This window comes from Microcoleus vaginatus FACHB-2002 (assembly GCF_040004035.1).
Classification (GTDB): domain Bacteria; phylum Cyanobacteriota; class Cyanobacteriia; order Cyanobacteriales; family Microcoleaceae; genus Microcoleus; species Microcoleus vaginatus_C.
In genome coordinates, this window is record NZ_JAMPLN010000032.1 from 1 (window position 1) to 57671 (window position 57671).

Genomic DNA, 57671 nt, shown 5'->3' on the forward strand with positions numbered 1-57671 from the left:
GTAACATTTTCTATAGATGGGGTTGTTTAACGATATTGACCCCATCTTTTTTTACCATAAATCGGTCAAACCTTTGTTAGCTATGGGTTTTAACGGGGTTGTCACCCCGTCAGGATGCAAAGGCTTATCACGAGTTTCTGAAGCTGCGTTGGATACATTTAAATAGCCCGTCTTTCTGGCATCCACAGCGAGAAGAACTGTGTAAAGCTGAGACTTCTTTGCAAAAGCTGGAAACTTTCAAATCTCAGTCGAAGGTGTTGAAGCAGCAGCTAAATGAAGCTCAGTTGTATGGTGATACGCTACTGCGTGAGGCAAAATATCTTAGCGATCTCAATCACTCCCTTGCCTTCGTTGGGAAAGTTGGTATTGGTAAGACAACAGCCATTTGCAAGCTAACAGGACTTGTTAATCCCCAAGAGCCAAAATTCAATCGAAAAAGTGTTCTTTCAACAGGCAAAGGCAGAACAACTGCTTGTGAAGTTCATATCCGGCCTCGGAATAAATTTGGGCTAGTTGTTCATCCTTGTTCGGAAGATGAGATAAATAAAGTAATTGAGGACTTTTGGGCAGTTTGGAAAAATAGCACTGAAGAAGATGCAGAGAATAAAAGAACAGATGTTTCTTGGGAAATAGAGCGTGCGCTCCGTAACATGATTAAGTCAGTCAGTGAGAATAAGGAAAGTGATGATCCTTTGGTAGATATAGTGAAGCAATGCGAAAATCTAGCTACTTTCCGAACAGAGATTTTTGAACGGCTGAAACTTTCGGAAAGGAAACAACAAGAATTCTGGTTTGATGAAACGTCCGAACAGACAAATCGCGAAAATCTTCAGAATAAGTTTAGGAATATTAACTATAGCTTAGACAACGATTTACCCTTGCCACAACGAATCGATGTTTTTGTTACCGATAACTTTTTTCAGTTTTCCCCCTACGAATTAGAACTTGTTGATACAAGAGGAGTCGATGTAGAAGGTACAGCGAAAGGAACGGTTATTAGACAGGATTTGATTGACTACCTAGACGATCCACGTACTCTAACTGTTTTATGTTGTAAGTTCGACGATGCACCAGGGGATCTGATATATAGTCTCATCGATAAGCTAAGTGAAACCCGCGAAGAAGCATTTAAAGAGCGGGTCATTATCCTTATTCTACCCCACAATGATGATGCTCTCGAAACAACAGATAATGCTGGCAACGAAATAGAAACAGAAGAAGAGGCATACAAGCAGAAGCACAGTGAAGTTCAAAGAAAGCTCAGAAAGCTACAGCAAAAGAGCAATGAAGTGCTCAAGATGCCCATCTTCTTCTTTAACGCTAGCTCAGAAGGTCCCGTGCAGGTTGCAGAATTACTAAATAAGCCACTAGAAACCTTGCGATTGACCCATGTTAAACCTCTCCTAGAGGCTGTAGATGCCCTTGATGTTCTAATTAAAGACATAGAAGAAAAAAACGCACGGGAGGCTCGCAAAAATGTCATCGCAGCTTTAAAGATTTTCTTGGAACAAAATCCGCAACTTCCGCTTTCAGCACGGAAAGTAGAAGATGAATACCTAATGGAAGAAATGAGCAAAGCACATCCAAAGAAAGTATTAGCAACTGTTCGTCGTTGTGGAAGCTCGGATAGTCTTAATGTTTATGTTCTTCTTAGTAATGGAGCTAGAAATATTGCTTGGTACAGTAGCAACAAGCCTTTTTTTGAATTAATGGGCATCACAAATAATCTGCTTGGCAATTCAGACCTAAAACCCGCACACAATTTCTTGAGACAAATTAAAACGAATTGGAGTGTGTGGCGTGAAGATTTCATTAAGTATGCTGAACAAACTGGCAAGCAAGTATTTCAATTTCAACTTGAATACTATTTCAGTTGGGCAGAGTGTGCTGCTATGTACGGTCAAAAGGGCAAATTTCGCGATGGGGTTACCGAAAAACTTGAACAGTGGTTTAATGCACCTGAACAACAGCACTTGCATGATCTCTTAAAAAACCGCATCGAAAAAGCATGGCAGGAGAAAGTTTTAGAGCAGTTGAGTAATCTAACAGATGAGGACATAGAAGCTGAATAAAATGTCATTAATCAGGGGTATCGGAAGGTGTTCTAGATATCCCTGAAAATGAAACGAAGGAAGCTGCTGCTACAGTCTCCGCGTCCGATCGAATTCGATACCTAGATACCTTCAATCTCCTGCGCCGTCCAAGTTGGTGTTATCAGTCACTAATTAATTAGACCAACGCTGTCTTGGGCTGCCTGACGAGATGACCTAAAGCACGAAGAATCTTTTTTGTCGATCGACTCATCTGCCAATTTTCAGTCTCTGCGGACTATCGGTCTACGGACGATGTGTCACATATCTGGAAAGTTCGATCGCCCGAAATTCCCCATCCCGACTCAAGACGGAGGCCTCGCAGAGGTACAATAGGACGATCGCACTCTCTGACTCCAAGCGCGATAGGGCGCTACACTCTGCCCGAAATGGGTAACATCAGATAAAAAGCAGTAAAAAACTAGAAACAGGTTTATTGCAAGCTGGTTTTCGGCCAGTAGCAAGTGTTGAAATCAATGGTGCTTTTGTTTCAAGATGAGCATCGATCGCCAAAGAATAACGTATAATGAGACTATCGCTAACATTGAGGGAAGATGACTTCTCAAACGATCGAAATTTTGGAAGATTTGCTAGGCAAGTTACAGCACTTACTCCCGGAAAATCAGCAGCTTTTGTTAACTTTTGCAGAGTTTTTGCTGGAACGACAGATGCGATCGAGCCCCGAAAACACTTCAGTTGAAGCTGCACCTCCTCCTCCGCAACAACGAGTTTTGGGTCTGCATCAAGGGATGGGCTGGATGAGTGAGGATTTTAACGAGCCACTTCCTGATGCGTTTTGGTTGGGTGAAGCATGAATATTTTGCTGGATACGCACGTCTTGATTTGGCTAGCGATCTCTCCCCAAAACTTATCGCAACAAGCGACGAATATTATCACCGATCCAATTCATACTTTATTTACGAGCTTGGTTAGTATTTGGGAAATGCAAATTAAGCTTCAGCTTGGGAAGTTAACACTGAACGTGTCCTTAACTGAATTGATAGAACGCCAGCAGCAAGTCAATGGATTGCAAATTTTGCCAATCGAGCTAGCTCATATTTTTGCATTAGACAAATTGCCAAATGCTCATCGCGATCCATTCGATAGACTCTTAATTGCTCAAGCCGTTGTGACTCAAATGCCTGTCTTAAGTATTGATGCTGTATTCGACAGCTACCCCGTACAAAGATTGTGGTAAAGCGATCGGTTGAATAGGCTTTAACTTATAATCGGCGATCGGTAAAGAATATCGCATTCAGAATCAGAAACCGGGTTTTTACCAAATCTGCGGGCTACAAAGAAGTATTATCGTAAAAAACCAGGTTTCTGGGCCAATGTGTAAGTCCATTGGCTCTTGCATCCCCTCGCAGAGGTACAATAGGACGATCGCATTCCCCAACTCCCACCGTGATAGAGCGCTACACTTTGCCCGAAATGGGCAACATCTGGACTGAAACCGCCAAGCTTAAAAGCTGGCTGCAAGTAGAAATCGCTGTCTGCGAAGCTCAAGCCGAACTCGGCTACATCCCCGCCGCCGCAGTCGAAGAAATCAAAGCTAAGGCTAATTTTGACCCCAAACGAGTCCTCGAAATTGAAGCCGAAGTCCGCCACGACATGATCGCATTCTTGACAAATGTCAACGAATATGTAGGCGATGCCGGCCGCTACATTCACCTCGGCTTAACCAGTTCCGATGTGCTCGATACCGCTTTGGCGCTGCAATTAGTCGCCAGCGTCAATATCTTGTTAGAACGTGTCGAAGAATTGAGTCAAGCTATTCGCTATCAGGCTCAACAGCATCGCAATACCGTCATGGTTGGCCGATCGCACGGAATTCACGCCGAACCCATCACCTTTGGCTTTAAACTAGCAGGATGGCTGGCAGAAGTCTTTCGCAACCGCGACCGATTAGTGAATTTGCAATCGTCCATTGCAGTCGGCAAAATCTCCGGCGCAGTCGGAACCTATGCTAATATCGATCCGCGAATTGAAGCGATCGCCTGTCAAAACCTCGGACTCGAACCGGATACCGCATCGACTCAAGTCATTTCGCGCGATCGACACGCCGAATACGTCCAAACCTTAGCACTTTTAGCAGCATCGATCGAGCGTTTTGCAGTAGAAATCCGCAACCTGCAACGCACCGACGTTCTCGAAGTCGAAGAATTCTTTTCCAAAGGGCAAAAAGGCTCATCCGCCATGCCCCACAAACGCAACCCGATTCGATCGGAAAGACTCACAGGAATGGCGAGAATCGTCCGCGCCAACGCCGTCGCAGCCTTAGAAAATGTTGCACTTTGGCACGAACGAGACATCTCTCACAGTTCCGTAGAACGGATGATTTTGCCCGACAGTTCTACAGTAACTCACTTCATGTTAGTAGAAACCACAGACTTAGTAAAACACCTGCTAGTCTATCCCGAAAACATGAAGCAAAACATGAATCTTTACGGCGGAGTCATCTTCAGCCAGCGAGTGATGTTAGCCTTAGTAGAAAAAGGCACGAGTCGCGAAGACGCCTACAAAATTGTGCAATCTTGTGCTCACGAAGCTTGGAACAAACCGGGCGGCAATTTCTACAATTTAATTGCTAAGGACGAGCGGGTAACAGCTAAGATGACCACCAAAGAAATTGATGATTGTTTCGATCCGCAGTATCAATTGAGGCACTTAGATTTAGTGTATCAGCGCTTGGGAATTTGAGGACAATTAACAATTAAAAATGACTCAGAGAGAAAAGAGAGCGAGCGTTCTCGCGCTTGTCCCACAGTCCGCCGGGGGTTAAAACCCCCGTCTCATAGCTAAAGTCGGTTAAAACCGACTGAAAGACTCATAAAATAAAAGTTTTAGAGAAATATTTCAGTCCTCTTCAGAGGACTTTAGCTATGAGACAGGGGTTTCAACCCCTGTCGGTCTGGCGGGCTGACAGACAACACGAAAAGCGCGAAAATTTCCCAAGATAGGAAATGTAAAAACTCTATTAAATATCCACTTAACACAGCTATGAAATTCAAGCGATTTACCAAATATTTAATTGTATTCGCTCTAATATTACTATCTACAACCACACTGAATTATACAACATCTATTCGCGCCCAGGAGCCGCCACAAGTGCAAATTACCCAACCAGAACCAAACCCAGTAGTACCTGAAAGTATTTTCATGAGTCAACTTCCCAGTGCGGCGCGACTGGTTGACATCCGCACCGTAAATCCCAACATTCGCCTCGATATCCGGTACGCCACTACTAACAATTTCTTGAAACGAAAACTTTACCCTATATCGAAATGCGCCTTAAGAAGTTCTGTTGCTCAAAAGTTAGGGCTAGTTCAAAGAGATTTGGAAAAAATCGGATTGGGTTTGAAAGTTTACGATTGCTACAGGCCTTTCTCTGTGACTAAGCAAATGTGGCAAGCTTGGCCAGATCCGCGCTATGTTGCTAATCCTGCTAGGGGTTCGCGACACAATCGCGGTGCTGCTATTGATTTGACTTTAGTCGATCGCACCGGCAAAGAATTAGAAATGCCTACTCCTTATGATGATTTTACCGAAAAAGCTCATGGAGATTATCAAGGCGGTAGCGCCGAATCTCGGAAAAATCGTCAAGTGCTTAAGGATGCGATGAAAAAACACGGATTTATGGCTATCACAACTGAATGGTGGCACTTTGATTCAGAAGATTGGCAGAAGTTTGCGATTCTGGATATATCGCTTTCCGAGATTCCTTAATTATACTATTTATTAATAGTCGCATATCCGGGTATGGACACGGCACGGCCCTGTGCATACAGATATCAGGGAAATTATCGCAATTCAACAGAAAATTCGTATTCGTATCCCCGGAAATTTGAGTCTAATTGTAAAGTGTAATTGCCTGTTAGTGGCACTTTTCCACTCCACTCTGTTTCATTGCCTTGATAAGGATCTCCGGCTAAAAGTTTGCCACGAGGAGTTATAATTTGGGGGAAAACATCTTTTCTATTCCTAACACTCATTGTTTGATTCTTAGTGGCGCGAATCCGGTAAGAGTGGGTGCCGCCGCCGATGATTCGACCTTTAACAATTGCCTCCTCTCCTCCCGGCAGAAAATTAATCTGGTGGTTGATGTTAGAACAACTGCTTTCGGTGCGGTTTTTGGCAATCCAACCGGGCGGATCGGTAATTCGCAGCCAACCGTTTTGTTCTTCGGCGACTGAAACAAAGGTATTATTTTTAAGTTTTCCTACTATGTTGCTGCCCCTTACTTGCGGGATCGATCGCACATTTAGCGGTGGATTCGGATCGCTGACTACAGCTTGGCTGATTTTGCAACCCGAATCTGGGGGTGTGACAACTACTGCCTCAACTTTTCGTGGAGGGACTCCTGCAACTAGCGAGGATTGAACAGCCGGGGTTTTTGCAGGTTGGGGTGGGGATTTCGGAGATTCTGCAGCGGGGGTTTGTGCTTGCAGAGATTTTCGTTGCCGAGATTCAGGGTTGTTCGTCGGCCCTGCAATCTGGTTTCTGGTGGAGGCGGGCGATTCTGCAAGGGGAAGATCGGATTGTTTCATCGCACCCGACTGTATAGTGGCAACAGCCACTCCCACCGCTGTTGCCAGTCCTGCTAAGCTTACTGTGATGATTTGAGCCTTAGTAAATGACATAAAAAACCCTCTCTGTATCTATACTAATAATTTTTGTTTGGGAGTTGGGGCGATCGCCAGTTAATTTATAGTGGAAATACCTAGTGCGGGTCACTGGGTCAGGATTTTTATATAAAATTTCAGATCCATAAGTGCCGCAATAATTTGAGTCAATAATATATACTGGACGCCTATACTGATGGTAATCTTGCTCTGGGGTATTTGCGCGCAAATTTGCGAAGGTAAGCGTTCAGCGCGAGGTACATAAAATGTCAAAATTGATTCCTCTAAGATTACAACCGCCTCGCGATCGATTGTTGGAGGAGGTGAAGCAGGAAGTCCAAGCAGGACGATCGCAGTCTTTGCACGCGGCTGTGCTGGCTAACCTCAGTCAAGACTCGTCGCCTGTTGGTGTTAACCGCTGTTGGGATGTGGAAGTGAAAGCGGGCAACCGTCCGAGTTTTCGGCTTCCTCCCAAAGCAAGCATGGCTAAAGTGTTCGATCGCGCCGGCGGCAAATTGGTAATTTTGGGAGCGACGGGTGCAGGCAAAACTACGACGCTGCTAGAATTAGCTCGCGTGTTAATTTCCCGCGCCCAAAAAGATGCTAGTTTGCCCGTACCAGTGCTGTTTGAACTCGGATCATGGAAAGCAGAATCTGGGGCGATCGCCGATTGGTTAATTGCTCAACTTCAGTTCAAATACGGCATCTCTCCTGCTGTCGGCAAAAAATGGCTTGCCGAACAACAATTGCTGCCTCTCCTCGACGGCTTGGACGAAGTAGAAACCCACCGCCAAAATATCTGCATTCAAGCAATCAATCAGTTTGTGGAAAGCGAATTTAAACCCAAACATTTAGTAGCTTGCAGCCGTTTTGAAGCTTACAAAAACTGCGAAACTAGATTTCGCCTGCAAGCAGCGGTTTTATTGAAACCTTTAACAGAAACTCAAATTCAAAATTATCTGCTAGAAGCCAGAAGCCGCGAACTTTGGTACAGCATTGAGCGCGAGCCGGAGTTGTTGAAATTGGCAAAAGTTCCCTTACTTTTGAGCATGATGGCTTTGGCTTACGACGATATTTTAATTGAAGCTTGGAAGCGCATCACTTCGGCAGAAGAACAGCGCAAATATCTGTTAACTGCCTATATTCGCCACCAAATCACCGGGGAAGTCAAGCAGTATCCCAGAGGAAAGGAACTGCGGCCGGAACAAATTCGCCACTGGCTGGGATGGTTGGCGAGAAGGATGGAACAGCAAGGAATTCAAGAATTTTACCTCGATCGCATACCGTCTAGCTGGCTGCAAACAGGGGAGGAACGGCGCAAGTATCAGTTTGGAGTTAAGCTGCTTGGCGGGCTGATTTGGGTGATTTTAGGATTAATTGCCAGCCTAGTCTCCGGGTCAATTTGGGGATTAATTGCGGGTGCTGTTGCTGCGGTAATTAGTGCTTTTTTGCCGGGACTTCCAGGGATTGAAAGTTTTATATTGCGCCTGGTGCTGTGGTCGAACGGCTACATTCCTTGGGATTACAAGCGTTTTCTCGATGCTGCGACCGATCGCTTGTTGCTGCAAAAAACGGGCGATCGGCGCTATCGATTTATTCACGATTTATTGCAAAAACATTTTGCTGAAATTAGTCATTAGTAATTAGTTATTCGTTAGTTGTTATGTGGAGTTGCCAAATTAATGAGCAATTAAGTAAGCCTCGCTCAAAAAAACCGAATATCCCGAACCCCTACTTCTAGAGGAAGTCCGGGCTCTAAGAGAAGGTTAGTGGTATTTTTGCCATTTGAAATAGCTGGAGCGCAGTAAATTCTAATCCATCAAAAAGTGGATCTGTTAATAGGGTATCTCCCATATAAGTCTGCGGTGCTGCATCGGGGTAAAAAACTGTAATGCTTCTCGCCTTGCTATCTACTACCCAAACCCGCAATACCTTAGCATCTAAATAATCTCTCGCTTTAGCAGCTAACTGACCAAAAGTTTGTTCTGGTGAAATAATTTCTATGACTAATTCGGGGGCTACAGGACAAGCTTCATCTTGATTCCAGTCGGGAGATAAGCGTTGGTAAGAAACATATAAAAGATCGGGTACTGGCACCCAGTCTCGCCCCAGTCTGGTTAATCTTACCGCCCATTCTACACCAATTTCTCCCCGTTGCTCACCCCACTGTTCGAGGATTTTTATTAGGCTTCGGGTGAGGCGAGAATGAAATTTTTTAGGTGACATCTTCGGTACTGCTTGCTCGTCAATAAGTTCGTAGGTAATATCGCCTTCTCCTTCGGGAAGAGTGAGAAACTCTTCCAAAGTGAGTTGAGTTTTTGTCTGGAGCATAATATTCCTCTGCTGTGGGCAGGCAAGTTAGTATTATTTTAACTTAAATATTCATTGACATAATACAAATGTTATGATAAAGATTGGCAAAATCTCAGGTTTTAACTGCCGAATTTGCGATCGACTCCTAGATCGACACCCCCAAAAGGTTAAGATTCTAATCTGACCCTCCTGCAATCATTGCTTCACCTCCTATGGCAGAAACCTTATTGTTCAACGCCCTCCGCGAGGCGTTAGACGAAGAAATGGCCCGCGACTCCGCCGTATTCGTACTCGGCGAAGACGTAGGTCAATACGGCGGTTCCTACAAAGTCACCAAAGACCTCTACAACAAATACGGCGAACTTAGAGTGCTCGACACCCCGATCGCCGAAAATAGCTTTACAGGCCTGGCAGTAGGCGCAGCAATGACGGGACTGCGGCCGGTCATCGAAGGCATGAACATGGGCTTTTTGCTGCTGGCATTCAACCAAATTTCCAATAACGCCGGAATGCTGCGCTACACATCAGGTGGCAACTTCAAAATGCCAATGGTAATTCGTGGGCCTGGCGGCGTGGGCCGGCAACTCGGCGCGGAACACTCCCAGCGCTTAGAAGCATATTTCCAAGCAGTACCGGGTTTGAAAATAGTCGCCTGTTCGACTCCCTACAACGCCAAAGGACTCTTAAAATCAGCCATCCGCGACGATAACCCCGTTCTGTTTTTTGAGCACGTTCTTCTTTACAACCTGAAAGAAAATTTGCCAGAAACAGAATATTTAGTGCCGCTGGACAAAGCAGAAATTGTGCGATCGGGCAAAGATGTCACAATCGTGACTTATTCCCGGATGCGGCACCACGTCATGCAAGCCGTGCCCGCCCTGGTAAAAGAAGGTTACGATCCAGAAGTAATCGACCTGATTTCTCTCAAACCCCTGGACATGGAAACCATCGGCGCATCCATTCGCAAAACTCACAAAGTAATTATTGTAGAGGAGTGCATGAAAACAGGAGGCATCGGTGCCGAACTAATTGCTTCGATTAGCGATCGATTTTTTGACGAACTCGACGCACCGGTTTTGCGCCTATCTTCACAAGATATTCCCACACCTTACAACGGTAATTTGGAAAGACTGACAATTGTCCAGCCCACTCAAATTGTCGAAGCCGTCCAAAAAATGGTAGCTTTGCGAGTATAAATAGTGATTAGTCAGTAGTCATTGGTTGACTGTTGACTGTTGACTGTTGACTGATGACTGTTGACTGATGACTGATGACTGATGACTAAAATCTGCCAACCGCCAACTGCCAACTGACAACTGCCAACTGACCAATGACTAATAATTAAATATGCAAAAACAACGTTCAATATTAGCCCTAATTTTTGTTTTAATCATCGCCGCTATTACTGTAATAGTAACAATTCCGACGCGGCTGGGATTAGACTTGCAAGGAGGGTCGCAACTCACAATTCAAGTAAAAACTACCCCCACAATTCCCAAAATTGACCAGGGAATGTTAGAAGCTGTGCGGCGGATTGTCGAAAACCGCGTCAACGGTTTGGGAGTTTCCGAAGCCTTAGTCCAAACAGTAGGAGAAGACCAAATTCTCGTGCAGTTGCCCGGAGTAAATGACCCACAGCAAGCAGAACGAGTCTTGGGCGGCACCGCCAAGCTAGAATTTCTGGAACAACTGCCCGGAACAGAAGCACAATTAGCCATTGAAAGGCAGTTGCAGCAGGAATTGCTGGTCAAACAAGAAGAATTGAAAACTAGCCCTAATGAGGCAGCAATTAAAGAAAATCAGGCTGCTTTGAAAAGAAGCAATGAGGCGATCGCCAAACTCTTCAAAAGCAGCGGCCTCGGCGGCGAAAACCTCAAAGACGCTCAACCTCAACCCTTGGCCTCTGGGAACAACTGGAACGTTGCTCTTGTTTTCGATACCAAAGGAGGCGAACTCTTTGCCCAACTCACTAAAAATTTAGCAGGTACCGGACGCAGCATCGGTATTTTCCTAGACGAAAGAATGATCAGTTCTCCAGTCGTCGGCGTTGAATTTGCCCAAACAGGAATTACTGGTGGTAGTGCCGTAATTCAAGGCAACTTTACAACGCAAGAAGCCAACGATTTAGCAGTGCAATTGCGGGGTGGCGCTTTGCCTGTGCCGGTCGAAATTGTAGAAAACCGCACGATCGGCGCTAGCTTGGGTAAAGACAGCATTCAAAGCAGTATTAACGCAGGTATAGGCGGCTTAGTTTTAGTCTTGATTTTCATGGTTGCCTACTATCGACTCCCCGGCGTAATTGCCAATATTGCTCTGTTAATTTATGCTCTGTTAACTTGGGCAGCTTTCGTGCTTTTGGGAGTGACATTAACGCTGCCGGGAATTGCTGGTTTTGTGCTCAGCATCGGCATGGCCGTTGATGCTAACGTGCTGATTTTTGAGCGCACGCGGGAAGAGTTGCGGGCGGGGAAATCACTTTATCGAGCTGTAGAATCGGGTTTTTACCGCGCTTTTTCCAGCATTTTAGACGGCAACGTCACAACAGTTATTGCTTGTGCTGCTTTGTTCTGGTTAGGCGCTGGTTTAGTTAAAGGGTTTGCTGTAACTCTGGCATTGGGAGTATTAGTGAGTATGTTTACTGCGCTCACTTGCAGCCGCACTCTGCTGTTCGTAGTATTGAGCTTTCCAGCATTGCGGAAACCTCAGTGGTTCTGTCCCGGTTTGTCGAAAACTGCTAATAGTTAACTGTTGACTGTTGACTGTTGACTGTTAACTTCTTCCTTCCTTCTTACATCCGTTACATCCGTTAAGCTGAGGCGCATCTAAATTTGACAATCAAATTCGAGCAAATTCTTGTGGGGTGGGCGTCCCGCCCGCCCAAAAATACAATTTAGATGCGTAACAGCTTACACAATCCGTTGCCGAACTTCCCTCTTCCTTCAAATTATGAAATTTAGTGTAATCAAATATCGATCGCTCTGGTGGAGTATTTCCGCGGCTATAATCCTCGCAGGTATAGTGTCGATGGCGATTTCTTGGACTCGTCCCGACATCCGCGCACCACTGCGCCCCAGTTTGGACTTTATCGGCGGCACTCGGCTGCAATTTGAACTTGACTGTACGAAACCGGAAAATTGTAAACCCATCGATATTGCTGCTGTCCGCCAAATCCTCGACACCCAAGGTTTAGCTGGCAGCAGCATTCAAGTTATCGGTCAAGAACAGCAGGGTTTGTCGCTGCGAACAAAAACTTTGGATGTCGAACAGCGGACTAATTTGCAAACAGCTTTGAGCGAAAAAATAGGGGCTTTTGCTCCTCAATCTACTCAAATTGATACGGTTGGGCCTACCCTCGGCAAACAGTTGTTTACTTCGGGTTTGCTGGCTTTGTTGCTTTCTTTTGCTGGAATTACTGCTTATCTGACATTCCGATTTCAGTTGGATTATGCCTTTTTTGCTTTTGTGGCTGTGTTTCACGACGTGTTGGTCACGCTTGGTGTTTTCTCATTTTTGGGTTTAGTTCAAGGAGTGGAAGTTGACAGTTTATTTGTGGTAGCGCTCTTGACACTAATCGGTTTTTCTGTTAATGATACTGTGGTAATTTACGATCGCGTGCGCGAAGTAATTAAGCTAAATCCGGGACAGTCGATCGATCAAATTGTCGATGATGCTGTCATGCAGACGCTGGGAAGGTCAATTAACACAACGTTTACCACGCTGCTAACATTGTTTTCAATCTTTTTGTTTGGCGGCGAAACCCTCAAATACTTTGCTTTAGCTTTGATTGTCGGTTTTATTGCTGGTTCGTATTCGAGTATTTTCGTTGCCAGTACGCTACTAGCTTGGTGGCGCAGTCGCACCGGCCACTCCATCCCCGTCCCCGCAGAAGGAATCAACCAGTCAGAGGAAGTTTAATTAACTGTTGACGGTTAACTGTTGACGGTTAACTGTTGACGGTTAACTGTTGACTGACTAATAATAAATCATCAATAAACAATAACCAATAACCAATGACAAAGGACAAATGACAAATAACAAATGACTACTGAGGAAACTTTTCAAATTGAAGTCCAAAGGCTTCACAAACTAACAGTTTACGGCCGCTGGTTAACTGTGATATTGCTGTGGATTAGCGTCGGTTCTTTGAGCATTTGGGGTTTGCGCCGCGAAATAACTTTGTGGTTAGAACACTTCACTTGGGCGGCGGTGCGCTACGGTTTATCTTTTCATCGCTGGCCGACTCTCGGTTTGGGTTTGTGTTTGGGAATGACTTTAGCAGTGCTAACTTGGCAAAGTCGCAATATGGTGCGAGGATTGCCCCATCGGGAAAAACAGGGTTTGGAACAACAAGTTCGCCGCATTCGCCAGCGGGGGCCGAGTCATCCTTTGTGGAAGTGGGTTTGCAAAGGTTCGCGGTAGCCGACGGGCCTTATTCTTGAGCCTCAAGCCAGAGGAACGAAAGTTTGACAAAAAGCGGTTTCAACGGCCGAGTTCCTAACTTTTATTGCTTCTTCCTTCTTCCTTCTTCCTTCTTCCTTCTTCCTTCTTCCTTCTTCCTTCTTCCTTCTGCTATATCACGCAAAGCGAGGCAAAATATGTGCTACGGGAGACTGTTGAAGCGGAATTTCGATCGCAAATTCTGCTCCTTTTCCCGGTTCCGAAAAGCACTTCAATGCGCCGCGGTGTTGGTTGACAACAATTTCATAGCTAATGGACAGTCCCAAACCAGTTCCTTGCCCGACCGGCTTAGTAGTAAAGAAAGGGTCAAACAACCGCTTCCGAACATCTTCTGTCATTCCAGGGCCGTTGTCAGAAATTTTAATTAGTACCTTTTTTTTCTCAATTAACTCGGTGCGAATCCGAATCGTAGGAACCAGGCGGGTAGACTTACAAACTGATGATTGAGTCTTTGTACAAGACTGGTTTTCTTCGCCTGATTGCGGCTTCTTCGCGTTTTTTTTATCAAAATTTTCGTGTTTATTAGACTCAACCAGAGCGTAAATTGCATTAAGTAAAATATTCATAAATACCTGATTGAGCTGTCCGGGATAGCACTGCACCAGCGGCAAGTCGCTGTATTCTTTGTGAATTTCGATCGCCTCCTGCCCCGGTTTCCCTTTAAGCTGGCTTTGCAAAAGCATAATCGTGTTGTTGATACCGTCGTGAATGTTGACCTGCTTCATTTGAGCTTCGTCTAATCTGCAAAAATTCCGCAGCGACAAAACGATGTCGCGGACTCTTTCTGCACCTTGCTGCATGGAATTTAAGACGTTTGGCAAGTCTTCTAGCAAATAATCGAGTTCGATTTTTTCTGCTGCCGCTGTAATTTCCGGTATGAATTCGGGACAGTGCTGTCGGTAGATGTCGAGCATCTGCATTAAACCTTGCGTGTACTCTTTAGCGTGGTGCAAATTGCTATAAATAAAGCCGATTGGATTGTTAATTTCGTGAGCTACTCCTGCTACTAACTGCCCCAAAGAAGACATTTTTTCTGTTTGAATTAGTTGAGTTTGAGTGCGCTGAAGTTCCAGCAAGGCAAGTTCGAGCTGTTGGGCTTGATGTCTCAATTGCGCTTGCGACTCGCGCATCGCTACAGTTGACAACTCGTGAATTTGCAACTGAGAAAGCAGCAGTTGGTGTACGTCTAAAAGTTTGTAAGTTTCCGGTTCTACTTGGACTACAATGGGTTCGTGGATTAGTTCGGCCGATCGCTCCAAAGACTGCCGCACTGCCGTCATAATTGAGGTTTCGCGATCGAGAACCAACATATCAGTTTTAGTAAAGCGGTAGAGTATGAACAAAGGCTGTTGAGAAAATAACTCCAAACTGTAGGGGCGGCTCATGTGTTCAAAATAACGCCGCCGCGAAATCATCCCTATAAACTTTCCTTGCTGAGTGATGATGATGCCGGGAACTAAAGGGTTTGCTTGAAAAATTTTAGCAACTTCGGCCCCCGGACACTCAGATTCTAGGAGAAAGTCGTACAGGGTTAATTCCTGTAGAGTCGATCGCAAACCAAGCGGCGATTTTAGGGGACTCAACCCGTCAGTTTCATACACTGCTCCCTCCTTTGGTAATTGGCAGTTGCGGTTGGCTGCTAGAGTCTTGCCTACTATTTAGCAGGCCTTTTCAACTCTTTTTATAGCTTAATCATCAACTTCCCTCTGCTCCCTGGAATCCCGTTAATTCAGCAGGATTATTTTTGGCCTTTCATCGTGCTGGTGTCCCCCGAAACGATATTGCAGGTTAGATTGATTTAACAGCAAACACCCCTTTGAAACCTGACTATGTATTGAATTTTATATATCCAAGATTTTACTAATCCGAATATAACAGTCATAACTATTTTTAATGTTTGATGACATTAATTTGGTTCAGATGGATAGACATCTGCGACCTGTGGCAGTACATTTCGTATTACCCCTTGCGTAAAATTATATTACAATAAGACAAGAATAGCGACAACTCTGCAGCAGCTCGCCCGATTTTAAAATTCAGGCAAAACAGGTTTCCGGCAATTGCCCATAAATCTCAATTGTCAGTTTTTTTGCACAAATGCCGATCGCACTCAACCCGAAGATTGTATTGTAGGTAGTCTCCGAGCTAAGGAGAGCCGATGGCGAGCAATTTGTCAACTTCGGCAGCTTATAGTTTAGCCGCATCGACGCTCCAAAGCTTCACCGACGAAAATTTTCCCGTCAGATGCTAAATTTGTGAGATCGCCACTAAAACTCACATTCCACACATCCGCTTCATGTGCCTTAAAAGTTTCCACAAAAGTACCGTCGGGCCACGAACTTGAGATTCAAACTCTGTCGCTGGCAAATCCGACACGGAGAATCAAGAGGAAGCAGAAGCAAATAATTCTATTTTACCCGACTTTTCCCCAACTTCAACATCAATTTGAGGAAGTTGGTTTGGTTGCGATAATATTTCGATCATTATTACTTCTCCTCCCCCTTGATTTTAGGCAATTCGCATTAGAAACTCTAAGATGTTGATTTGAGGAACCTCGGGGGGTGGGGTTTGGTTGGGCGATCGCACTGAGCTAAATTGAAATGACATTTGAGGAAAGTAAGCGACGGTTTTCATGTGCGGTTTCCCGAACGAGAGGTGGTAATTGTATACACGGCGGGACGATCGTACTTTCAGTACAATGTCAGTATTTCAACCTGTACACCTGTTGAGTCTGAGTCTGTGAGAGTGTGAAAGTCGCTCTCATCCTTTCGTTGTCTGGATTGGAAGTTTTTTAAGGGTTAGGCGGTGCGAGGGTTAGAAGCAGACAGTTAACTAAACGGCACAAGGAGAGAGGGACAGATGGGATAAGCCCAGAAGCGAGAGAGTGAGGGAATTTTCATCATCATACTTTCAGAAAATCACGACAGCAGCAGCAAGATCACCCAAAAGAATGATTGATTCAAAAAAAGTTGCGTGTTATATTTCAATATCATTCTATACAAAAATACTTTTACCTAAAAGGAGAACAAAAAATGGACACACCTACAGATCGCGCACAAGAACCAGTCGGGACAAGAGAACTCGAATCAATACCTGTATCTGAAAAAGTTTCGGCGCAAAAAGTTGCTGAGGTTAATTTTGAAACAACTCCTTTAGAAACCCCTGCTTATACTCAGGAAAAAGTTAGCGTCGAGGAGGTAAAAATTAACGGCGACGATTTGGTTGCTAAAGTTAAAGAATTGATTCACGAAGGAAATATCCGCCGCATCATTATCAAAAATGAAGAGGGACGGATTTTGGTAGAAGTTCCTCTGACGGTGGGAGTAGTCGGTGGAGTAATTGGTGCGGCCTTGTTTCCAGTCATTGCAGCAGTAGGAGCGATAGGTGCCTTAGTAGCTCACATGACCATCATCATTGAAAGAACCGAGTAACAGAAACTCAATTCTTATTAATGTTCCTGTCCGGTTAATATCCCGTAATCAAGCTTTTTGGTAGTGAGTAAGACCCTCCTCTCTTTATGGATGAGAAAAAAGTGGCGTTTATTACTACTAATTTAATTGTGGTTATCTAACCGGACTTAAACAAACTTCAAGCACAAACTGGCTTGATAAATAGAGTGCTAATAACTGTTACTACGAGCTTCTCTGTTGTCCCGATTTTACCCCATGTATTCGCTTCCGCATCAGGCTGTAAACTTGCCACTTTTAAGGGTACTCTGAATCATCTAAGATGAGGTTACATCCTTGGCTGATCGTAGTTTGATGACACTGATTCATTACCTCCAAGTGGCGTTGATTCATTTCACAGAATGACCAAGGCGCTGCGCTTAGAAAATGGTGTAATTTGTGATAAGTTACTCGGACGGCGTGTGTCACCATCGGCGAGAGGTGGTTTGGCTCACTTTCTCCCAATAATTCGCCTCAATAGTTCCTAAATTCCCGTTTTTGGGCTTGATGACGAAAGATATGGTCAAATCTTTGACACCATTTATCACAGCAGGGGGGCATGGCCGCGGGGGTTGTCTCTTTCATTGCTCATCCTTTAAGTTTATATGGTTGCAGAGCAAGTATATAAACTCTCATTTAGCCCCTATTTTTTGTTTAAGTCCGGCTAATCCTATTCCTTTGGAGGACTCAGACAATCATTCCGAAGGTAGAGCCTGGTTAATGCGTTGTCTAGTTAGATTCGATACAGATGAAGGAAAAACCAAAAGTTCTCTAAACTCCCTAAGCATTAAGCTGTTAAGCATTTAAACAGGGTATGACCAAAACGCCCAAGGTTGACACATGAATCTTGACTGAATCTTGACTGAATCTTGACGGTGAATCGAAATAAGTGATTCCAACGCTCAACAACTTAGCTCAAGTTTTCAAACCAGAGCATCTCCTACAGACAAATACTTTTTGAATAGTTGTGGCGAAGATAATTATGAAACCTAACGAAGAAAATAGCTCTAGCCGTGAAATTCATCAAGAAGTTCACACCGATGCAACTAACGGCCACGTCAGTACAACGCGAACCACTACAAATGTTCCGAGTACAACGGGTAAGGCTTCTAAAGAAGCAGCTCATCACCAAGGTTATGTACAGGGTCAAATGGCCGAAAACCACCGCCAACTTGGAGTCCAAGAAGTCCGCGATAACGAGAATGCGGGTCGCGGGTTACTGTTAGGGATTCTTCTTACTTCTTTGGTAGGCTTAGTTCTGGGCAGTGTATATTACTTCAATCGGAGTGAGGAGGCTCCTACTCCTGCTTCTGCTCCTGTGATTGTTGTACCCAAAGCGAATCAGCCTTCAGCAACACCTGCTCCGACTCGGACTATAGAGAGAGAAAAAACGATCATTCAAAAGATTGTTCCGGTTCAACCAAGTCCAGTTCAAAACGCTACCCCTGCTCCTCAACCAAGTCCAGCTCAACAGGCAACTCCGGCTCCTCAAGCAAATCCGGCTCCCAATATCAATATTACGGTTCCAAATTCACAGCAGCAAGATGCACCCGCTCAGCAAGCAGCGCCGTCTCCATCTTCGCCGTCAAATAATACCGATACTACGGTTCCGAATTCGCAGAGGGAGCCAGCTTCCACTCCGCCAACTCCAGCACCTGAGAGTTCAGCTACTCCATCTCCAACTCAAGGTGAGGGCGCTTCTGGAGCAGGTACGAGCGGCGAAACTAATACGGAAAACCAGAGCGATTCTAATCCTACGGGTACGGCTGTACCTGATAGCAACTCCGGCGCAGAGGGTGCGGCTGGTTCACCGCAATAGAAGTTTGATGTTGAATTAGTCCGCCAGGGGTTCAAACCCCACACTCATAGCTAAAGTCCTTTAAAGAGGACTTTTTTTATGGTTTAAACTGAAATATTGCACCATTCTCAATAATCTTTTTTTGGGCGGGCTCTCCTGCCCAACCCCTACTCCCCACCAGAAAACTCATTGTTTGTGGAACAGGCCCGAAAGCCTGTTAAGCAAGAATGGTGCAACATCTCAGAGTAACCGGACATTGGGGCTGAACTCAAGAAACCGGGTTTCTGCAATGGAAAACGTTTTAAGATTGTGCCAACCTATCCTAAGAAACAGTTTGGTGAACTAATTTAACTTTCCCTAAAGCCATCTTCCTGCTATCAAAGAGTTTCATCACGCCGGAGGAGATGGTCTCGATGACATCGGGAGCGCAGTAAGAGAGAAACTCTTCCGAGGAAGTAGGATCTGCAAAAAACTCTTGAGCTTTCTTCAACAAGTTTTCAGTTTCAGCAAAGCCGATAGATTTGATAATAAACGTAGAAACCGGGGAGTTTTTAATATCATAGCGCGATTCTTGATTGCGTCCTATTTCTAGCAGGTATAACACTTCTCTTTGCAACTGAGTCTCTAAGGGGTAGGCGCTCTGTCTGTTGGGCAAGTAATCCTCCAAAACCGAGGTTTTAAATCCTGGTGTCCGCAATTCTCCCATCATCGTTGAAAGCGGAATATCGCGCCCCAAACGGTAGGAAAGAGCTTCTAAAATGGCGATGGTAATTAGCTTGACACCAAAATAAAGTTTAGCAACTTCGATATTTTTGCGAGTTCGGGCAATCAGGTTAGCGTAGGTTTCATCGTCCGGCTCTTGCATAAACTGCTGGAAAACCAGTTCGGGTTTGAGGAACTTCAAAAATCCTTCCATTTTTTGCAGAGACTTGCGATACCCGGCAACAGTATAGGAATTAACATTGGTCAATTCGTGGTTGGTTTCTGGCATCAAGTTCCAGGTATTGTCTAAGAAATTAGAGGAATTTGGAGAGGCAAAATTCTCGACATCTCTATTTGCTAACCTGACAGCACGCTTGACAATTTCTACAATTTTTGCAGGGTTCCATTCCATGTTAAAATCGCGATTTATACTTACCAAACGCTGGTGCAAAAGTTCGATCGCGCTCAAACCACTGGGCGAAACGGGACGAAAAGGGATAGTAGCTTCGATGCAAGCTGTTATCTCAGCGATCGTACTAGGTGGCAAAAAAGGCTCCAAAGATTTGGCAGCAATAACAGCACTCAAGAATTCGTTTTGGCCGGCAAACGAAGAGAGAGTCTTGCCGGGAATAAACCCAAATACTGAGGCCACTAGCTGATACATGGCATCGTCGGGCAGTTCGGTTTCATCTCTAATAACTAACTGCGATCGCACCTCTTTGACAAAAGGACAAAGGGCGCTGCTAATATTGAAACTAACGCCCTGATCGACTTGCACGTACACGAGGTCGTGAAACAGCGCAGCCAGCACCTCGATCGGATCGACTGACCCCCCGACCTCAAAAATGTGTTCCGACGTGTGAAAGGAGCGCCAAGGCCCTCTCATCGCTTGAATGATTAGCTCAGCTATCTGCTCCAGCTTTGGAATATCTACTCGACCTCCCAATTGGTCGATCGAGCTTACCAAACCATCCAAACACCGTTTTTGTTCTCCGAAAAGCTCCATTTACACACCTCCAGTGCATTCCCTGATTGTCTTGCGCTTGATTGCATGGTATCAAAACCCGCTGCGATCGTGCCATGATTTGTCACTCAAAAATTTAAAATTTTAAGGTGAAACAGCGAGAGGGGGCCAGGGAAAGAGGAAGAGAGAGGAAGAGCGAGGGAGAGCGAGGGAGAGCGAGAGCGGGAAATTAAATATTAAAAATTCTGCCGTTGTGAAGATTCGGCCAACTTGGGCGATCGGTATCATAAATTACAGTAAAAATGACAAAAAGGGGATAAAAACTTGATGAATTTTTGATGAAATTATGAGGGATTTTTGACAAAAGCTGTAGGTGGGTGGCATTGACACCAGCTTCAAGCTGCGGTGGTATAAATACTGCGTGTGGCCTCAGAATAAGATTCGTATACGTGCTGATAAACCTCTTGATATTTGCGCTGATACACTTCAGTTGATTAGCTTTCGGCCAGTTGATCTAAAGCTTCCTCGATCGCCACTTTAACTGCTGCCTTGGTTTGCTGTCGCCTCCCCCAATCTAACACTAACAGAACTTACGCAACTGTCACAAGTGATCCTGGCACCATGCAGCAGAAAATCAGACAATAAACATGGGAATATGGGGGCGTTTCACTGGCTCAATTAAATAATTGGACAACATCAATCGAGGTTAAATACCTCCTTAATCCCTTAGTCCCCCTCTGCTGGGACTTCGTATGTTTATAAGCGATTTAAATCGCCGAATCAACTGTTAGATACCCAACTTTTTTAAGAGGCCGGGGATCGGGGTATTGTGTCTTTTGAGCCGTTGCTGACTTACTGCATCCGATCGATCGTCCGATACTGCACCGCCTCCGCCACATGATTCGTTTTCAAGCTTTCATCCCCCGACAAATCAGCAATAGTTCTAGCAACCTTCAAAATGCGATCGCTCGCCCTCGCCGAAAGCCCCAATTTCCGAATCGCCATCTCCAATAAATTCCGAGAAGCATCATCCAACTGACACCATCTGTTAATGTGACTGCTTTGCATCTCCGCATTACAGCGCAAACTAGATTCCGACTGAAAACGGCGAGTTGCGAGCTCTCGCGCCCGCTGCACCCTCACCCGCACCGGTTCCGACTCTTCCCCCGTCGGCTGTCGCGTAATTTCCTCGGGTTTCAAACGATTAACCGCCACTTGCAAATCGATCCGATCCATCAAAGGTCCCGAAAGTTTGGCCCAATATTGCTCCCTCTTTTGCGGCGAACAAGTACACTGTTGAATCGAATCGCCGTAATAACCGCAAGCGCAAGGATTCGTACTCGCAACTAAAGTGAATTGAGCCGGAAACATCACCGATTGTCTAGTCCGAGAAATCGTCACATAACCATCTTCCAGCGGTTGTCGCAAAAACTCCAAAACATCTCTTTTAAACTCAGTTAATTCATCCAAAAAAAGAATGCCGCGATGTGCTAAAGAAATTTCACCCGGACGCGGAAAACTGCCGCCGCCTACCAAAGAAGGGCCAGATGCCGAATGGTGAGGACTGCGAAAAGGTCGATCGCCCACCAAGCTTCCCTTATCCTTCAATAACCCAGCCACCGAATGAATCTGAGTTACATCCAAAGCTTCATCAAAAGTCAGCGGTGGCAAAATACCCGGCAAACGCCTCGCCAACATCGTCTTACCGCTCCCTGGCGGCCCCACAAAAATTAAATTGTGTCCCCCCGCCGCCGCAATTTCCAGAGCCCGCCGCGCGTGAATTTGCCCCTTTACATCCTTTAAATCTAGACCCAAAAACCGCGTTTTTGCTAACTCTTCTCGACCGTTTACTTCTACAGGCGAATAAACTTCAGGATTGTTCAAAAAATCAGTAACTGCAAAAATATTCTCAAAACCATAAACAGATATTCCGTGCACCAAAGCCGCTTCCTGCGCGTTACCAGCCGGTACAACCAAGCCCGAAATACCCATTTTTTGAGCAGCAGCGGCGATCGGCAAAACCCCAGCCACAGGCCGCAAGCTCCCATCTAAAGAAAGTTCCCCTAAAAACAAATAATCTCCCAAAAGTTGACCGCTGACTTGTTCCGATGCTGCTAAAATGCCAATGGCGATCGGCAAATCAAAACTCGGCCCTTCCTTTCGCAAATCTGCCGGAGTTAAATTAATCACAATACTCCGCATCGGAAAAGCATATCCCGAATTTTTTAGCGTAGCCTTAACCCTTTCTTTAGCTTCTTGCACCGCAGAATCTGGCAATCCCACAACCACAATTTTTGGTAGCCCGCCTGACACATCAGCCTCAACACCCACCTTTACCGCGTCAATTCCAACGATCGATGCACTCCAAACCCTAGCAAGCATTTTTCTTTATCCTTAATTTGCCTGTCCTTGATTCATCATCTATTATGATTAACAATGACTAATGAATATCGGGAGAGGCAAGAAAAACTTTTCCTTGCCTCTTCTTTTTCTCCTCTTCCCTCTCTCCTGCTGAGTCTTCCCTCTTCCCTCTTCCCGACATCCGTTACATCCGTTACACAATCCGTTGCCGAACTTCATTAACACCCATGACAACTCAAGAAACGCTTTTCAGCAAAATCATCCGCAAAGAGATTCCCGCAGACATCGTTTATGAGGACGACTTGGCCCTCGCGTTCAGAGATATCCATCCGCAAGCACCCGTCCACATCCTCGTCATTCCCAAACAGCCTATTGCCAAATTAGCCGATGCCGAGTCGGAAGATCATGCTCTCATGGGACACCTGCTGCTGACTGTCAAACGAGTAGCAGAACAACTCGGACTTAGCAACGGCTATCGCGTCGTCATTAATAGTGGCAGCGACGGCGGCCAAACTGTAGACCACCTGCACCTTCACATTCTCGGCGGTCGGCAGATGAAGTGGCCCCCAGGCTAAAGGCTAATTTTTACGCAGAACTTGCGGACTCATCCTCAGAAACCCGGTTGATTTCTATTGCCAAGCGCCTCAGAAACCGGGTTTCTTTTTTCGTCAATAAACCCGGTGGATTGGATATTATTGAGAATGCAGCCCGATCGCACTAAAAACCCGGTTTTCAGTATTCTCCCGATAAAAATTTCCCCTCGCAGAATCCACCGATGATATGTAAATAAATATTAAAAATCATCTCTTCACGACCTAATTAACAGATATTTAAATAGAAAGAGAATCGACCTGAACAAAAATAATTTGCTCAAACTGCTGAACCAAGCTACAGACAATAGATTCAGTTATTCTGGCCGCTTTATTTAACCCGTTTGATGTGTAATTTTACTTTGTAAAAAAATACAAAAATTTACTAATAATCAAGTTTTTGTAAAAGTTTGTAAAATGTTTGAATTGTCAGCAGTAATCCCTTGGCAAACTTTAGTGAATGGTGTTACTAATATAAGCGTGGGGCATCCCCACAACGAACCTTGAAAATTCAATTAAGCAATCATAAACCAAATGACAACAACCGTACAGCGTCGCGAAAGCGGCAACGTTTGGGATCGGTTCTGCGAGTGGGTAACATCCACCGATAACCGCATTTATGTGGGTTGGTTCGGCGTCTTGATGATTCCTACCTTGCTCAGCGCCACCATTTGCTACATCATCGCCTTCATCGCTGCTCCTCCTGTGGACATCGACGGCATCCGCGAACCAGTTGCTGGTTCCTTGATGTACGGCAACAACATCATTAGTGGTGCTGTTGTTCCTTCATCAAATGCGATCGGGCTTCACTTCTATCCCATTTGGGAAGCAGCTTCGCTCGATGAGTGGTTGTACAACGGCGGCCCTTACCAATTGGTAATTTTCCACTTCCTGATCGGTGTATTTTGCTACATGGGTCGTGAATGGGAATTGTCCTACCGTTTAGGTATGCGTCCTTGGATCTGCGTCGCTTACTCTGCACCAGTTGCAGCAGCAACCGCAGTATTCTTGATTTACCCGATCGGACAAGGCAGCTTTTCTGACGGTATGCCCTTGGGTATCTCCGGCACATTCAACTTCATGATCGTGTTCCAAGCCGAGCACAACATCCTGATGCACCCCTTCCATATGTTGGGAGTTGCGGGTGTCTTCGGCGGTGCTCTGTTCTCCGCCATGCACGGTTCTCTCGTTACCTCTAGCTTGGTTCGCGAAACAACCGAAACTGAATCTTTGAACTACGGTTACAAATTCGGTCAAGAAGAAGAAACCTACAACATCGTTGCAGCCCACGGCTACTTCGGTCGGTTAATCTTCCAATACGCGAGCTTTAACAACAGCCGTTCTTTGCACTTCTTGTTAGGTGCATGGCCAGTTGTCGGTATCTGGTTTACCTCTTTGGGTATTTCCACGATGGCGTTTAACTTGAACGGTTTCAACTTCAACCAATCGGTTATCGACTCGCAAGGTCGCGTCATCAACACTTGGGCTGATGTCATCAACCGCGCTAACTTGGGTATGGAAGTAATGCACGAGCGCAACGCTCACAACTTCCCCCTCGACTTGGCCGCCGGTGAAGTCACCCCAGTAGCAATGGTTGCTCCTTCCATCAACGGCTAAATTTAGCTTTTGATTTAACAAAAAGCGCTCCTAGAAATAGGGGCGCTTTTTGTTTTGGCAAGTAGAATGGGAGAGATTTCCTTCTGTTAAATCGGTTAAATCCCATACACTGCGCGTTGCCGAGCTTCCTTCTTCCTGATTAATCTGATATATTAATTAGGAATTATTATTTTTGGCAATCATCAAAGTGGCGATATTTAACAGGCACAAATTTGAAAAACTCGCGGTTCATAAATCAAAAACATTAGCCTGGGCGATCGCACTTTTCAGCGGCATTTTGATGGCATTGACAACCGCACCAGTAAATGCTTGGCTATTGGCTTGGGTAGCATTAGCTCCCCTGTGGATTTTGGTTGTCAGTTATCAAAAGCCAAAAATAGAAGAACAAAAACAAAAATTTCTTTTTCTTCCTTCTTTCCTCAACATCCATCCGTTACATCTTGTACAGTGCTCGTTGCCGAACTTCCTTCTTCCTTCACTCTGGGGAATAGGCTATCACGGATTAGCTTTATCTTGGATTATGGGAATTCACCCGATGACTTGGTTGGGAGTTCCTTGGTGGCCGAGTTTGGCGATCGCACTTTTTTGCTGGGCATTCATCACCCTGTGGGGAGCCGCCTTAGTCGCCGTTTGGGCGTGGCTATTTGTAATCCTCAACTCCCTAACTTTACCCGGCAAGAATCCTATTCTTATTCTTAACTCCCCCCCTTTACAAGGGGGGGCTGGGGGGGGTAGCTCCGATCTTATTCTTCTTAACTCCCCCCCTTTACAAGGGGGGGCTGGGGGGGGTAGCTCTAAATTTTCAGCATTAACTCGCGTTTTAATTGGCACAGCTTTGTGGTGTGCCTTAGAAAGTATTTGGAGTACAGGTTCGCTGTGGTGGACATCCCTATCATATACGCAAAGCCCGCACAATTTAGCAATATTGCACCTCGGTCAACTCTCCGGGCCCAGCGCAGTAACAGCCGCTATTGTAGCAGTAAATGGCTTAATCGCCGAAGCTTTTATTGAAGGAAGAAGGAAGAAGGAAGAAGGAAGAAGGAAGAATTGGATTCCTTATATTTTGCCTGCGAGTTTGTGTGTAGTTTTGCATATTGCAGGATGGAGTTTATACAACCGCCCTTTGAATCAAGAAGCTGCAACTGCTTTAAAAATTGGCATTATTCAAGGCAATATTCCTAACGAGATTAAGTTTGACTCAGCCGGTTGGCAGCGCGCTTTGGAAGGTTACACCACTGGATACAAACAATTAGCAGACAGAAAAGTGGATGCTGTGTTAATTCCAGAGACGGCTTTGCCTTTTATCTGGACAAACGAGTATCAGCGTTCTACTCTTTCTTTTTACCAAGCTATTCTCGAACGCGGCGTTGTAGCTTGGGTTGGAGGATTCGGGCAGGAAGAGAATAGTATCACTAATAGCTTATTGGCGATCGATCGCACAGGAGAAATTGTCGGTCGCTACGATAAACTAAAGCTAGTGCCTTTAGGCGAATATATCCCTTTTTACGAAATTTTAGGCGGCATTATTAATCGCCTTTCCCCCTTAGATGCTCATTTAGTACCCGGCAATTCTAAACAATTGTTTGATACGCCGTTTGGCCGCGCCATTGTCGGAATTTGTTACGATTCGGCGTTTGCGGAAATTTTCCGATATCAGGCGGCGAATGGAGGCGAATTTATGATCACCGCTTCCAACAATGCCCATTACAAACCGCCCATGTTGGATCAACATCACGCTCTCGATGTGATGCGGGCAATTGAGACGGATAGATGGGCAGCTATCGCAACTAATACGGGTTACTCTGCTTTTGTAAATCCTCGCGGCGAGACGGTTTGGAAGTCGGGAATTAATACCTATGAAGTCCGAGATGCTACTATTTATCGGCGGCAAACTCGGACTTTGTACGTGCGGTGGGGAGATTGGCTGACGCCTTTATTGTTAGTATTGGCTGGGTTAATGCGGTTTATTGTTAAAAATTAACCAGTAGATTTTAGATTTTAGATTAGTATCTAAAATCTAAAATCTAAAATCTAAAATCGAATGACTCTACTTATCTTTCACCTGTTCGTGAACGCTAGGAGATAAAGAAATTAAATCGTCGATATTGCGCTGCATGGCAGCACAAATATTGTCCAAAGGCAAATCATTGTCATCGTGACCGAAGGGATTTTCTATTTCAATGCCGATTTCTTCGATGCCGAACAAAGTAAAACTAATTAAAGCCACAACTAAGCCGGTTCCCCAACCCAAATCTTTCACCATTTGAAAGGGCAGTGCCAAACAGTAAAGCAACAATAGTTGTTTCAGGTGAATCGCGTAAGCCAAAGGGATAGGCGTCTTCAAAATCCGCTCGCAGCCGCCTAATACATCAATCATAGAGTTGAGCAACTCATTCATAGCAGTTAACTGATAGACATCGAGGCAATTGCGCTCGTACTGCTCGTGCATATAATCCTCAATCCAAAAGGCAATTTCTAGGGGCGGATTGTTCATTGATTTGAGCTTTTGGTACTGCGCTGGGGACATTAACGCCTCCAATTCTGGATTTACTGCTTCTTGCCGCAAGTGCAATTTCAGCGCCACTGCAAAGGCAGGTAACAGGCGCAGGACTGACTTTTTAATTACGATATCCTGCGGGTCTTTTTCCTCAATTGCTACCCAGATTTGGCGCGCCAAATTGCGGACGTTGTTGACTAAAGTTCCCCAAAATTTTCGACCGTCCCAAAATCTTTCGTAGGCTGTATTTGTCCGAAAAACTAACAGTAAACCCAGGACAATACTCGGTACAATACTCGACAAAATGGGCATGGAAACGGGCAAGTTAAAAAAGTGCAGCAGGGAAATAAAAACTCCAAAGCCACCGCACAGCAAAACGCGGGGCAAAATTGAGGGAATGACAGACCCCTGAACCTGTAATGCAATTTTAAACCAAGGCGGTCGATCGCCACTCATGCAAGTCTCCTCATTAAATTAAATTAGCACTCTGCGCCCTAGCGCGGGCTGCACAAATGCCTGCTACGCTTAGTTCTTCGGCTCCCGCCAGCCGATTGGAGATTCGAGATTTTAGATTGACTCCACAGATAAATCTGGGGGGTTTGAACTTTGGTCTAAAATTTTTTGGTCTCCACGACTTCTGTCAGGGCTTGTATCCCTATTGGGGTGCGGTGAGAGCTTCCGAAAAAAGCTTTCCTACAAACAACCTTTGGATTTTACCCAAAAAACTAATCTTTAGGCTCAATCTAAAATCTAAAATCTAAAACCTAAAATCTAAAATTGATTGACTGAGGCACTTAATTCGGTAAGATTAATCATGTATCTTTAAACCTCAGCTTCCGTGCAAGAGCTACCGACATCTGTGCCCCCGCATTTTCACCGATTGCCAAACCAACGGTGGCAAATTTATTCGCCTCAAACACAGCAAGCCGAACAGTTTGCCACTGAAATCGGTTTGTCGCCCTTGCTGGCACAGGTACTGATTAACCGGGGCATCGATTCTCTGAAAGAAGTGCAAGGGTTTATCGAACCGGAATCTCTGGTTTTGCCCGCGCCAATGGATGAGTTTCCAGATTTGGCTGCGAGTGTCAAATTGTTGCGGGAGGCGATTTCGGGAGGGCAAAAAATTGCGATTTGCGGCGACTACGATGCTGACGGGATGACGAGCACGGCTTTGTTGCTGCGAGCTCTCAGGGCTCTGGGGGCAAATGTGGATTATGCTATTCCCAGCCGGATGCGAGAAGGTTATGGGATTAACGATCGCATTGTAGAAGAATTTCACTCGGAAGGTGTCGCTCTCATTCTCACGGTTGACAACGGAATTGCAGCCTACGGCCCGATTGCTAGAGCGCGAGAACTCGGTGTCAAAGTTATTATTACAGACCACCACGATTTACCCCCAAAACTGCCGCCTGCTGATGCTATTCTTAACCCAAAATTAATCGCGGAATCTTCGCCCTATCGCGGTTTGGCTGGCGTAGGCGTTGCTTATGTTTTGGCTATTACTTTGGCTCAGGAGATGAAAAAAGTTGGGGGGTTGGTGAATCCCTTGCTGGAGTTATTTACTTTAGGAACTATTGCGGATTTAGCACCTTTGACAGGAGTTAATCGGCGCTGGGTGAAGCGGGGTTTGCGGCTGTTGCCTCACTCGCAATTGGCCGGTATTCAGGCTTTGATTCAGGTGGCGGGAGTGCAGCCGGGAAGTGCGGAAAGTTTACCTCTTCTGAATTCAAAAAGCCAAGCTAGCAATACGTTAAAGCCTGAAGATATTGGTTTTAGGCTTGGCCCCCGGATTAATGCTGTCGGGCGGCTGGCTGACCCTCAAATTGTGATAGAGTTGCTGACAACGGACGATCGCGAATTGGCTCTGAAAAACGCGATGCAGTGCGAACAAATCAATCAGCGCAGGCAGGAGTTGTGCCAGGAAATTGAGCAGGAAGCCATCGCTTGGTGCGAGGAAAGTGATCTCGACTTGCAGCAAGAACGAGTTTTAGTTGTCGTGCAACCTGGTTGGCATCACGGGGTGATCGGGATTGTGGCTTCTCGATTAGTGGAACGCTACGGCGTACCGGTGTTTATTGGTACTTTTGAGGATGAGGCTGGCGAAAACGAGGCTGTAGGGGCGGTTGCCCATAAAATTATCAGGGGTTCGGCGAGGGGAATTCCTGAGTTTAATGTATTTGACGGACTGAATTTTTGCGCTGATTTATTAACTAAATTTGGCGGGCACAAAGCGGCTGGCGGTTTTTCGATGCCTGCTGATAATCTCGAACAATTCCGCAATCAACTGTCAATTTTTGCCAATCAATGTTTGCAGCCGGAACATCTCAAGCCGCTGGTTTCAGTTGACGTGCAGGCAGATTTGGCAGAGATTAATCTCGACCTTTACCGACAAATTGATGCTCTGGAACCTTGCGGGATTGAAAATAAGGCTCCTGTATTTTGGACGCCTAATGTTTGCATAACTGAACAGAAAATAGTTGGTAAAGGAGGTCACGTTAAACTAACTGCAACTCAAGATGGAAATGTATCGGCTAGTGTGAAGGGTATTGCTTGGCGTTGGGGCGAATATTTTCCTTTGCCTCGGCGGGTTGATATTGCTTACCGATTGCGGGAAAATAGTTTTAATGGCAAGACATCGGTTGAGTTAGAATTGTTGGGCGTTCGGCTACCGACAAATGCTGCTACTTTCAGGCCACCGAGGTTCGGAAAAGTTGAGTTTGATTACTGCGATCGCACTTATTCTTGCAGTCTGTCTCCTGCAGGCTCGATCGAGGAATTGAGAATTCGCAACTCTCAAGGGCAAGTTCTCGCTGTTGCACCCGGACAAAACATCGGTTTGTTAGGCAACTCTCGCAAAGATGCTAGAGAAGTCGATGTATCTCTACCTTTTTTTGAGAATTTGATTCAAACTGCTAAACACGCCCTCGGTATTTAATTGGACAACTGGCGCAGCAGGGAAAATTGGCGATCGAGCGTTGTGAATTTTGCATAATTTAAAACTCAAAACTCCCAACGCTCGATCGCCCCGGAGCGTGCTATAATTACAGGTCGCCGCCTTTAGCTGCCAAGAGAAAAATCACGATCGGGCCAGAAAGCACGACGGCTGCGAGTAAAGCTACCTGAACAATGAGTTGGTAGTCTACACCACCCAGACCACTGAAAAGATCGGTTATAAAGTCCATTTGTCCTCCTGACTGTAGTGATTAAGTCTAGATTGTTGAATTAGAAAATCCGCTTCTGATTTTACCGGGCTATCGACCATATTTTTTAAGGAACTTTACAAAATTCAACAAAATGTAAACTACGATCGACCTCTCAGTCACAAGAAACCAGGGACTTGATGCCCCTTCCCGGAAAGTCTCCCCAATCTAAAATCTAAAATCTAAAATCGAACCGCCCCTTCGGGATATCCGCCTCCGGCGCTGGCAATTGATATACTTGAAAAGCGCCAATCTCCTAAAGTTTGGCATTTTCCACATTATGCTCCGAATCTAAAATCTAAAATCTAAAATCTAAAATCTAAAATCAAACTATGGCTACTTGGCGTTGTGTAAAGCAGTGCGGTGCTTGTTGTTACCTCGACCCAACAGAGCGCCCTGACTTAGACGAGTATTTATCTGAAGACGAATTATCGCTCTACTTGAGCTTAGTCGGAGAGGACGGTTGGTGTATCAATTTTGACCGAGCGACGCGAGAATGCGGAATTTATGCCGATAGACCGCGCTTTTGTCGGGTAGACTCAGAGGTGTTTCAGGAAATGTACGGCGTTGAGCCGACTGAATTGAACGATTTCGCGATCGAGTGCTGCTTAGAACACATTGAAGATCTTTATGGCGATCGATCTTTGGAAATGATCCGCTTTAACTCTGAAGTCGGAATTCTCGCCTTACCTGACGGTGTTGCATAATTGCCGGATGATTTTGATTGTTTTGTGGGATGGACTCATGAACCCGAAGGCGTGTATTTTCACAGCAGGCTGGACACCCCACAACCATCCTCCTCAAATTGTGCAATGCCTACCTGACAACTAACAATCTCCCGGTTTCTCACCGGGAGAGTGTCAAAATAAACAAATTAAGGAAATATCGCGCAGTTGAGTTGAGCTATGAGTAATCGAGAGGGTTTTACAGGGGGATTTATTGCCGGAGCTGCCGTTGGCGGCTTGGTGGGTGCAGTTTTGGGTGCGGTGCTGTCGCGGCGCGCTGCTGAAGCTTTGCTGAGTGAACCTTCAGACGCAAAAACCAGAAAAATCCGCCAGAGGAAAGCCAGCCAACTCGAAGCCGACGGGATGGAAGTAGCAAGGCTGAGTTTAGAAGATAAAATTGCCCAGCTAAATCAGGCAATAGATGACGTGCGGCTGCAACTCGGCGACGTAAACGGCAACGCGCCGGCGCCGGGCAACGAGGGTTCGATCGCCCCAGACTCCTGAATCCATTTAAAATTTTAGATTAGTCTGGCAGATCGATGGGGGCTACGAACATCTTGCGCCATTCTCAAGAACTGGCTTTTGGGCCTGTTCCACAAAGAGTGAATTTTATTGTGGGGTGGGCATCCTATCCTGGCCGCCCGTAAAAAGCCTGATGCTCCACCTCTCGCCCCTCTCGCTCCTCTGGCTCCTCTCTCACTCCCCCAGCTATGCTAAACTCACAGTTAAAGTGTCTGTAAACTTTACTCAAACTACAAGCAAAATTTATGAGTTCTTCAATAGGCCTTTTGGCAACCACGCTAGCGACATTTCTGCAAATCTATCTAGTCCTGATGATTTTTCGGGTGCTGTTAAGCTGGTTCCCCAATATCAATTGGTACGACCCCCCGTTTTCGATTTTGAGTCAGTTAACAGATCCTTACCTAAATCTATTCCGATCGATTATCCCCCCCTTGGGAGGGATTGACTTTTCGCCACTGATTGCGTTTTTTGTACTTCAGTTCGGCTCGGAATTCTTGATCGGTCTTTTGACCAGCTTGCAAACATCCTTGTAGTTTGAAAAGCTTAAGTTTTTAAGCATCAAGCGTAAATTGTTTGGCAGACCTAGCTGCCTGCAACTAAATTTTAGATTTGACATTTTTAGATGAACTCCCTGGTTGAAAAGCTGGGGAGTTCATCGTACATTAGAAATGAGAAATTCCCAGCCACTCAACCATCTCAAATCTCAAATCTACAATCTAAAACGGCAGATCGGTTTCACGGGCAGCCAACCCAAAATCTCTTTCTCAGCAATCTAAAAGCTCAAAGAGTTTTGTTAGCGGCGAACCACGCCAGTAAAACCTGTAGCTTTAAATTGCTTGAGCTTCAAAGGTGTTCGTTGATTGGCGGCAACCGAAATTCTGAGCTGAAAATCGCTAACTCCGGGAGGAACTTCTTCTATAGAACCCAAGCGAGTGCGGTTTTGCATCACCGGATTGTCGTCGGCATCATAAATGCGGCCGAAAATATCGGCATTGACAACTGGTTTGCCGGTGCTATTTTCAGCTTTCCCAGTAATCAAAAAGCAGGTAGCTTCCATAGAACTGCCGCTGGTGACTGTTCCTTCTCCCATTTCTGCCGGACATTCGCGATAAGAAAGGTCGGAAAGTTTAATCTGCGTCAGAGCCCAAGCAGGTGGAGTGTATACCAAACTAAAAATTCCGATTAGGCAAGTAGCAAAAAAAAGGCTGATAGCTCGAAATTTCATAAATGGCGGGGCAAGTATATTTTAATTCTCAGCTTAGCGCGAATTCAGCCTCAAATTCCTACTTATAGGAATTCTGAAAACTACAGCTACTTTTTGAAGAAATGGCATTAGTCTAGACCTAAATGCTGTCGCAAGGCTTGGCGCATCACATCAACTGGGACGGATTCTTTATCCAGCCAAATTTTTAAGGCGGCTGCTCCTTGTTGAACTAGCATTTCGAGTCCGTCAATAGCTCGCGCTCCCCGAAGCTGTGCATCTTTGAGAAACAGGGTAGGATTAGGGGTGTAAATTAAATCGTAGACGATCGCACCTGCTGAAATTCGATCGATCTCACCAGCCGCAACCGGCGACTTTTCCCCCTGCGGATACATTCCCACAGGCGTCGTGTTCACTAGCAGATCTGCCTGCAAGATTAACATTGACAAATTCTCCCAAGTATGAACCTGCAAATTCTGCACCGGCATCGGAGAATTGACCCAACTCTGCTGAAATTCCCCTAAATTTTGTTCGTTGCGGCCGACAACGTGAATCTCTGCACATCCCAATTGAGCGCATCCAGCCACAACAGCCCTCGCCGCCCCGCCATTCCCCAAAATTACCGCTACTTTCTGACTCCAATCGGAACCCCCCCTAGCCCCCCCTTGGTAAGGGGGGGGACAGGATTCGACAGCCGTATTGCCCCTTTCTAAGGGAGAAATTGAGTCTTTAGCCTCCCCTGGATAAGGCGGGGTTGGGGGGGTTTGCAGGGGCGCGAGAAAGCCTTCAACGTCAGTATTTGTGCCGCACCAACCTTTGTCAGTCAGGTATACGGTATTGACTGCGCCGATCGCTCGGGCGATCGGGGAAACTTCCGACAGCAGCGGTAAGATTGCTTGTTTGTGCGGAATCGTGATGCTAAATCCCCGAACGCCGATCGCCGCAAATCCTGCAAGAGCAGCTTTTAAATCCCCTGGTTTTACCGGAAACGGCAGGTAAACAAAATCGACTCCCAAGTGAGAAATAGCAGCATTGTGCATCGCCGGCGACAGAGAATGTTCGACGGGATGGCCAATTACTCCCAACAGTTTAGTAGTGCCTTTAATCATTTTTGTTAGTTGACTGTTGACTGTTAACGGTTGACTGGTGACTGTTGTGAATTTTCATACCATATCCTGCTACAAGACCGCCCTTATTCTTTAGTCCCCCTCTGCTCGGACTTCGTTTGACTCTTAAGCGATTTCAATCGTCAACTGTCAACCGTCAACCGTCAACTGTCAACTGTTTCCCGAAACTCTTTGGCGTCAGCCAAAATCGGATTGACATCAAACCAGTAATCCTCGCCGTAACGGTATTCAAACACCCAGAGACTACGCAGCAAGATTTGGTATTTAGTTTCCCCACTCACAGTTTTGGTAGCGGATACTTGGCGCAGCAATTTCCACTCATCCGGTTCGATAGCCAAAGTAAGCTGGTGACGGCGCTGGACGATCACATTTTCCAAAGTTTCCCGCGACAGAGGAGGGTCTTGTTTCTGCAGACAGCTATACAGCAGTTGCAGCAAATTGCGGACATGACCCCCGCTGACTCGACACAGGCGATCGAGAGTTTCCGCAGAGTCGAAAACTTTCCCCACCAAAGCATAGCGCTGCGAAGGATGCACTGTGGGAAAAGCCCGCGCCAGAACCATCTGACGCAGCAATTCCAGACCCTCAGAGCACTCAGAACCGTCGCTAAACTGCACCGGCACCATCGGCAAAACCTTCGGATCTACCCCAAATCGATTGGTCAACTGGCCCAAATCGTTAGAGAAAATCAGCACCAAAGGAATTGTATACACGACGTGGCAATTTAGTCTTGCCAACTGTTCGCCGCGATCGACAAACAGGTATTCCGGCTGAAGCCGCCCCGTCGGTTTCGCGCACAGGTGTATGCGATCGAGATTGTCGATAATTACTACAAGTCCTTGTTTCCCCTGGCGTTTGAGTTCTTGATTAGCCGGCTCCAACAACTCCTTATTAAGCGCATCTAAAATTACGTTAGTTCGCGGCTCCAAATATTGCCTCAACTCCGATCGCAGATTCGGAGCATCTTTTGCTTTAGCAGTAATTTTGCCAATTCCCAGCGCCAGAGAAAACTCTCCCTCCGTGCTGGCATTTATTTCCCCAAAACCAGGGACATTAGCTTCAGCTCTCAAGTCTATTTGAGTTTGAAAAACATCAGCAACCCCTTTGAGCAAAGCTTTAAAACCTGTCGGTTGCAGCTTGATTTTCATTTTCTCAATGCTTTCGCTCACCTGACGAGCAACGCTCAACAAAATGTCAGTAATATCTACATCTGCCATGTCTAAGTCTTTACTCGACTCAAAGTAAACAACATGAAATCCTTGTTGCTGCAATTGAGCTTGCAGCCGCAGCAATTCAGTTGATTTACCAGAGCCAATGTGGCCGGTGAATAATTGACAGGTAGGTGCATCGGGGGACAGACGGCTGATGGTGCGCTCTAATTGTTCGACGATTGTGCCGCCACGCACTGAAGAGAAATCGATATAGTATTGTCGGTCTTTTTGATTTGCTACTGCCAGGGTGTAGCTGGGATTGCAGGCGCTATAAAATTTCTGTAAATTTAGTTCCATACCCTGTTCCATCTTTCACAACATTATGCCCTAATAGCTTATTCGTTTCGCTATGGTAATAATCAGCACAACTTCTCAGTTGATTTCGCTATTTTACGGGGCAATCAATATCTTGCTCCCTGCTTAAATCAGCACTCCAAAATAATACTTTTTTTGGGTACAGGCAATAAATAAAACTCACTAAAAACTCCCATAAATCAGTAATTGATCCTCGTATAGCGAACGCGACTTCATTGACAGCACAGACGAAAAAATGACAGTAAGGTTCTCCAATAAAGTGATTGTTGAAGTACGGTTAACCGAATAAAAAACAGGTAGAAATCAGGTATCCATAAACCAGGTTTTTTAATAATACCTTGTAGGTTGAACCCTAGTGGAGCGAAACCAACAAAAGATTTTAGATTGGCTATTTTAGATGGGAGCCAAAATGTAAAATCTAAAATTTTGGGTACGAGTGCCTCAACCCAACCTACTTTCTTAGAGCCTTTTGACTTAGGCGCGAAGGTGTTGTGTAAGAAACCGGGTTTCTCGGTGCGATATTTTTTTGGGATCTACTTATTTTTTATCAATTCTACCATTTTGTGACCGACACCTGCTGCCGAAGCGGGATTTTGGCCTGTGACGAGCCTCTCGCTCGCCACAACGCCAACTTGAAAATTAAGATTAACTAACGCCGCCAGCCCGTGACAGACAGCACCAACAATGCCACCTGCTTCATAAATAGCACCAATCCCAGCAAGTTCCTGGTTATCAGCAAAGTCCCATATTGTACTGTGTCCCCCAGCGTAGAAAATAGCGCCATGTTCTGCGGGGTCAATTTGTGCAGGATTGAGAATATGTTCCACTCGCGCCACCTGCCGCCCACCACTTTTGGCGAGTTGTATTTCGCAGAATAATTGACGTTCATCCAAAACTGCTCGTACCCAATTTAAGAGCAATTAGACAAGCCGTTGCATCGGGATTTGGCTTTAGCGTTCTTCCCGACTACTTGTGTGCAGTTTGCTTGGGTAAAAAAAACAGAAAATAATAAGCTCCTCGTTTGGGGTGTACTTTATCCAATTGCGAACCGTTATTTCAATGAGCCATTTTCGTAAAAATACTTTAACTCAGCCCAGTTTTTTAGAAGTAAAAACCGATTTTGTGGGGTAGATATAGCATTTATCAGAAAGATGAGGTATGATATAACTGACTTGAACGGAGTGAAAAATATAGAACCCCAAAATGTTATGCAGCTCTAATTAAATGGAGCGCGAGCGAACAGTCACTCGACCCACAGCAGTCACTCGAATGACAAATATCAAGGATTTTAGTAAGTATCACACATTAGTAAATATGAAAACTTATTCGATTGATTTTAGACAAAAAATTATGGATGTGTACCATAATGAACCGCTGTCACAAAGAGCAATAGCTAACCGTTTTTGTGTGGCCCTAAGTTTCGTCCAAAAATTGGTTAAGCAGTATCGTGAGACCCAAAACATTGCTCCTCGAACTGAGCGATGCGGAGTCAAATTGAAACTCAATGCAGAACAACTACTGATTTTAGCCGAATTGATTGAAGAAAATAATGATGCAACTCTCGAAGAACTCCGTTATTTACTGTACCAGAAAATTGGTTTTACCATCAGCGTGGCAACGATGGGAAGAATGGCAAAACTCTTAAACATGACTTTTAAAAAAAAACTCTCTTTCCGAGCGCGAAAGGCACTGACCGAGTTCAGGGCCTGCGATATGAGTTCTGGCAAAAAGTCCGAGAAGTTTGTTTTAAAGACTTAATATTCATTGATGAATCAGGAGTCAACTTGGCAATGGTTAGGTTATATGCTCGTTCTCTAAAAGGTTCAAGGGCTCGGGGACAAAAACCAAATAAACGGGGGAAAAATGTCTCAATAATTGGAGCTATACCAGTCAATGAAGTCCTAACATCAGTCAACTTAATAGGTACAACTGATACAATTACATTTGAGGCTTTTCTCATCCGAAAGCTCGTACCAAAACTCTGGAAAGCAGGTTGTGTAGTGATGGATAATTGTACTATTCACACAAGCGAAGAAATAGAAAAAGCCATCACAAGTCAAGGGGCAAAAATAATATACTTATCACCATATTCGCCCGACTTCTCACCAATTGAACATTTATGGTCAAAACTCAAAAACATTCTCCGTTCTATCAAGACGACTAATTACCGAGAATTAGCAAAAGCGATAGAGTTTGCCTTCAATCAAGTTACATTATCCGATATGAGGAATTGGTTTACTCACTGCTGTTATTGTACCTCATCTTTATGAGAAACGCTATATTTCCAAATATAAGCTGTTAAAAAAATATAATATATCAACACAAAGTAAATAATTAGGGTAACATAAAGCTCATGAGTTTTAGTGGCTTGACCTAAGTTTAACATATTAGTTAATAGATGTTTTTTTATAAAATCCTCTGGAATAAAGCCGATTAAAGTAAGGTCAAGCCTGCCAATTTCTACTGAATAAAAACGTCAACTGGCTGAAAAGAGAGAGCAGCTAACAGCCCGGTTAGCGGCGCAATTACCAGCCACTGGGATTGACTTTGAACAACTATGAAACAACCTTAATGAGAAGTTAAACTAACCTTATCTTGGTCTTGATGCAGATTTAGTATGCTTTGTTTAATTCACCAGAAAAGACTGATGCAACTATCACGACGAAAGTTTTTTACCTTGGCAGGAGCGAGTGCTGCTGGCACTTTGATGATGTCTCCTCTAGAAGCGCTTTATGCCAGAAAGGCGAATGGTGAATCAGTATTTGGAGGAGGGTATGGGCCCCTCGTACCCGATCCGAATGGATTGTTAGATTTACCCCGTGGCTTTCAGTATCGGGCTTTTTCACGAACGGGCGAAATGATGAGCGACGGTTCCCCTGTTCCCGGTGGTCACGATGGCATGGCGGCTTTCCCAGGCCCCCAAAATACGGTAATTCTGGTTCGCAATCACGAACTGAGTCCGAATTCTACAACACAAGTTGTGGGTCCAAATCCTTACGATCCTCTTTGCAAAGGCGGAACAACCACACTACAGGTTGGACCAGATCGTCAGCTCATCAAGCACTACGCTTCGCTTAGCGGCACCTATCGAAATTGTGCGGGCGGCCCGACTCCCTGGGGTTCTTGGATTACTTCCGAGGAGAATGTCTCGACTCCGGCGACGAATAGACCTAGACCAAACGATGCGACAAATGTCTCGAGATCTCACGGCTACAACTTTGAAGTTCCGGCTCTGGCAACGGTTCCTGTGAATCCCGTACCTTTAGTTGCGATGGGACGGTTTAACCATGAAGCGGTGGCGATCGACCCCAAAACCGGAATTGTCTACGAGACTGAAGACCGAGCAGATGGCCTTTTGTATCGCTTTATCCCATCTCAACGGAACAATTTAAGCGCAGGCGGCACTCTGCAAGCGCTGAAGATTAAGAATATGCCTCAGGCAAAGACTTTTGCCGGCTTTCCCAAGCGCCAACCGATGCCGGTGGAATGGGTGACAATTGACAATCCTGACCCTGCTACGGATACGGTACGGGTCGAAGGTTTCGGTAAAGGTGCTGCCCAGTTTACTCGTGGGGAAGGCATCTGGTACGGCAATCGTGAAGTTTACTTCTGTTGTTCGGACGGTGGCTCTGTTAACGCCAGTGGCAGACCCAACGGATTTGGTCAGGTTTGGCGGTATCTTCCCGATCAAGATGCGATCGAACTTTTTGTTGAGGCTAAATCGGCTGACGAACTCGATGGCCCTGACAACATTGTTGTGGCACCTCATGGTGATCTGATCATTTGCGAAGATGGCAATGATGAGCAGTTCGTGGTGGGCGTAACTCCCAACGGGGAACTGTATCGTCTGGCAAAAAATGCTATCAACGATCGGGAGTTTGCTGGAGCCTGCTTCTCGCCGGACGGTCGAACTATGTTCGTTAATATCCAAACCCCAGGCATCACGTTTGCCATTTGGGGCCCTTGGAAGTCTCAACGAGGAGCATAACATTATTGCCTTATAGTGCGGTGCGAGCATTTTATTTGCCTGTAAAACGCTCTTATGTTCGCACTATGCAGAATATAGCGAATCACGCCGGATTGTGACAACATCCGGTGTGGGTTCTCTATAAGCCTATGAAAGTTTAACGGTTTGTGGGAGTTTGAAGAGTCGTGCAATATGTCAGACAGTCGAAACGAGTGTTTTATTCTTTGGTAATGATGTCGATCGCCTTTGGCGTTGATTTATCTCAATCTAGTGATTCAGTCGCTCAAATACCCGTTGATTATGTTTGCTATATACAGACGACTGATGGTCGAACGATCGACTTAGGTAAGCTTTGTGGAAGTAGTGGCAGAGGCCGCCCGATCGCTTTACAGCCCAATGACCAGGCTTTTCTTAATAGTTATCAACGATCGTTGAGCAAACGGCTCAATTCAGCCTCATCCGATGTCGTGTCTCGCGTTCAGCGAAATCCCCAAGCCGCTATCGAACGTGCGCGCGGGATATGTAATGCGCTCAGTGCGGGAATGTCGATCGACTTGCTGCAACCTCAAGGCAATGCTGAAGTTGATGCACTTAACGCTTTGGCTCCTAAATATTACTGCCCTGAGTTTGACGACTGAGCAAGGAAGTCTCAGTGGGGCGATCGTCTCTGCCATTACAGGCGCTTCAGAAGTAGGACGGCTCGGATTGGCTCTGTGAGCTGCGGGGGGTTACTGTGGCGATCGGGTAAGATAAAAGCGCTGGACACTTGTCCTCAAACCTGCACAGGCTGTTACCACTCGCATCTGGCTGGCTTTTCGGAAATCTGAAAGACAGTTGCCAAAAATCAAACGGATGTTAGAATTTTGCCAATTTCAATAATTCTAAATCGCCCGATCGCCAATAATCTCCAGCAGCCGCGAGGATTCGCTGCGAATTTCAGATCCTTCCTTTAAAAGTAGAGAATCAATTACTTCTCGATCCAATAAATCAACATAATTATCATCGAGTTGGCAGAGTTCAATAACCGCCAGCAAACCAGCCAGTCGCTCCTCATCGGAAGTACCTACAACCATTCTATTAATAGAAGTCAGTAAAACGCGCTCTGGCGGTGAAATAGTTTCTACAAGTTCTGCCGCTGTCTGCCGCACGATCGAATGCTTGTCTCCCAGACACACAAACATCCACTCTAATAATACTTCGTCACCGTACCCAAATTCCTGATGTCGTAGCTTCCCTAATACTTCGAGGGCGATCGCCCTTACATCCCATTCCTTGTCAGCAAGCAAGCAACCCAGTAGAGGAGCAACAACGGGATTATCTAACTCTCCCAATTTTACAGTAGCATTGTATCTAACATCATTGCGTTCTGAGAGTGTATCAGCAGCAGCCTTTGCTACTTCCGAAGGCCATCTAAAAACATTTCGGATAGAATCTCCCAAGATTAAATCATCACCCCAGAAACTATTTTGAAAAGTAAGCTGATGTTCTTCCGATAGAAAGTTTATGTGAGAACTTACTACTGATACACTTCCTGCGATCGTATTGCTAAAATCCGTTGGGCGATCTCCTTCATCAGAAAAACAGCCAATAAATTTTGTTTCATGTAAAGTTGCTCCTTGAAAAGATGTTCCATTCAAGCGACAACCAAAAAACTCACATCCCGATAAATCTAGTTTATCAAAGATACAACCTCTTAAATCGCAACAGATTAGAGAGTCATTCGGCTCGATCGCAAATGGATGCTGCTTGCTTTGCCAATCCATTCCTAAATAACGACTGCGCTTGCTGTCTAACTTAAGCATTAGTTTATTTCCCCAATTGTTCTTTCCAAGGTTTTGCCCATCTGGGAATCTCCGGTTCATCGCTGTTGCGGTAGTCTTCAGCCCATTTTAGCGCCTCTTCCATCTTGACAATTTCCTGCTCAATCTATTCCTTTGCCTCAGAGGGCAACTTTGCTAAATGCCTCCGAAGTCCCTTAATATACTGCTGGCACTTTCCAGCGTGGAGAGTGCTATCTTTCAGCGACTGCGGTGGATTTCCTACGCCTCCTTCAAATTGTTCCTTCATTACCATGAAAGCACAACTGCCATCACCGTACTCTGCTCCCTCCCTGTAAAGGTCATTCATCACTTCCTGAGCTTTATCTACTGCTAGAGCTTCGGCACGCGGTAGCCAAGTCTCTCGATTTTGAATTAATTGAGCCTCTGAGGTTGTAGGGGGAGTCCTGAGTTTTTTCAGTGGATTTGATTGCTCGTTATTACCCTTTGGATTCATCTGTTACTGGATGCTCAATGCCCGATCGCCCTCTACCAAAAATCCCCCGCTACAGCATTACCATAGCGAGGGATTTTTGTCAACCTACCAACTCAATTTTCTTGCAGTTTGTTGTTAGCTTCTGTCAGTAGCAGCTACTGGCTCAAAGCTTGGAACCACCAACTCACCATTCTGCTTGGTGAGTTGATTGTACAGCCTTTCGGTATTCGGGAAATTCGCAGCAGGCAGAGTCGGAAAGCGACGGTAAGGAACAGTATCCTCGCCAAACGCCTCGGCATATTCAACGCTGTTCAACATCGCGTTGATAAAGCCCTTAATCCCTTTACTTGCCAAGATTTGGTTGTACGTCCGAATCTCCGCTTGATTGCGGGGAGCCCGGCCCAAGAAGTGCTTGGTTCCCAACTCAATTACCTTAGTATTGGGATAAGGTGCATAGAACTGTTTGATGTACAGCGACGAGCAGCCCAAAGCCTCTATGAACTCCTTGAGATTGATTTCCTTGTTGCCCAGTTTGCTTTCTAGCGCCGTGAATTCATTCTTCACAACATACGGGTTGATGTCGCGCTCAAAAATTTGACGGTAAGCAGCTTGAATTAAAGTTTTCAAAGCTACTTTGTCCGAAGTATTCGTCAGCTTGAAGACCTTAGTTTGTTCGCGCCGCCTGCTGACACCTTGAGCGAGGCTATTTTGTAACTCGAAATCGCCCCGATCGAGCGCAGTGCCGAGTTCGATAAACCGAGGAGTTTCGGGCGTCTGAGCTTGGACATTTTGCTCAGCGACGGAACCCGATCGCATCGTCCGCATCGACAAACCACCGGGAGTCACATAGCGCTCGTAGGGCACTGTATCTTCCCCAAAAGCTTCGTTGTACTCCGTGCTGTCCAGAATGCTATCGACCAGCGCGTAGAAACCCTTCTTGGCGCAAATGTCAAAGTAAGCGTTCATTTCCTGACGGCCGTAGGTAGGGCGTCCCAGGAGTCGGCGGTGAATGTACTCGATCGCCTTACAAACGTAGAGCTTGCTCCAGTACATATTGCGGAACACGTCAGACTTCGCCAACATCCGAATAAACTCGCGCATCGGAATCTCGCCGTTTTCCAGCTTAATTTCCGCCACCTTTTGGCGCTGGCCGTCGAACACGTCGCGACCAAACACTTGCAGGTAAGCAGCCCGAATCACCGCTTGTGTGGAACTTTCGGTAAATTTGACACTGGAAGCATTGCTGTAGCTGCTAGAGACACCGCGGGCAGTTTTCTTGGAAGCAACATAGTTGCTCGGTAACTGGTCTAATTTAAAGACCTTGGGGCCCAGAGAACCAGGAGCAGCACCGCGAGCCGCCGGATTGCTCAACTGATTGTCAATACCTGCACCTTGACGGATCAGGATGCGGCGGGTGTCCTTGCCGAAGGGAGCTGGACGGCTCTTGGGGTTGCGAGTTTCTTGCGGGAAAATCGCGCCGAACTGAATTTCTAAGGGGTCATTGCCAACACCGTAAACGTGCTGGTCTGGCAGAGGCTGGTTGTAGCCGGCAAACAAGGTGATGAACTGAGGAACCTTGCGGAACGGAGCGCTGAAATTGAACAAATCAATTTGCGGGCCCCAGTTGCGACATTCCTGAGCTTCTTGGCCCAAACCGCGCAGGTAAGGCACTGTTTCTTCACCGAAGTAATCGGAATACTCCTGGGAATAGACCATCGCGTCTACGAGGGCTGGCAGGCCGCCTTTGCTGACGATCGCAAAATACTTGCTAAATTCCTCCCGCGAGCTCAAACCGCGGCCTAGGAAGTGGCGGGCGGCCAATTCTACAGCACGGCTGTTGACAAACGGCTCGTAGAATTGCTGGCGGTACAGAGGAGATTTACCAAGGCGGCGAATAAACTCTTTCATCGAGATTTCGCCATTTTTGACCTTGGATTCCAAGTCAGAAATGCTTTGGCTGTATGCGCGGCTAATGTCGCGCTCGAATACTTGGCGGTAAGCTGCTTTGATTACTTCTAGCTTTTCGGCCGAAGACAGGCCGGTTTTCATGACGAATTTCGATCGTCGCTCGGCTGCGTTGAAGTAGATTTGAGGCAGTTGCAGCCCTTGCTGGTCGTTGCTTTCGCGCTGCCGCACCTTGTCTGAAGGTGTGGGAGCTTTGAATTCGGTAATAGCTACGTCGAAATACTGTCCGACGATCGCACTTGCCTCTGCATTGTTTCTGAAATATCCCAAAGATGCTGCCTTCATTTCCTGCATTGCCACAATTGTGGCCGCCGAAGAGCAAGCATTTTCGATGATTTCCCGCAATCCGCGCACGTTCACCGAAATAATGTTCGGGTCGCCAGCTACGATCGCGTAGGTGATATAGCGCAAAAACCAGCTCAAGTCGCGCAGAGATTTGGTCATGTTGCCCGGGCCGTAGCGCGAGACATTGATCGGCTGAAATCCTGCTGGGATTGGGCCGCTGTAGCCGCCACCGTTGCCAGAAAATAGATTTCCTAGCCCCAAGAATCCGCCGCCGCCACCGCCGTTGCCGCCAGCGCGGCTTTCTACGTAGGTGACATTTCCCAGTTTCATGCCTTCAGAGACATTCGCCGAGCCGCCGCGAGCCGCGCCTGCTACAGCCATCGCAGGTTCTTGTGGTCTTTCCAAAAATGCCAGCGGGGAACCGCCGGTAAAAATCCGGTTGGCTGCGCGGGATACTATCAGTTCCGAGTTTTGGGTCAGCGTCGCAGAGATATCGATCCGAAGAGCCCCTGAACTGAAATAACTTGCCAGTTCGCTGAGTTCGCCCCGCTGTAGAAAGCGGTCTTGCTGTTCTGCTTGCGAAATTGTTGCGACCGGTACAGTTTGATATAGTTGCGGACGCGCAACCGAGCTTCCACCACTTGCTTTTACAGTCATTAGACTCCTTAGCTCCCTATCCAAATAGTTGCAGCATTTAACCAGACTAACCTTGCCTTCTGATGCAGGTCAAAGTAGGTATTTTTGCTTTGTTTACTTTTTGCCTTTACCTGTCACGAGGTTCGGGCGCGCTTACTTTCTTAGATTAAAATGTTTTGGTTTCATCTTTCTGCCTGCGGGGAAATGTCCGATCCGAAGGCAGGCACGGGGTACTCCCTCCGCTGCACTCCGCCGGCATACCCGTGGAAAAAAAGACTCGGCAGGAGAGTTGCCTTTGGGCGATCGCAGCCAGTGCCTTGAATTAAAGGAAAAGAAAATCAAAAATTTTCTTCTGCCTGTTTCGGGGCTTTTGACTTTCTGCTGAAAGACGCCTCCGCTTTACCCGACAGTTCAGCGGTGGGTTATTGACAGTCCTGGTTTGTTAAAAAGCCTGTCGAGATTTATTGTATAGATTTAAGAGAGCTTATATGAGAAAAAATGATAAGTTTTATTACGCAGAAGCTGTCAGGGCTTGGCTACCAGGGGTTAGTCGATCGCCCGATCCCTCTGTTTCAGGCTTGCCCAACGCCAGCGAAGCGCCACTTTTGTTGCGAGTAACGCAGCAACAGAAGTGCATGGCGTAGCGCTGTTACTCCGTAGCTACTGACAACCAATCCCCAAACTCACGCACAATTGCCTCACCTATGGATACTACGCCTGATATCAGTGCTGCCGTACGGCGGCTTTACGATACTTTCCCTTTCCCGCCCGATCCTTTGTCAGATGAACCGCCCCCAGGCTACAACTGGCGTTGGAGTTGGCCTGATGCTTACAATTTTTGCACCGGCCAAAAGCCGCCAAAACTTGATGTTCGGATTTTAGACGCTGGCTGCGGCACTGGTTCGAGCACTGATTATCTGATTCACCTCAATCCAGAAGCTTCGGTGACGGCGATCGACCTGAGCGAGGGTGCTTTGAAAGTAGCACAAGAACGCTGTCGGCGATCGGGAGCGCGCGAAGCTGATTTTCGCCACCTCAGCCTGTACGATGCCGCCGAGTTAGAGGGCGAGTTTGATTTGATCAACTGCGTCGGCGTGCTGCACCACTTACCCGATCCGATCCGGGGCATTCAAGCGCTGGCTGCGAAGTTGGCGGAGGGCGGTTTGATGCACATTTTTGTGTATGCTGAGCTCGGACGCTGGGAAATTCAACTGATGCAAAGGGCGATCGGGCTTCTCCAAGGCCCGAAAAAAGGTGACTATCCCGATGGTGTGAAAGTGGGTCGTCAAATCTTTGCTTCTTTACCAGAAAACAACCGTCTTGTCAAGTACGAAAAACAGCGTTGGGCAGGAGAAAATCAGCGAGACGAATGTTTTGCTGATATGTACGTTCACCCGCAGGAAATTGACTACAATATTGAGACTTTGTTCGAGTTAATTGATGCTTCGGGATTGGAATTTATCGGTTTCTCAAATCCGGGATATTGGCAGTTAGAAAGACTTTTGGGGAAAGCGCCGGAATTGATAGAAAGAGCTCAGGGTTTGACGGAAAGAGAGCTTTATCGATTAATTGAATTGTTGGATACGGAAATCACTCATTACGAGTTTTTCTTGGGCAAAAAGCCTGTTAATAAAATTGATTGGTCGGACGATCGGGCACTTTTGGCGGCCATTCCAGAGTTGAGTGGTTGTATGCACGGTTGGCCGAGTCAACAAGTGTTTGATTGCAATTACCAATTGGTCAATTTGTCAAGTGCTGAGTTTGAGTTTCTGCAAGGTTGCAATACCAGAACTGTGGGAGAGATTTTGGCGGATGTGGAGATGGGATTGGATGAAGTGCGATCGATCTTATCAAAACAGCTAATTTTGCTAACACCGAAATTATAGGGCTTTTTGATTATTTGAACGAACCGCGAAGACGCGAAGTGCGCGAAGGAAGAACTGCATCTCTTTCTTTCTCTTCCTTCGCGTCCTTCGTGCCTTCGCGGTTCATTTAATCTTACTCCTAAAATCCCAAATGGATTGACACAGGCCCCCCTCTGCGGCTACGCTTTGAAGTTAGAGGTTGCTTTGCTTGTAGAGGAAGTAGCCGGCGTCGCCCAAAAATCTAGTTGCACTGCCCAAAGCTGTTGCGAGCAGCAATGGACAGCATAACCGCCAAACTGGGACAAGCAGTCTGGAGGCTAACGGAGTATGATAACACTCTCTGTAGCCGCCCTGCTATGTGTTGAAAAGCGGGGCGGCTGGGTTTTTGGGTTTTTCTAGAAAACCCAAAACCAGGAGAACATAATTATGTCACAGGAATTCTTGCCTGACGACAACAAATTCGATCGGCCAAATGACGACTCAGCAGCAGAATCGGAACAGGATGTGGTGTGTGTAACGGTGACAGGTTCGCCCAAGGGTGTCAGGGAAACCATACTCACTTTGTACCGCCTGGGATTTGCCCAAGTGGGCGATTGGAGTCCCGTACAACGTGCAGCTAATCCGAAGCAAGTAATGAGTGTGCTGATTCGCCGTCGGAAGCGCAAAGCGTAGGTGTTTGCTCGTTCCCAGGCTAAGGCCTGGGAACACATTCCATGAGCATCTGCCTCCTGTTTTTGTTTTTATCCGCTAGCGAGGCAGAGCCTCTGGATCTCGGTTCCCAGGCTCTAGCCTGGGAACCAGTTAAGAAGACCAACAAATATCAGGCACGTTATTTTACTAAATCAGGATAAGAGCATATCCTGATTTAGAGCCTCAAACATCTATAAATCAAGCTAGGCGGGGAAACTCAAAAATCCCCGCCTAGAGCTTGTAACCCTTACAGCTACTAAGTCGGTATATTTTCTAGTGCCGGATTAAGTATCGTATTAGTACAAATTATTTTACTACCATTATATATCATATCCCCACTAACAAAACCGAATGGATTACCAGAGTAATTGCCAACGGGCAAAGGACTGATAAACCATATCATCTTCTCACGAAATTCAAAATAATAATCTGACTTTATACCATCTATTTGTTTTAAATAATTGATAACAGTATGGTCAAAGTTAACTTCAACTTTTACACCAGAATCTTCACAAATAGGATTTGTCAATACGGCAGTGTATTCATCAACAAAACTAAATCTCAAGCTTTTTTCATGAGCTTGACCTTCTTGTATGTAAGTAAATCCTAAACGCCTATCAGGAGTAGACATAAGTTTTTCGTTGTAATGTACAAGTATGAATTTTAGCGTGTATCAACCCTTTATGTCTTACTACTTGAGATGTATTTACTAGAGATTTCCTTTCAGAACCGCCCCTCACGGCGCTGTGACCACTCCACCACTCCGAGCGCTCAGACCGAGGCAAGCGCATTAACCCACATTTCCCCGCCTAAGCCCTGTAACCCTTTCAGCATGGATGGTGTAGTATGTAAACGCTTTATGTACTATGTTAATTTATTAAACGAAACGAGGGGTCATCACTACCACCTTTAATAAGAATTAAATGCACAAAATCACTAATACAAATGCCTTGATTTCCAAACCATATATAATCACCAACAATCCCACTATAATTTTTGTATCTATCCCCGTTACTATTAACTACAGATCCTCGAACAATTGACTTTAATCTTTCCAAAAGCTGGGGTCTAGACATTCCATTTCCAGATTCTATTTGTTGCAAAAATTCTAATAAAGCTTGTTGACAATTATAGATTGCATAACTAATTGAAAATGAATTACTCGGATAAATTAACCATTGATTGTTAGAATTCCTTATGTGTTTAGCGTATTTTGGACTACGAACTATACCACCATTTGGCGACTGATCCCAGTGCGCTGATGCTCTAATAAATTCTTCGGCAAGCTCTTTTTCTATCCTTCCATTTGGTGTAATTTGTTGTACTTTAGATATGGCTGTATTAACTATCCTTCTTCTAAATTCTTGTTGTTTTCTCACTTCTTCTTGTTGTCTTAGTTCTTCTTTTTTTCTTATTTCTTCTTGTATCCGGTGTTCTTCTTGTTGTCTCAATTCTTCTTTTTTTCTCAGTTCTTCTTGTTGTCTGAGTTCTTCTTGTTGTCTCAGTTCTTCTTGTTGCCTTTTTTCTTCAGCTTCTTCAATTAATCTTTGTTCTTCCCAAAATTCACTCTCTAACTCGTTCATTTCTTTTTTTAATTCACGATTTATTAAACTAAATTTCTTCCTTAAATCTTTTATTTTTAATTCTAGCTGTTGAATCATCTCAAAAGTGATAGGTTTACGTTGAGGAATCCATTTATTTAATAAACACTCAATTTTTTCAACTTCTTTATGGTCAAATGTTATTACACTAGCTTCTTTGTTTTTTACGCCATTCCGAGTTAAATTCTGACTTCCTATAGTAGCAAATCGACCTGGTGAAATAATTATTTTTGCATGGAGTCTTGGTAAATGATAAAGTTGACATCCTATTTCATGTAAAATTTTTAAAGTTTTTAATGAAGAACCACCCGAAATAAAATTATGGACAGAAAAGATTGTGTATATCTCACAATTAACAACTTGTGAGTCTCTTAAAATCCCTTCTGCTGTTTTTGATGTCAAGTAAGGTGAAAGTATTATTAGCTTATCATTATCATCAAGTTTCTTAATTTCAGCGTGCCAACGACGGCTAATATTTTTTAAATAGTAGTAAGGTGGTTTTCGCATATTTTTTCAACAACTGAGTTAATTAAATAAATTATACAAAATAAAAACATCAATCATTTACATCTTAAGGTTTGAAGCATAAAAGCTAGACAGTGCGAAAGTCTCACCGCTCCCACCGCTCTCTCAAGGCGCTGTACCGCTCGACACTGCCAGCGCCCCGCTATCACCGCTCTCTGTGTGCCAACCCCTCCCACCGCTCCAATCCGATCGCTCCGACCGTGGCAACCTTGCCAGACGTTAGACCTACGCTAGACCCGCGAGCTTTGCCTGTGATGCAACTCTGCCAGCCTTACCACTGCCACAGGTGGAATCATGCCAAAACCCGCTAGACCCCGCCAGATGGTGCATTTTGTAGCCTTGCCTGTGGTGTCGGGGCGATCGACTTGACACGGGGCGATCGGACAGTGCTACCCAGCTTGTTAATTCAATGAAAATCACTGCGGCAGCCACTTCCCTCGGATGTGTAAATATTTTAATAACAATAGCAATCCTGGAAGGTAAAAGATGACACAAGCCCACAAACAGAAACTTACCTTTGAAGAGTACCTCACCTATGAGGACAACACCGACAACCGCTACGAATTAATTGATGGAGAGTTAGTAACATTGCCACCAGAATCGGGCCCCAACAATTTCATTGCTAACTATCTACTATTCACTCTGGCTAGTAGCGGGTTCATCCCACTGAGGCTGATCAGAACACATATGTGCGAAATCCAAGTTCCGATCCTGCGGGAGGGCGACGCAGCTAACCGCTACCCAGATTTGGTGGTTTTGCGCCCCGAACACATCTTGCTGACAGCAACCAGGCTAACCATCACCCAAACTATGCCACCTCCTCAGTTGGTTGTCGAGGTTGTTAGTCCAGGTAGAGTTGGGCGCGATCGCGATTACATTAGTAAACGAGCTCAATATGCGGCGCGGGGTATCCCTGAGTATTGGATTGTTGACCCTCAAGAGCAAATTGTAGCCGTACTTCAACTAGAATCGGGTGAGTATGTCGAAGTTGGGATGTTTCAAGGGGAACAAACACTTGTTTCTCCAACATTTCCGCAGTTGAATTTAACGGCTGGACAAGTTTTGGGAGGAGAGTTTCAGTTGTAGAATGCGCCAAATTGCCTAATTTTCACCTAAGCTACCTTGGGGCAAATTTCGACTTTGACAGTCATACCTACTTTATTGAGCATTGCAATCAGACTGTCAACGGAAAACTGCCCTATTTTACCTTGAGTTAGAGCTTTGATTCGATCGTTGGACTGTTGGAGATGTTGAGCCGTTTGATCGAGAGTCCAACCGCGCTCTTTAATCTGATGAGTCAGGGCGAGAATTAGTTGCGACCGGATTAGTAAGTTATCAGCTTCTTCAGATGAGAATCCGAGGTCTAGAAAGATATTATCGACTGCTTGGGTAATAGTATTTTCGCTCATTGTTCCGGTTCTCTTGAGTTTAAACGATTTTGTAACAACTCTTGGTAGCGTTTCTGCCCAACTTCGATATTTTTCTGGGCTGTTTTCTGAGTTTTCTTTTGGAAGGCATGGAGCCCATAAATAGCTTCTTCAAATCTAGCAATATAGAAAACCCGATAGGCATTTTCTGTCCGAATCCGAATTTATTCAACGCCTTTACCTACGATCGACATCGGTTTAAAGTCTGGTGGTTGTATGCCCTGCTGGAGAGTCCAAAGTGAAAAACCGGCTTCTTTTCGCGCATCTTCAGGAAGAGATTGGATTTCTTCGCGGGCAGGGCCAACCCACCGAATCGGCTTGAGGGTCATCGAGTTTGTTGAGAATCGAATACTGTGACAATTATACTCAAGTATTGCCTTAAGTATTTTATTTCTTCAGCGCTCTATGTCGGTTAGTTCAGCCGCCGATTTGAGACATTGTGCGGCTGTAATTTCCCTGAGTAGTTCCCGAATCTCGCTGCTTGAAATTAATCTCCGGTTTAATCTCCAATATCTGCCGCACTCGATCGCGCAATTCGCTTGTAGGAGTCCCACCACGGAGAGCAGTTTTTAAGTCAATTTGACCAGTTTCGTTCAGCAGACAAGGCCGCAGCCACCCGTCAGCAGACAAACGCATCCGGTTGCAGCGATCGCAAAAACACTCGGACATTTGGCTGATAAATCCTAAAGTGCCCTTCGCCCCCGGAATTTGAAACACATCCGCCGGCCCGTTACCGCGCACTCCCGACTCGGCTAACCCGTATTTGTCACTAATTTGTTGCCGCAATTCTGCTGAAGCTACCCAACCTTTATCGCCAAATAAATCCCCATTCCCGATCGGCATAAACTCAATAAATCGAACGTGCCAATTCCGGTTAATAGTTAACGCCGCTAAATCCAATATTTCGCTGTCATTCACACCGGGAATTACCACAACATTCAGTTTCAGCGGGTTGAATCCTGCTTGATAAGCCGCTTGAATTCCCTCCCAAACCTGCGTCCATCGCGATCGTCCGCGACTGCCAATTATCTTATCAAAAGTCTCCGGTTCCAGCGAATCCAAACTAATATTAATCCGGCGCAAACCAGCATTGTAGAGATTTTCCGCCATTCCCGCCAGCAAAAAGCCATTAGTTGTCATTGACAAATCTCGCGTTTCGGGCATTGAGGCGATCGACCTTACCAATTCCACCACCCCAGGCCGCAGCAGCGGTTCCCCTCCAGTCAAGCGAAACTTGGTAAATCCCACGGGTATAAAAACTTCCCGCAGCAGAGTTAGCAATTCCGAGTGAGTTAACAACTGCTGCTGCAATACATAGTCCAACTCGCTACCTTCCGGCATACAGTAGAGACAGCGGAAGTTGCAGCGGTCTATCAAGCTAATCCGAAGGTAGTCTACGGTATCCATGTCAATAGTTTGTAATATTATTTAATTATAAATGCTGACTCGATTTTCTGCAATTATTGATAGAGAGCAATAAACCTGCATCAATTTCTTTTCACCTTCCCCCTCCTCTCTTACTCTGCGCCCTCTGCGCCCTCTGCGGTTAATAAAAAAAATATCATTCACAACTCAAATAAACTTGCTAAATATATGTTTTTTGAATTTGAAGCTGATTTTGTGGAAGCTTTGCGCTGTATCCCCATGCAGGTACGTCTCAAGTTAGATACTTGCGGCATTAAATTGAAGTTGCAGGATTGGAATCATTTCAACCAAGCAGAACGGCAAAGTCTTGTAGAGTTACCTTGCTTGACAGAAGCAGAAATTATCGATTACCGAGAAAAGTTAAACCAAGTATTAATTAAACATACAGGCAAACCGGGAACTGATTTGGCTGTTGATGAAAATCCCCCGTGGATGGATGCTGCAACTTTACCAGAGTCGGTTTCTGCAAAAGCGCAAGAGCTCGGCGTGACAATTTCTTTGGCACAGTGGGCGAGTTTGCAGCCTCTACAGCGATTTGCTTTGATTAAGCTTAGTCGATCGAGCCACGAGAATAAAAATTTCATTCCGGCGCTTCAAGAGTTTAAGGTTATTGAATGAGATCGAATTTGAATTAACTCTTGTAGCGCGCAGAGGCAGACAACAGAGAGTTACCTGATCGATTCGGGCGATCGTCCTCTGTATTAACTCACTAAGTGAGGTTTACTTAGTGAGAAGCACGAGAACAATGTGTAAGAAAGTGGGGTCTGGCGGTAGGAGAGGTAGGGTGAGGTCGATCGGACATTTAACGGCTTGAGGTTTCCGAAGCGCCCGCCACCAAATCCTGAAAAGATGATTAATTTTATTTTAAGTATTGTTACCGCAGCGTGGTATGATTTTTCTGAGTTTGCAAAGCACTCGCCTGCTACCTGCATTAGTTTCTGAGCTTCGTGAACACGCAAAACACACCCACCGAACCCGCAGCAGCAAACGAGGATATTCCTCAAGCTGGCACAGTCTCGACAGTTTCGACAGCCTCGTCCGAGACTAGCAATCCCATGCAAGACTTTTATCGCCTCCAACAAGAGTTGTTGGCGTACACCCTTGCTTTTACGGCGATTATTTTTATCTCCGTTTGGATTTTTTACTCCCTCAATATTGCCCTGAATTATTTGCTTGGGGCGAGCACAGGTGTGGTTTACTTAAAGATGTTGGCTAGAGACGTTGAACGAATCGGCAGCCAAAATCAGCGCATCAGCAAGACAAGGCTCGGTGTGTTTTTAGCGGTGATGATAGTAGGAACACAGTGGAATCAGCTACAGATTTTACCGATATTTTTGGGATTTCTGACTTACAAAGCTGCGCTGTTGGTTTACGTGATCCGAAGTGCATTAGCACTAGACTACAGGTAGGTCAGGCAAGAAGAGCAAAACTCAACTCATCGATTTGTATGGGGAAGCCCGTTGAATGGCAATGCTTGACGTTCTAAACACCTTTAATCGTTTCCCCCTCGCCGAATTGGAAGTTGGCCAGCAGTTGTACTGGCAACTCGGCAATCTGAAAGTGCACGGGCAGGTTTTTCTAACCTCGTGGTTTGTAATTGCTGTTTTAGTCGTAGTTTCGATTTTAGGAACCCGCAAAATCCAGCGAATTCCCAGCGGAATGCAAAATTTTATGGAGTATGCGCTGGAATTTATTCGGGACTTGGCTAAAAACCAAATTGGGGAAAAAGAATATCGCCCTTGGGTACCGTTTATTGGTACATTATTTCTGTTCATCTTTGTGTCAAACTGGTCTGGCGCTCTAATTCCTTGGAAGCTGATTAAGCTGCCATCAGGGGAATTGGGAGCTCCTACCGCTGACATCAACACGACGGTAGCATTTGCACTGCTGACTTCTCTAGCATATTTTTATGCAGGTCTCAGCAAAAGCGGCTTGGGGTATTTCGCCCACTATGTTGAACCGGTGCCTTTCATGTTGCCGTTCAAAATCATAGAAGATTTCACTAAGCCTCTGTCCCTAAGTTTCCGTTTGTTTGGCAACATTCTTGCGGACGAATTGGTGGTCGGAGTGCTAGTGTTGCTAGTGCCTTTATTTGTTCCTCTGCCAGTGATGGTTCTGGGACTATTTACGAGTGCAATTCAAGCTTTGATTTTTGCTACCTTAGCCGCCGCCTACATTGGTGAAGCTCTAGAAGGCGGTCACGGCGAAGAACACCACGATTAACTAACGATAAACGGCGAAGCATGAGGGAGGAAAAAATAAATTTCTGAACTTAAACTTTCTGCCGTAAAATCGGACAATTCTCTAGACTTTCTGTTCTCCATTTTGTACTTTAGATAAGGAAAATCATCATGAACCCAACAGTTGCTGCCGCTTCCGTAATTGCCGCCGCTTTGGCAGTAGGTTTAGCTGCAATCGGCCCTGGCATCGGTCAAGGAAATGCAGCAGGTCAGGCTGTAGAAGGGATTGCCCGTCAGCCGGAAGCAGAAGGTAAAATTCGCGGCACCTTGCTGTTGAGTTTGGCGTTCATGGAAGCGCTCACAATTTACGGTTTGGTCGTAGCCCTAGTGCTGCTGTTTGCCAACCCCTTCGCATAATAATTGAAAATTTTAGATTTGAGGTTTTGGCGATTCTAATCCAAAATCTCAAATCTAAAATCGATTAAGCGAATTAGATGGAAGCCGTCAAAAAATCATGATGCACTGGACAGTATTACTAGCAGTTGAAGAAGCGGCTAAGGAAGGGGGACTGTTTGATATAGATGCTACGCTGCCTCTGATGGCGGTGCAGTTTTTAATTCTAGTCGCAGTCTTGAATGTAATTTTTTACAAGCCGCTCAGCAAGTCAATTGACGATCGCGCCGATTACATTCGCAACACTCAAGTCTCCGCCCAAGAACGCTTGGCAAAAGCTCAGCAACTAGCGCAGCAGTACGAGCAAAAACTGGGAGAAACTCGCAAACAGTCTCAATCAGTAATTGCGGCTGCTCAAGCTGATGCCCAAAAAATTGGGGCAGCAAAAGTAGCTGAGGCTCAACAAGAAGCTCAAGTCGCGCGAGAAAAGGCTGGGCAAGAAATAGAGCAGCAAAAGCAAGAAGCAATGCGCTCACTAGAACAACAAGTAGACGCGCTCAGCGGCCAAATTCTCGAAAAGCTATTAGGGCAGTCGCTGGCCAAATAGCGAGACAGAAGAGTTTTAGATTTTTGATGGAATCTCAAATCTAAAATCGCTTCACCCAATCTGCACGCGCAATTATGGAAGAGTATCATGGGGACTGTTTTATTGCTAGCCACAGAAGCTAGCGGCGAAGGTGGTTTCGGTTTAAATTTCGATATTTTAGAAACCAACCTGATTAACCTGGTCATTATTATTGCAGTGCTGTTTTATTTCGGGCGCGGATTTGTAGGTAAAATCCTGACAGAGAGGCGTTCGGCCATCCAAGAGGCGATTCAAGAAGCAGAAAAACGCCAAAAAGATGCAGCAGCAGCTCTAGCAGAGCAACAGCAAAAATTGACTCAAGCGCAAGCAGAAGCCGAACGAATTCGTGCCGCTGCTGAAGAAACTGCCAAGAAAGCAAAAGAAGCAATTCTAGCTCAGGCAGCGCAAGACGTTGAACGTATGAGAGCAACAGCAGGTCAAGAGTTGGAAGCGGAGCGGGAAAGAGCGATCGCCCAACTGCGATCGGCGGTTGTATCTCTGGCATTAGCAAAGGTGGAAAGCCAGCTAAAAACTAGCTTGGACGACGGCGCTCAACACCAATTAATCGATCGCAGCATTGCGTTACTGGGAGGCTAAAAAGTGAGTACAGTCAGCACAGAAGTCTTACAGCCTTACGCATCTGCCTTGATGTCACTGGCTCAGTCCAACAATCTCTCAGAGAAGTTCGGCGAAGACATTCGTTCCTTGCTGAGCCTGCTAGAAGGTTCGGAAGACTTGCGTCAATTTTTAGGTAATCCGCTGGTAAAACCGGATGCTAAAAAAGCCGTGATTCAGCAAATAGCGGGTGAAGAAATGAGCCCCTTGATGCACAGCTTTCTGAAGCTATTAGTAGACAAAGGAAGAATTGTTTTTTTAGAAGGAATTGGCAAACAATACTTGGCAAGGCTCCGAGAACTCAACCAAACAGTATTGGCTGAAGTTACATCGGCAGTCCCGCTTTCAGACGCTCAACAGCAGACTGTTCGCGAGAAAGTGCAGGCGATGACCAGCGCTAGTCAAGTAGAAATTGAAACCAAAATAGACGCAGATTTAATCGGCGGCGTGATAATCAAAGTAGGCTCTCAAGTAATTGATGCCAGCCTGCGGGGACAATTGCGGCGTCTGGGAATTCGCTTGAATTCCTGATTTAAGGAAGCAGGAGGAAGGAAGAAGGAAGTAGGAAAAAGGAAGAAGGAAGAATCAAACCGGAAGCAGAAATAAATGAATTTCTGTTTTTGAGTTGTTAGTCCCAAATGCTTATTACCAAATCCCACTTCTTTCTGGCAGAAAACATCGACTGACAACTGACAACTGACAACTGACAACTGACACATAATAACTGACATGGCAGCAATCAGACCTGACGAAATTAGCAGCATTATTCGCCAGCAAATTGAGCAGTACGACCAAGACGTAAAAGTCTCTAACGTCGGTACTGTTCTGCAAGTAGGCGACGGCATTGCCCGGATTTATGGCTTGGATAAAGTCATGTCTGGGGAATTGCTAGAATTTGCCGACGGCACCGTGGGCATTGCACTGAACTTGGAAGAAGATAACGTCGGCGCAGTGTTGATGGGCCAAGGCCTCGGCATTCAAGAAGGTTCGGCAGTTACTGCTACTGGCAGAATTGCTGAAGTCCCCGTGGGTGAAGCAATGTTGGGACGGGTAGTTGATGCTTTGGCCCGTCCGATTGACGGCAAAGGAGAAATTAAAACTACTGAATCTCGCTTGATTGAATCTCCGGCACCGGGGATTGTTTCTCGCCGTTCTGTTTACGAACCGATGCAAACAGGAATTACCGCTATTGATGCGATGATTCCGGTGGGAAGAGGACAGCGGGAACTGATTATCGGTGACAGACAAACCGGTAAAACTGCGATCGCTATCGACACGATTATTAACCAAAAATCGGAAAACGTGATCTGCGTTTACGTAGCGATCGGTCAAAAAGCTTCTACAGTAGCTAACATCGTCAACGTCCTGCAAGAAAAGGGCGCGATGGACTACACGATCGTAGTAGCAGCCAACGCTAGCGACCCCGCAACCCTGCAATACTTGGCTCCCTACACAGG

General features: G+C 45.6%; 58 protein-coding genes (1 of these 58 running past the window's edge). 36 read left to right on the forward strand and 22 right to left on the reverse strand.

Going from position 1 to position 57671, the window contains the following annotated elements; translation table 11 throughout:
- Positions 1 to 98: 98 nt before the first annotated feature.
- The 5 genes from NDI35_RS22620 to NDI35_RS22640 all read left to right on the forward strand — a co-directional run bounded on the left by NDI35_RS22620 (position 99) and on the right by NDI35_RS22640 (position 5819).
- Positions 99 to 2072: a hypothetical protein gene (locus tag NDI35_RS22620; protein WP_445314689.1), complete on the forward strand. Its 1974-nt coding sequence runs from the start codon at positions 99 to 101 to the stop codon at positions 2070 to 2072.
- Positions 2073 to 2644: 572 nt separating this feature from the next.
- Entirely contained in the window at positions 2645 to 2905 is a 261-nt protein-coding gene (locus tag NDI35_RS22625; RefSeq protein ID WP_445314690.1) for a DUF2281 domain-containing protein, read from the forward strand.
- Entirely contained in the window at positions 2902 to 3288 is a 387-nt protein-coding gene (locus tag NDI35_RS22630; protein WP_445314691.1) for a type II toxin-antitoxin system VapC family toxin, read from the forward strand. The genes NDI35_RS22625 and NDI35_RS22630 overlap by 4 nt, the downstream gene beginning before the upstream one ends.
- A gap of 209 nt (positions 3289 to 3497) precedes the next feature.
- On the forward strand, positions 3498 to 4793 hold the full coding sequence (purB, locus tag NDI35_RS22635; RefSeq protein WP_445314733.1) for an adenylosuccinate lyase: 1296 nt from the start codon (positions 3498 to 3500) through the stop codon (positions 4791 to 4793).
- A 300-nt stretch (positions 4794 to 5093) separates the two neighbouring features.
- A complete protein-coding gene (locus NDI35_RS22640) occupies positions 5094 to 5819 on the forward strand; it encodes a M15 family metallopeptidase (RefSeq protein WP_445314692.1) in 726 nt (241 codons plus the stop codon).
- A 74-nt stretch (positions 5820 to 5893) separates the two neighbouring features.
- Here the strand turns inward: NDI35_RS22640 and NDI35_RS22645 are convergent, their stop codons facing one another.
- Positions 5894 to 6733 (reverse strand): SH3 domain-containing protein, encoded by an 840-nt coding sequence (locus NDI35_RS22645; RefSeq protein WP_445314693.1) that lies wholly within the window; start codon positions 6731 to 6733, stop codon positions 5894 to 5896.
- 248 nt (positions 6734 to 6981) lie between these two features.
- Here NDI35_RS22645 and NDI35_RS22650 point away from each other — a divergent pair, with 248 nt between their 5' ends.
- Positions 6982 to 8355, forward strand: a complete 1374-nt coding sequence (locus NDI35_RS22650) for an NACHT domain-containing protein (RefSeq protein WP_445314694.1) — start codon at positions 6982 to 6984, stop codon at positions 8353 to 8355.
- A 115-nt stretch (positions 8356 to 8470) separates the two neighbouring features.
- Here the strand turns inward: NDI35_RS22650 and NDI35_RS22655 are convergent, their stop codons facing one another.
- The gene (locus tag NDI35_RS22655; RefSeq protein ID WP_445314695.1) at positions 8471 to 9046 is read right to left on the reverse strand and encodes a Uma2 family endonuclease; all 576 of its coding nucleotides are present in this window, start codon (positions 9044 to 9046) and stop codon (positions 8471 to 8473) included.
- 194 nt (positions 9047 to 9240) lie between these two features.
- Between NDI35_RS22655 and NDI35_RS22660 the strand changes: the two genes are divergently transcribed.
- The 4 genes from NDI35_RS22660 (at position 9241) to NDI35_RS22675 (ending at position 13447) form a co-directional block, all read left to right on the forward strand.
- A complete protein-coding gene (locus NDI35_RS22660; protein ID WP_006631063.1) occupies positions 9241 to 10224 on the forward strand; it encodes an alpha-ketoacid dehydrogenase subunit beta in 984 nt (327 codons plus the stop codon).
- Positions 10225 to 10375: 151 nt separating this feature from the next.
- Complete coding sequence (gene secD / locus NDI35_RS22665; RefSeq protein WP_445314696.1) at positions 10376 to 11773, forward strand: protein translocase subunit SecD; 1398 nt, start codon at positions 10376 to 10378, stop codon at positions 11771 to 11773.
- A 201-nt stretch (positions 11774 to 11974) separates the two neighbouring features.
- Positions 11975 to 12943 (forward strand): protein translocase subunit SecF, encoded by a 969-nt coding sequence (gene secF, locus NDI35_RS22670; protein WP_445314697.1) that lies wholly within the window; start codon positions 11975 to 11977, stop codon positions 12941 to 12943.
- A gap of 123 nt (positions 12944 to 13066) precedes the next feature.
- Entirely contained in the window at positions 13067 to 13447 is a 381-nt protein-coding gene (locus NDI35_RS22675; protein WP_445314698.1) for a hypothetical protein, read from the forward strand.
- Positions 13448 to 13602: 155 nt separating this feature from the next.
- On the opposite strand, the gene NDI35_RS22680 is transcribed toward NDI35_RS22675, so the two are convergent.
- The 3 genes from NDI35_RS22680 to NDI35_RS22690 form a co-directional block, all read right to left on the reverse strand.
- On the reverse strand, positions 13603 to 15087 hold the full coding sequence (locus NDI35_RS22680; protein ID WP_445314699.1) for a sensor histidine kinase: 1485 nt from the start codon (positions 15085 to 15087) through the stop codon (positions 13603 to 13605).
- A 593-nt stretch (positions 15088 to 15680) separates the two neighbouring features.
- Positions 15681 to 15803: a WD40 repeat domain-containing protein gene (locus NDI35_RS22685; protein ID WP_445314700.1), complete on the reverse strand. Its 123-nt coding sequence runs from the start codon at positions 15801 to 15803 to the stop codon at positions 15681 to 15683.
- A 191-nt stretch (positions 15804 to 15994) separates the two neighbouring features.
- Complete coding sequence (locus tag NDI35_RS22690) at positions 15995 to 16120, reverse strand: hypothetical protein (RefSeq protein WP_445314701.1); 126 nt, start codon at positions 16118 to 16120, stop codon at positions 15995 to 15997.
- A gap of 398 nt (positions 16121 to 16518) precedes the next feature.
- Here NDI35_RS22690 and NDI35_RS22695 point away from each other — a divergent pair, with 398 nt between their 5' ends.
- On the forward strand, positions 16519 to 16917 hold the full coding sequence (locus NDI35_RS22695) for a DUF4342 domain-containing protein (protein ID WP_445314702.1): 399 nt from the start codon (positions 16519 to 16521) through the stop codon (positions 16915 to 16917).
- Between the two features lie 997 nt (positions 16918 to 17914).
- Positions 17915 to 18751: a hypothetical protein gene (locus NDI35_RS22700; RefSeq protein ID WP_445314703.1), complete on the forward strand. Its 837-nt coding sequence runs from the start codon at positions 17915 to 17917 to the stop codon at positions 18749 to 18751.
- Between the two features lie 301 nt (positions 18752 to 19052).
- Here NDI35_RS22700 and NDI35_RS22705 read toward each other — a convergent pair whose 3' ends face one another.
- On the reverse strand, positions 19053 to 20438 hold the full coding sequence (locus NDI35_RS22705; protein WP_445314704.1) for a hypothetical protein: 1386 nt from the start codon (positions 20436 to 20438) through the stop codon (positions 19053 to 19055).
- Between the two features lie 810 nt (positions 20439 to 21248).
- On the reverse strand, positions 21249 to 22778 hold the full coding sequence (locus NDI35_RS22710) for a YifB family Mg chelatase-like AAA ATPase (RefSeq protein ID WP_445314705.1): 1530 nt from the start codon (positions 22776 to 22778) through the stop codon (positions 21249 to 21251).
- A gap of 206 nt (positions 22779 to 22984) precedes the next feature.
- On the opposite strand from NDI35_RS22710, the gene NDI35_RS22715 reads away from it, so the two are divergent.
- The 3 genes from NDI35_RS22715 (at position 22985) to lnt (ending at position 26945) form a co-directional block, all read left to right on the forward strand.
- On the forward strand, positions 22985 to 23332 hold the full coding sequence (locus NDI35_RS22715) for a histidine triad nucleotide-binding protein (protein WP_172188364.1): 348 nt from the start codon (positions 22985 to 22987) through the stop codon (positions 23330 to 23332).
- Between the two features lie 549 nt (positions 23333 to 23881).
- The gene (gene psbA / locus NDI35_RS22720; protein ID WP_445314706.1) at positions 23882 to 24964 is read left to right on the forward strand and encodes a photosystem II reaction center subunit D1; all 1083 of its coding nucleotides are present in this window, start codon (positions 23882 to 23884) and stop codon (positions 24962 to 24964) included.
- Between the two features lie 187 nt (positions 24965 to 25151).
- Complete coding sequence (gene lnt, locus NDI35_RS22725; protein ID WP_445314734.1) at positions 25152 to 26945, forward strand: apolipoprotein N-acyltransferase; 1794 nt, start codon at positions 25152 to 25154, stop codon at positions 26943 to 26945.
- A 66-nt stretch (positions 26946 to 27011) separates the two neighbouring features.
- Here lnt and NDI35_RS22730 read toward each other — a convergent pair whose 3' ends face one another.
- Positions 27012 to 27917 (reverse strand): bestrophin family protein, encoded by a 906-nt coding sequence (locus tag NDI35_RS22730; protein WP_445314707.1) that lies wholly within the window; start codon positions 27915 to 27917, stop codon positions 27012 to 27014.
- A gap of 382 nt (positions 27918 to 28299) precedes the next feature.
- Between NDI35_RS22730 and recJ the strand changes: the two genes are divergently transcribed.
- Positions 28300 to 30396 carry a single-stranded-DNA-specific exonuclease RecJ gene (recJ, locus tag NDI35_RS22735; RefSeq protein ID WP_445314708.1) on the forward strand — a complete coding sequence of 699 codons (2097 nt, stop codon included), beginning with the start codon at positions 28300 to 28302 and terminating at the stop codon, positions 30394 to 30396.
- Between the two features lie 106 nt (positions 30397 to 30502).
- Here recJ and psb30 read toward each other — a convergent pair whose 3' ends face one another.
- Positions 30503 to 30643 carry a photosystem II reaction center protein Ycf12/Psb30 gene (gene psb30 / locus NDI35_RS22740; protein ID WP_015175616.1) on the reverse strand — a complete coding sequence of 47 codons (141 nt, stop codon included), beginning with the start codon at positions 30641 to 30643 and terminating at the stop codon, positions 30503 to 30505.
- Between the two features lie 350 nt (positions 30644 to 30993).
- On the opposite strand from psb30, the gene NDI35_RS22745 reads away from it, so the two are divergent.
- The 3 genes from NDI35_RS22745 (at position 30994) to NDI35_RS22755 (ending at position 32441) form a co-directional block, all read left to right on the forward strand.
- Complete coding sequence (locus NDI35_RS22745; RefSeq protein WP_445314709.1) at positions 30994 to 31368, forward strand: YkgJ family cysteine cluster protein; 375 nt, start codon at positions 30994 to 30996, stop codon at positions 31366 to 31368.
- A 198-nt stretch (positions 31369 to 31566) separates the two neighbouring features.
- Complete coding sequence (locus tag NDI35_RS22750; RefSeq protein WP_445314710.1) at positions 31567 to 31890, forward strand: ssl2009 family thylakoid membrane protein; 324 nt, start codon at positions 31567 to 31569, stop codon at positions 31888 to 31890.
- 263 nt (positions 31891 to 32153) lie between these two features.
- Positions 32154 to 32441: a YggT family protein gene (locus NDI35_RS22755; RefSeq protein WP_006631083.1), complete on the forward strand. Its 288-nt coding sequence runs from the start codon at positions 32154 to 32156 to the stop codon at positions 32439 to 32441.
- A 260-nt stretch (positions 32442 to 32701) separates the two neighbouring features.
- Here NDI35_RS22755 and NDI35_RS22760 read toward each other — a convergent pair whose 3' ends face one another.
- The 4 genes from NDI35_RS22760 to NDI35_RS22775 all read right to left on the reverse strand — a co-directional run bounded on the left by NDI35_RS22760 (position 32702) and on the right by NDI35_RS22775 (position 36655).
- Entirely contained in the window at positions 32702 to 33133 is a 432-nt protein-coding gene (locus NDI35_RS22760) for a hypothetical protein (RefSeq protein WP_333083661.1), read from the reverse strand.
- A gap of 107 nt (positions 33134 to 33240) precedes the next feature.
- On the reverse strand, positions 33241 to 34218 hold the full coding sequence (locus NDI35_RS22765) for a shikimate dehydrogenase (RefSeq protein WP_445314711.1): 978 nt from the start codon (positions 34216 to 34218) through the stop codon (positions 33241 to 33243).
- A 161-nt stretch (positions 34219 to 34379) separates the two neighbouring features.
- Entirely contained in the window at positions 34380 to 35744 is a 1365-nt protein-coding gene (locus NDI35_RS22770) for a P-loop NTPase fold protein (RefSeq protein WP_190657420.1), read from the reverse strand.
- Between the two features lie 551 nt (positions 35745 to 36295).
- Positions 36296 to 36655, reverse strand: coding sequence for a type 1 glutamine amidotransferase family protein (locus tag NDI35_RS22775; RefSeq protein WP_445314712.1), 360 nt, complete (start codon positions 36653 to 36655; stop codon positions 36296 to 36298).
- A 421-nt stretch (positions 36656 to 37076) separates the two neighbouring features.
- Here NDI35_RS22775 and NDI35_RS22780 point away from each other — a divergent pair.
- The 3 genes from NDI35_RS22780 (at position 37077) to NDI35_RS22790 (ending at position 40367) form a co-directional block, all read left to right on the forward strand.
- Positions 37077 to 38032, forward strand: a protein-coding gene (locus NDI35_RS22780; protein ID WP_445314735.1) for an IS630 family transposase whose coding sequence is annotated in 2 segments (ribosomal slippage) — positions 37077 to 37419 and positions 37419 to 38032 — 957 coding nt in all. Because the reading frame shifts where the segments join, the coding sequence is not laid out codon by codon here.
- Between the two features lie 377 nt (positions 38033 to 38409).
- Positions 38410 to 39750 (forward strand): alkaline phosphatase PhoX, encoded by a 1341-nt coding sequence (locus tag NDI35_RS22785; protein WP_445314713.1) that lies wholly within the window; start codon positions 38410 to 38412, stop codon positions 39748 to 39750.
- A gap of 164 nt (positions 39751 to 39914) precedes the next feature.
- Positions 39915 to 40367 carry a DUF732 domain-containing protein gene (locus NDI35_RS22790; protein ID WP_445314714.1) on the forward strand — a complete coding sequence of 151 codons (453 nt, stop codon included), beginning with the start codon at positions 39915 to 39917 and terminating at the stop codon, positions 40365 to 40367.
- Positions 40368 to 40610: 243 nt separating this feature from the next.
- On the opposite strand, the gene NDI35_RS22795 is transcribed toward NDI35_RS22790, so the two are convergent.
- The 3 genes from NDI35_RS22795 to NDI35_RS22805 form a co-directional block, all read right to left on the reverse strand.
- Positions 40611 to 41531 (reverse strand): HEAT repeat domain-containing protein, encoded by a 921-nt coding sequence (locus NDI35_RS22795; RefSeq protein WP_445314715.1) that lies wholly within the window; start codon positions 41529 to 41531, stop codon positions 40611 to 40613.
- Between the two features lie 124 nt (positions 41532 to 41655).
- Positions 41656 to 42003, reverse strand: coding sequence for a hypothetical protein (locus NDI35_RS22800; protein WP_445314716.1), 348 nt, complete (start codon positions 42001 to 42003; stop codon positions 41656 to 41658).
- A gap of 114 nt (positions 42004 to 42117) precedes the next feature.
- Entirely contained in the window at positions 42118 to 44889 is a 2772-nt protein-coding gene (locus NDI35_RS22805; RefSeq protein ID WP_445314717.1) for a phycobilisome rod-core linker polypeptide, read from the reverse strand.
- 467 nt (positions 44890 to 45356) lie between these two features.
- Between NDI35_RS22805 and NDI35_RS22810 the strand changes: the two genes are divergently transcribed.
- The 4 genes from NDI35_RS22810 (at position 45357) to NDI35_RS22825 (ending at position 47405) form a co-directional block, all read left to right on the forward strand.
- Complete coding sequence (locus NDI35_RS22810; protein ID WP_445314718.1) at positions 45357 to 45512, forward strand: hypothetical protein; 156 nt, start codon at positions 45357 to 45359, stop codon at positions 45510 to 45512.
- 60 nt (positions 45513 to 45572) lie between these two features.
- Positions 45573 to 46754: a class I SAM-dependent methyltransferase gene (locus tag NDI35_RS22815; RefSeq protein WP_445314719.1), complete on the forward strand. Its 1182-nt coding sequence runs from the start codon at positions 45573 to 45575 to the stop codon at positions 46752 to 46754.
- Positions 46755 to 46889: 135 nt separating this feature from the next.
- A complete protein-coding gene (locus NDI35_RS22820; RefSeq protein ID WP_333305540.1) occupies positions 46890 to 47021 on the forward strand; it encodes a hypothetical protein in 132 nt (43 codons plus the stop codon).
- A 138-nt stretch (positions 47022 to 47159) separates the two neighbouring features.
- Complete coding sequence (locus tag NDI35_RS22825; protein ID WP_193972035.1) at positions 47160 to 47405, forward strand: hypothetical protein; 246 nt, start codon at positions 47160 to 47162, stop codon at positions 47403 to 47405.
- A gap of 274 nt (positions 47406 to 47679) precedes the next feature.
- Here NDI35_RS22825 and NDI35_RS22830 read toward each other — a convergent pair whose 3' ends face one another.
- Positions 47680 to 48054: a hypothetical protein gene (locus tag NDI35_RS22830; RefSeq protein WP_445314720.1), complete on the reverse strand. Its 375-nt coding sequence runs from the start codon at positions 48052 to 48054 to the stop codon at positions 47680 to 47682.
- 238 nt (positions 48055 to 48292) lie between these two features.
- Positions 48293 to 49531: a phospholipase D-like domain-containing protein gene (locus NDI35_RS22835; protein WP_445314721.1), complete on the reverse strand. Its 1239-nt coding sequence runs from the start codon at positions 49529 to 49531 to the stop codon at positions 48293 to 48295.
- Positions 49532 to 49623: 92 nt separating this feature from the next.
- Between NDI35_RS22835 and NDI35_RS22840 the strand changes: the two genes are divergently transcribed.
- Together NDI35_RS22840 and NDI35_RS22845 are read left to right on the forward strand one after the other, a co-directional pair.
- Positions 49624 to 49860: a hypothetical protein gene (locus NDI35_RS22840; RefSeq protein ID WP_445314722.1), complete on the forward strand. Its 237-nt coding sequence runs from the start codon at positions 49624 to 49626 to the stop codon at positions 49858 to 49860.
- A gap of 175 nt (positions 49861 to 50035) precedes the next feature.
- Positions 50036 to 50635, forward strand: a complete 600-nt coding sequence (locus NDI35_RS22845; protein WP_445314723.1) for a Uma2 family endonuclease — start codon at positions 50036 to 50038, stop codon at positions 50633 to 50635.
- Between the two features lie 26 nt (positions 50636 to 50661).
- On the opposite strand, the gene NDI35_RS22850 is transcribed toward NDI35_RS22845, so the two are convergent.
- From NDI35_RS22850 to moaA, 4 genes are all read right to left on the reverse strand, one after another.
- Entirely contained in the window at positions 50662 to 50958 is a 297-nt protein-coding gene (locus NDI35_RS22850; protein ID WP_242717105.1) for a helix-turn-helix domain-containing protein, read from the reverse strand.
- On the reverse strand, positions 50955 to 51140 hold the full coding sequence (locus NDI35_RS22855; RefSeq protein ID WP_445314736.1) for a type II toxin-antitoxin system RelE/ParE family toxin: 186 nt from the start codon (positions 51138 to 51140) through the stop codon (positions 50955 to 50957). The genes NDI35_RS22850 and NDI35_RS22855 overlap by 4 nt, the downstream gene beginning before the upstream one ends.
- A complete protein-coding gene (locus tag NDI35_RS22860; RefSeq protein ID WP_445314724.1) occupies positions 51141 to 51305 on the reverse strand; it encodes a hypothetical protein in 165 nt (54 codons plus the stop codon).
- A gap of 88 nt (positions 51306 to 51393) precedes the next feature.
- A complete protein-coding gene (gene moaA / locus NDI35_RS22865) occupies positions 51394 to 52383 on the reverse strand; it encodes a GTP 3',8-cyclase MoaA (protein WP_445314725.1) in 990 nt (329 codons plus the stop codon).
- Between the two features lie 186 nt (positions 52384 to 52569).
- Between moaA and NDI35_RS22870 the strand changes: the two genes are divergently transcribed.
- The 8 genes from NDI35_RS22870 to atpA all read left to right on the forward strand — a co-directional run.
- Positions 52570 to 53019, forward strand: a complete 450-nt coding sequence (locus NDI35_RS22870) for a nitrate reductase associated protein (RefSeq protein WP_445314726.1) — start codon at positions 52570 to 52572, stop codon at positions 53017 to 53019.
- Between the two features lie 329 nt (positions 53020 to 53348).
- Positions 53349 to 53810 (forward strand): ATP synthase subunit I, encoded by a 462-nt coding sequence (locus NDI35_RS22875; RefSeq protein ID WP_006631103.1) that lies wholly within the window; start codon positions 53349 to 53351, stop codon positions 53808 to 53810.
- A gap of 55 nt (positions 53811 to 53865) precedes the next feature.
- Positions 53866 to 54624 carry a F0F1 ATP synthase subunit A gene (gene atpB / locus NDI35_RS22880; protein ID WP_333071398.1) on the forward strand — a complete coding sequence of 253 codons (759 nt, stop codon included), beginning with the start codon at positions 53866 to 53868 and terminating at the stop codon, positions 54622 to 54624.
- 128 nt (positions 54625 to 54752) lie between these two features.
- Positions 54753 to 54998: an ATP synthase F0 subunit C gene (gene atpE, locus NDI35_RS22885; protein ID WP_006631105.1), complete on the forward strand. Its 246-nt coding sequence runs from the start codon at positions 54753 to 54755 to the stop codon at positions 54996 to 54998.
- A 97-nt stretch (positions 54999 to 55095) separates the two neighbouring features.
- On the forward strand, positions 55096 to 55581 hold the full coding sequence (locus NDI35_RS22890; RefSeq protein WP_006631106.1) for a F0F1 ATP synthase subunit B': 486 nt from the start codon (positions 55096 to 55098) through the stop codon (positions 55579 to 55581).
- Positions 55582 to 55668: 87 nt separating this feature from the next.
- Positions 55669 to 56196 carry a F0F1 ATP synthase subunit B gene (locus tag NDI35_RS22895; protein ID WP_333048365.1) on the forward strand — a complete coding sequence of 176 codons (528 nt, stop codon included), beginning with the start codon at positions 55669 to 55671 and terminating at the stop codon, positions 56194 to 56196.
- A gap of 3 nt (positions 56197 to 56199) precedes the next feature.
- On the forward strand, positions 56200 to 56745 hold the full coding sequence (atpH, locus tag NDI35_RS22900; RefSeq protein WP_445314727.1) for an ATP synthase F1 subunit delta: 546 nt from the start codon (positions 56200 to 56202) through the stop codon (positions 56743 to 56745).
- A gap of 198 nt (positions 56746 to 56943) precedes the next feature.
- Positions 56944 to 57671: the start of a F0F1 ATP synthase subunit alpha gene (gene atpA, locus NDI35_RS22905; protein WP_445314728.1), read on the forward strand. 790 nt of this gene lie beyond the right edge of the window; only the first 728 of its 1518 coding nucleotides appear in the window; it begins with the start codon at positions 56944 to 56946; its stop codon lies off the right edge, out of view.

Excerpts from the sequence above, each read along its gene's own strand:
- atpE (WP_006631105.1), top strand. The coding sequence starts at position 54,753 with ATGAACCCAACAGTTGCTGCCGCTTCCGTAATTGCCGCCGCTTTGGCA.
- NDI35_RS22860 (WP_445314724.1), bottom strand. The coding sequence starts at position 51,305 with ATGACCCTCAAGCCGATTCGGTGGGTTGGCCCTGCCCGCGAAGAAATC.
- NDI35_RS22710 (WP_445314705.1), bottom strand. The coding sequence starts at position 22,778 with ATGCTTGCTAGGGTTTGGAGTGCATCGATCGTTGGAATTGACGCGGTA.
- psb30 (WP_015175616.1), bottom strand. The coding sequence starts at position 30,643 with ATGGACTTTATAACCGATCTTTTCAGTGGTCTGGGTGGTGTAGACTAC.
- NDI35_RS22730 (WP_445314707.1), bottom strand. The coding sequence starts at position 27,917 with ATGAGTGGCGATCGACCGCCTTGGTTTAAAATTGCATTACAGGTTCAG.
- NDI35_RS22830 (WP_445314720.1), bottom strand. The coding sequence starts at position 48,054 with ATGTCTACTCCTGATAGGCGTTTAGGATTTACTTACATACAAGAAGGT.
- NDI35_RS22770 (WP_190657420.1), bottom strand. The coding sequence starts at position 35,744 with ATGGAACTAAATTTACAGAAATTTTATAGCGCCTGCAATCCCAGCTAC.
- NDI35_RS22650 (WP_445314694.1), top strand. The coding sequence starts at position 6,982 with ATGTCAAAATTGATTCCTCTAAGATTACAACCGCCTCGCGATCGATTG.
- NDI35_RS22835 (WP_445314721.1), bottom strand. The coding sequence starts at position 49,531 with ATGCGAAAACCACCTTACTACTATTTAAAAAATATTAGCCGTCGTTGG.
- secF (WP_445314697.1), top strand. The coding sequence starts at position 11,975 with ATGAAATTTAGTGTAATCAAATATCGATCGCTCTGGTGGAGTATTTCC.
- NDI35_RS22765 (WP_445314711.1), bottom strand. The coding sequence starts at position 34,218 with ATGATTAAAGGCACTACTAAACTGTTGGGAGTAATTGGCCATCCCGTC.
- NDI35_RS22825 (WP_193972035.1), top strand. The coding sequence starts at position 47,160 with ATGTCACAGGAATTCTTGCCTGACGACAACAAATTCGATCGGCCAAAT.
- secD (WP_445314696.1), top strand. The coding sequence starts at position 10,376 with ATGCAAAAACAACGTTCAATATTAGCCCTAATTTTTGTTTTAATCATC.
- NDI35_RS22810 (WP_445314718.1), top strand. The coding sequence starts at position 45,357 with ATGAGAAAAAATGATAAGTTTTATTACGCAGAAGCTGTCAGGGCTTGG.
- NDI35_RS22625 (WP_445314690.1), top strand. The coding sequence starts at position 2,645 with ATGACTTCTCAAACGATCGAAATTTTGGAAGATTTGCTAGGCAAGTTA.
- NDI35_RS22705 (WP_445314704.1), bottom strand. The coding sequence starts at position 20,438 with ATGGAGCTTTTCGGAGAACAAAAACGGTGTTTGGATGGTTTGGTAAGC.
- NDI35_RS22700 (WP_445314703.1), top strand. The coding sequence starts at position 17,915 with ATGAAACCTAACGAAGAAAATAGCTCTAGCCGTGAAATTCATCAAGAA.
- NDI35_RS22630 (WP_445314691.1), top strand. The coding sequence starts at position 2,902 with ATGAATATTTTGCTGGATACGCACGTCTTGATTTGGCTAGCGATCTCT.
- NDI35_RS22850 (WP_242717105.1), bottom strand. The coding sequence starts at position 50,958 with ATGAGCGAAAATACTATTACCCAAGCAGTCGATAATATCTTTCTAGAC.
- NDI35_RS22655 (WP_445314695.1), bottom strand. The coding sequence starts at position 9,046 with ATGCTCCAGACAAAAACTCAACTCACTTTGGAAGAGTTTCTCACTCTT.
- NDI35_RS22795 (WP_445314715.1), bottom strand. The coding sequence starts at position 41,531 with ATGCTTAAGTTAGACAGCAAGCGCAGTCGTTATTTAGGAATGGATTGG.
- NDI35_RS22870 (WP_445314726.1), top strand. The coding sequence starts at position 52,570 with ATGTTTTTTGAATTTGAAGCTGATTTTGTGGAAGCTTTGCGCTGTATC.
- NDI35_RS22660 (WP_006631063.1), top strand. The coding sequence starts at position 9,241 with ATGGCAGAAACCTTATTGTTCAACGCCCTCCGCGAGGCGTTAGACGAA.
- NDI35_RS22690 (WP_445314701.1), bottom strand. The coding sequence starts at position 16,120 with ATGAAAACCGTCGCTTACTTTCCTCAAATGTCATTTCAATTTAGCTCA.
- NDI35_RS22755 (WP_006631083.1), top strand. The coding sequence starts at position 32,154 with ATGAGTTCTTCAATAGGCCTTTTGGCAACCACGCTAGCGACATTTCTG.
- NDI35_RS22745 (WP_445314709.1), top strand. The coding sequence starts at position 30,994 with ATGGCTACTTGGCGTTGTGTAAAGCAGTGCGGTGCTTGTTGTTACCTC.
- psbA (WP_445314706.1), top strand. The coding sequence starts at position 23,882 with ATGACAACAACCGTACAGCGTCGCGAAAGCGGCAACGTTTGGGATCGG.
- NDI35_RS22845 (WP_445314723.1), top strand. The coding sequence starts at position 50,036 with ATGACACAAGCCCACAAACAGAAACTTACCTTTGAAGAGTACCTCACC.
- NDI35_RS22675 (WP_445314698.1), top strand. The coding sequence starts at position 13,067 with ATGACTACTGAGGAAACTTTTCAAATTGAAGTCCAAAGGCTTCACAAA.
- NDI35_RS22815 (WP_445314719.1), top strand. The coding sequence starts at position 45,573 with ATGGATACTACGCCTGATATCAGTGCTGCCGTACGGCGGCTTTACGAT.
- moaA (WP_445314725.1), bottom strand. The coding sequence starts at position 52,383 with ATGGATACCGTAGACTACCTTCGGATTAGCTTGATAGACCGCTGCAAC.
- NDI35_RS22715 (WP_172188364.1), top strand. The coding sequence starts at position 22,985 with ATGACAACTCAAGAAACGCTTTTCAGCAAAATCATCCGCAAAGAGATT.
- NDI35_RS22760 (WP_333083661.1), bottom strand. The coding sequence starts at position 33,133 with ATGAAATTTCGAGCTATCAGCCTTTTTTTTGCTACTTGCCTAATCGGA.
- NDI35_RS22645 (WP_445314693.1), bottom strand. The coding sequence starts at position 6,733 with ATGTCATTTACTAAGGCTCAAATCATCACAGTAAGCTTAGCAGGACTG.
- NDI35_RS22785 (WP_445314713.1), top strand. The coding sequence starts at position 38,410 with ATGCAACTATCACGACGAAAGTTTTTTACCTTGGCAGGAGCGAGTGCT.
- NDI35_RS22695 (WP_445314702.1), top strand. The coding sequence starts at position 16,519 with ATGGACACACCTACAGATCGCGCACAAGAACCAGTCGGGACAAGAGAA.
- NDI35_RS22640 (WP_445314692.1), top strand. The coding sequence starts at position 5,094 with ATGAAATTCAAGCGATTTACCAAATATTTAATTGTATTCGCTCTAATA.
- NDI35_RS22895 (WP_333048365.1), top strand. The coding sequence starts at position 55,669 with ATGGGGACTGTTTTATTGCTAGCCACAGAAGCTAGCGGCGAAGGTGGT.
- NDI35_RS22750 (WP_445314710.1), top strand. The coding sequence starts at position 31,567 with ATGAGTAATCGAGAGGGTTTTACAGGGGGATTTATTGCCGGAGCTGCC.
- NDI35_RS22890 (WP_006631106.1), top strand. The coding sequence starts at position 55,096 with ATGATGCACTGGACAGTATTACTAGCAGTTGAAGAAGCGGCTAAGGAA.
- NDI35_RS22800 (WP_445314716.1), bottom strand. The coding sequence starts at position 42,003 with ATGAATCCAAAGGGTAATAACGAGCAATCAAATCCACTGAAAAAACTC.
- atpB (WP_333071398.1), top strand. The coding sequence starts at position 53,866 with ATGGCAATGCTTGACGTTCTAAACACCTTTAATCGTTTCCCCCTCGCC.
- NDI35_RS22805 (WP_445314717.1), bottom strand. The coding sequence starts at position 44,889 with ATGACTGTAAAAGCAAGTGGTGGAAGCTCGGTTGCGCGTCCGCAACTA.